The 43,430-nt window shown below is 64.4% G+C and carries 47 protein-coding genes and 1 pseudogene; 17 read left to right on the plus strand and 31 right to left on the minus strand.

Features of this window, described 5'->3' with window-relative positions:
* The 3 genes from A3736_RS03055 to A3736_RS03065 all read left to right on the plus strand — a co-directional run.
* Positions 1-408, plus strand: a 408-nt coding sequence (locus A3736_RS03055; protein ID WP_156501940.1) for a DUF1259 domain-containing protein, incomplete at its 5' end; no start/stop codon positions are given.
* A gap of 479 nt (positions 409-887) precedes the next feature.
* Positions 888-2,408 carry an AarF/ABC1/UbiB kinase family protein gene (locus A3736_RS03060; RefSeq protein WP_011415083.1) on the plus strand — a complete coding sequence of 507 codons (1,521 nt, stop codon included), beginning with the start codon at positions 888-890 and terminating at the stop codon, positions 2,406-2,408.
* A gap of 339 nt (positions 2,409-2,747) precedes the next feature.
* Positions 2,748-4,544 carry a hypothetical protein gene (locus A3736_RS03065; RefSeq protein WP_011415084.1) on the plus strand — a complete coding sequence of 599 codons (1,797 nt, stop codon included), beginning with the start codon at positions 2,748-2,750 and terminating at the stop codon, positions 4,542-4,544.
* Here the strand turns inward: A3736_RS03065 and A3736_RS03070 are convergent.
* The 4 genes from A3736_RS03070 to A3736_RS03085 all read right to left on the minus strand — a co-directional run bounded on the left by A3736_RS03070 (position 4,541) and on the right by A3736_RS03085 (position 8,704).
* Positions 4,541-5,518, minus strand: a complete 978-nt coding sequence (locus tag A3736_RS03070; protein WP_172807104.1) for a TniQ family protein — start codon at positions 5,516-5,518, stop codon at positions 4,541-4,543. The two genes, A3736_RS03065 and A3736_RS03070, sit on opposite strands and share 4 nt — an antisense overlap.
* Positions 5,515-6,438, minus strand: coding sequence for a TniB family NTP-binding protein (locus A3736_RS03075; RefSeq protein ID WP_011415086.1), 924 nt, complete (start codon positions 6,436-6,438; stop codon positions 5,515-5,517). Before A3736_RS03075 ends, A3736_RS03070 begins: the two co-directional genes overlap by 4 nt.
* Positions 6,435-8,198: a Mu transposase C-terminal domain-containing protein gene (locus tag A3736_RS03080; protein WP_011415087.1), complete on the minus strand. Its 1,764-nt coding sequence runs from the start codon at positions 8,196-8,198 to the stop codon at positions 6,435-6,437. The genes A3736_RS03075 and A3736_RS03080 overlap by 4 nt, the downstream gene beginning before the upstream one ends.
* A gap of 212 nt (positions 8,199-8,410) precedes the next feature.
* A complete protein-coding gene (locus tag A3736_RS03085; protein WP_011415089.1) occupies positions 8,411-8,704 on the minus strand; it encodes a hypothetical protein in 294 nt (97 codons plus the stop codon).
* Here A3736_RS03085 and A3736_RS03090 point away from each other — a divergent pair.
* Positions 8,699-9,553 carry a hypothetical protein gene (locus tag A3736_RS03090; protein ID WP_156501941.1) on the plus strand — a complete coding sequence of 285 codons (855 nt, stop codon included), beginning with the start codon at positions 8,699-8,701 and terminating at the stop codon, positions 9,551-9,553. The genes A3736_RS03085 and A3736_RS03090 overlap by 6 nt on opposite strands.
* A 31-nt stretch (positions 9,554-9,584) precedes the next feature.
* Here the strand turns inward: A3736_RS03090 and A3736_RS03095 are convergent, their stop codons facing one another.
* Complete coding sequence (locus A3736_RS03095) at positions 9,585-10,142, minus strand: TnsA endonuclease N-terminal domain-containing protein (RefSeq protein ID WP_011415091.1); 558 nt, start codon at positions 10,140-10,142, stop codon at positions 9,585-9,587.
* Between the two features lie 270 nt (positions 10,143-10,412).
* Here A3736_RS03095 and A3736_RS03100 point away from each other — a divergent pair.
* A pseudogene (locus tag A3736_RS03100) lies at positions 10,413-11,081 on the plus strand (ATP-binding protein); the annotation flags it as partial.
* Between the two features lie 17 nt (positions 11,082-11,098).
* On the opposite strand, the gene A3736_RS03105 reads toward A3736_RS03100, so the two are convergent.
* Positions 11,099-11,356, minus strand: coding sequence for a hypothetical protein (locus tag A3736_RS03105; protein ID WP_369815415.1), 258 nt, complete (start codon positions 11,354-11,356; stop codon positions 11,099-11,101).
* Between the two features lie 56 nt (positions 11,357-11,412).
* On the minus strand, positions 11,413-11,958 hold the full coding sequence (locus A3736_RS03110; protein ID WP_067679080.1) for a helix-turn-helix domain-containing protein: 546 nt from the start codon (positions 11,956-11,958) through the stop codon (positions 11,413-11,415).
* A 160-nt stretch (positions 11,959-12,118) separates the two neighbouring features.
* On the opposite strand from A3736_RS03110, the gene A3736_RS03115 reads away from it, so the two are divergent.
* Entirely contained in the window at positions 12,119-12,481 is a 363-nt protein-coding gene (locus A3736_RS03115) for a hypothetical protein (protein ID WP_067679083.1), read from the plus strand.
* An 85-nt stretch (positions 12,482-12,566) separates the two neighbouring features.
* Here the strand turns inward: A3736_RS03115 and A3736_RS03120 are convergent, their stop codons facing one another.
* Complete coding sequence (locus tag A3736_RS03120) at positions 12,567-13,214, minus strand: HAD family phosphatase (protein WP_067679172.1); 648 nt, start codon at positions 13,212-13,214, stop codon at positions 12,567-12,569.
* A gap of 90 nt (positions 13,215-13,304) precedes the next feature.
* Positions 13,305-13,430: a type B 50S ribosomal protein L36 gene (gene ykgO, locus A3736_RS03125; protein WP_007165381.1), complete on the minus strand. Its 126-nt coding sequence runs from the start codon at positions 13,428-13,430 to the stop codon at positions 13,305-13,307.
* A gap of 287 nt (positions 13,431-13,717) precedes the next feature.
* On the opposite strand from ykgO, the gene A3736_RS03130 reads away from it, so the two are divergent.
* Both A3736_RS03130 and A3736_RS03135 read left to right on the plus strand, forming a co-directional pair.
* Complete coding sequence (locus A3736_RS03130) at positions 13,718-14,332, plus strand: hypothetical protein (RefSeq protein WP_233999197.1); 615 nt, start codon at positions 13,718-13,720, stop codon at positions 14,330-14,332.
* A gap of 1 nt (position 14,333) precedes the next feature.
* Positions 14,334-15,473 (plus strand): M14-type cytosolic carboxypeptidase, encoded by a 1,140-nt coding sequence (locus A3736_RS03135; RefSeq protein ID WP_067679088.1) that lies wholly within the window; start codon positions 14,334-14,336, stop codon positions 15,471-15,473.
* Between the two features lie 5 nt (positions 15,474-15,478).
* Here the strand turns inward: A3736_RS03135 and A3736_RS03140 are convergent, their stop codons facing one another.
* The 4 genes from A3736_RS03140 to A3736_RS03155 all read right to left on the minus strand — a co-directional run bounded on the left by A3736_RS03140 (position 15,479) and on the right by A3736_RS03155 (position 18,212).
* Positions 15,479-16,498, minus strand: coding sequence for an LD-carboxypeptidase (locus tag A3736_RS03140; RefSeq protein WP_067679090.1), 1,020 nt, complete (start codon positions 16,496-16,498; stop codon positions 15,479-15,481).
* The gene (locus A3736_RS03145; RefSeq protein WP_067679093.1) at positions 16,495-16,899 is read right to left on the minus strand and encodes a cytidine deaminase; all 405 of its coding nucleotides are present in this window, start codon (positions 16,897-16,899) and stop codon (positions 16,495-16,497) included. The genes A3736_RS03140 and A3736_RS03145 overlap by 4 nt, the downstream gene beginning before the upstream one ends.
* A 62-nt stretch (positions 16,900-16,961) precedes the next feature.
* The gene (locus A3736_RS03150; RefSeq protein ID WP_067679096.1) at positions 16,962-17,699 is read right to left on the minus strand and encodes a glycoside hydrolase family 25 protein; all 738 of its coding nucleotides are present in this window, start codon (positions 17,697-17,699) and stop codon (positions 16,962-16,964) included.
* Positions 17,700-17,705: 6 nt separating this feature from the next.
* A complete protein-coding gene (locus A3736_RS03155; protein WP_067679099.1) occupies positions 17,706-18,212 on the minus strand; it encodes a UPF0262 family protein in 507 nt (168 codons plus the stop codon).
* A 158-nt stretch (positions 18,213-18,370) separates the two neighbouring features.
* Between A3736_RS03155 and A3736_RS03160 the strand changes: the two genes are divergently transcribed.
* Positions 18,371-19,900: a replicative DNA helicase gene (locus A3736_RS03160; protein WP_067679102.1), complete on the plus strand. Its 1,530-nt coding sequence runs from the start codon at positions 18,371-18,373 to the stop codon at positions 19,898-19,900.
* A 12-nt stretch (positions 19,901-19,912) separates the two neighbouring features.
* Here A3736_RS03160 and A3736_RS03165 read toward each other — a convergent pair whose 3' ends face one another.
* The gene (locus A3736_RS03165) at positions 19,913-21,124 is read right to left on the minus strand and encodes a phosphatidylserine/phosphatidylglycerophosphate/cardiolipin synthase family protein (RefSeq protein ID WP_067679105.1); all 1,212 of its coding nucleotides are present in this window, start codon (positions 21,122-21,124) and stop codon (positions 19,913-19,915) included.
* Positions 21,125-21,232: 108 nt separating this feature from the next.
* Here A3736_RS03165 and rpoZ point away from each other — a divergent pair, with 108 nt between their 5' ends.
* Positions 21,233-21,577: a DNA-directed RNA polymerase subunit omega gene (rpoZ, locus tag A3736_RS03170; protein ID WP_067679108.1), complete on the plus strand. Its 345-nt coding sequence runs from the start codon at positions 21,233-21,235 to the stop codon at positions 21,575-21,577.
* Positions 21,578-21,652: 75 nt separating this feature from the next.
* Here the strand turns inward: rpoZ and A3736_RS03175 are convergent, their stop codons facing one another.
* A complete protein-coding gene (locus A3736_RS03175; protein WP_067679111.1) occupies positions 21,653-21,886 on the minus strand; it encodes a DUF3072 domain-containing protein in 234 nt (77 codons plus the stop codon).
* Positions 21,887-21,981: 95 nt separating this feature from the next.
* Between A3736_RS03175 and A3736_RS03180 the strand changes: the two genes are divergently transcribed.
* Positions 21,982-23,073 carry a DUF3667 domain-containing protein gene (locus A3736_RS03180; RefSeq protein WP_067679114.1) on the plus strand — a complete coding sequence of 364 codons (1,092 nt, stop codon included), beginning with the start codon at positions 21,982-21,984 and terminating at the stop codon, positions 23,071-23,073.
* 27 nt (positions 23,074-23,100) lie between these two features.
* Here A3736_RS03180 and A3736_RS03185 read toward each other — a convergent pair whose 3' ends face one another.
* The 5 genes from A3736_RS03185 to A3736_RS03205 form a co-directional block, all read right to left on the minus strand.
* On the minus strand, positions 23,101-23,484 hold the full coding sequence (locus tag A3736_RS03185; RefSeq protein WP_067679117.1) for a hypothetical protein: 384 nt from the start codon (positions 23,482-23,484) through the stop codon (positions 23,101-23,103).
* Positions 23,485-23,566: 82 nt separating this feature from the next.
* Positions 23,567-25,531: an ATP-dependent zinc metalloprotease FtsH gene (ftsH, locus tag A3736_RS03190; protein WP_067679120.1), complete on the minus strand. Its 1,965-nt coding sequence runs from the start codon at positions 25,529-25,531 to the stop codon at positions 23,567-23,569.
* 93 nt (positions 25,532-25,624) lie between these two features.
* Positions 25,625-26,293: an exopolysaccharide biosynthesis protein gene (locus A3736_RS03195; RefSeq protein ID WP_233999202.1), complete on the minus strand. Its 669-nt coding sequence runs from the start codon at positions 26,291-26,293 to the stop codon at positions 25,625-25,627.
* A 10-nt stretch (positions 26,294-26,303) separates the two neighbouring features.
* Positions 26,304-26,759 carry a MaoC family dehydratase gene (locus A3736_RS03200; RefSeq protein WP_067679123.1) on the minus strand — a complete coding sequence of 152 codons (456 nt, stop codon included), beginning with the start codon at positions 26,757-26,759 and terminating at the stop codon, positions 26,304-26,306.
* The gene (locus A3736_RS03205) at positions 26,759-28,177 is read right to left on the minus strand and encodes an aldehyde dehydrogenase family protein (RefSeq protein ID WP_067679126.1); all 1,419 of its coding nucleotides are present in this window, start codon (positions 28,175-28,177) and stop codon (positions 26,759-26,761) included. Before A3736_RS03205 ends, A3736_RS03200 begins: the two co-directional genes overlap by 1 nt.
* Before the next feature lie 66 nt (positions 28,178-28,243).
* Here A3736_RS03205 and A3736_RS03210 point away from each other — a divergent pair, with 66 nt between their 5' ends.
* Together A3736_RS03210 and A3736_RS03215 are read left to right on the plus strand one after the other, a co-directional pair.
* Positions 28,244-28,939, plus strand: coding sequence for a flavin reductase family protein (locus A3736_RS03210; RefSeq protein WP_197465470.1), 696 nt, complete (start codon positions 28,244-28,246; stop codon positions 28,937-28,939).
* A 66-nt stretch (positions 28,940-29,005) separates the two neighbouring features.
* Entirely contained in the window at positions 29,006-29,788 is a 783-nt protein-coding gene (locus tag A3736_RS03215; protein WP_067679130.1) for an enoyl-CoA hydratase-related protein, read from the plus strand.
* A gap of 134 nt (positions 29,789-29,922) precedes the next feature.
* Here the strand turns inward: A3736_RS03215 and A3736_RS03220 are convergent, their stop codons facing one another.
* Complete coding sequence (locus A3736_RS03220) at positions 29,923-31,347, minus strand: aldehyde dehydrogenase family protein (protein ID WP_067679133.1); 1,425 nt, start codon at positions 31,345-31,347, stop codon at positions 29,923-29,925.
* 173 nt (positions 31,348-31,520) lie between these two features.
* Here A3736_RS03220 and A3736_RS03225 point away from each other — a divergent pair, with 173 nt between their 5' ends.
* The 4 genes from A3736_RS03225 (at position 31,521) to A3736_RS03240 (ending at position 34,119) form a co-directional block, all read left to right on the plus strand.
* Positions 31,521-32,471 carry a calcium/sodium antiporter gene (locus tag A3736_RS03225; RefSeq protein ID WP_067679136.1) on the plus strand — a complete coding sequence of 317 codons (951 nt, stop codon included), beginning with the start codon at positions 31,521-31,523 and terminating at the stop codon, positions 32,469-32,471.
* On the plus strand, positions 32,468-32,911 hold the full coding sequence (locus A3736_RS03230) for a YeeE/YedE family protein (protein ID WP_067679139.1): 444 nt from the start codon (positions 32,468-32,470) through the stop codon (positions 32,909-32,911). Before A3736_RS03225 ends, A3736_RS03230 begins: the two co-directional genes overlap by 4 nt.
* Before the next feature lie 2 nt (positions 32,912-32,913).
* On the plus strand, positions 32,914-33,321 hold the full coding sequence (locus tag A3736_RS03235; protein ID WP_082851283.1) for a DUF6691 family protein: 408 nt from the start codon (positions 32,914-32,916) through the stop codon (positions 33,319-33,321).
* A gap of 72 nt (positions 33,322-33,393) precedes the next feature.
* Entirely contained in the window at positions 33,394-34,119 is a 726-nt protein-coding gene (locus tag A3736_RS03240) for an EcsC family protein (protein ID WP_067679144.1), read from the plus strand.
* Positions 34,120-34,121: 2 nt separating this feature from the next.
* On the opposite strand, the gene A3736_RS03245 is transcribed toward A3736_RS03240, so the two are convergent.
* From A3736_RS03245 to A3736_RS03290, 10 genes are all read right to left on the minus strand, one after another.
* A complete protein-coding gene (locus A3736_RS03245) occupies positions 34,122-34,955 on the minus strand; it encodes a metal ABC transporter permease (protein WP_067679147.1) in 834 nt (277 codons plus the stop codon).
* Positions 34,955-35,812 (minus strand): metal ABC transporter permease, encoded by an 858-nt coding sequence (locus A3736_RS03250; RefSeq protein ID WP_067679150.1) that lies wholly within the window; start codon positions 35,810-35,812, stop codon positions 34,955-34,957. The genes A3736_RS03245 and A3736_RS03250 overlap by 1 nt, the downstream gene beginning before the upstream one ends.
* Positions 35,809-36,687 carry a manganese/iron ABC transporter ATP-binding protein gene (locus A3736_RS03255; protein ID WP_067679153.1) on the minus strand — a complete coding sequence of 293 codons (879 nt, stop codon included), beginning with the start codon at positions 36,685-36,687 and terminating at the stop codon, positions 35,809-35,811. Before A3736_RS03255 ends, A3736_RS03250 begins: the two co-directional genes overlap by 4 nt.
* On the minus strand, positions 36,684-37,550 hold the full coding sequence (locus tag A3736_RS03260) for a metal ABC transporter substrate-binding protein (protein ID WP_067679156.1): 867 nt from the start codon (positions 37,548-37,550) through the stop codon (positions 36,684-36,686). Before A3736_RS03260 ends, A3736_RS03255 begins: the two co-directional genes overlap by 4 nt.
* A gap of 75 nt (positions 37,551-37,625) precedes the next feature.
* Complete coding sequence (locus tag A3736_RS03265) at positions 37,626-38,048, minus strand: Na+/H+ antiporter subunit G (RefSeq protein ID WP_067679158.1); 423 nt, start codon at positions 38,046-38,048, stop codon at positions 37,626-37,628.
* Entirely contained in the window at positions 38,045-38,314 is a 270-nt protein-coding gene (locus tag A3736_RS03270; RefSeq protein WP_067679161.1) for a K+/H+ antiporter subunit F, read from the minus strand. The genes A3736_RS03265 and A3736_RS03270 overlap by 4 nt, the downstream gene beginning before the upstream one ends.
* Positions 38,311-38,796: a Na+/H+ antiporter subunit E gene (locus A3736_RS03275; protein ID WP_233999199.1), complete on the minus strand. Its 486-nt coding sequence runs from the start codon at positions 38,794-38,796 to the stop codon at positions 38,311-38,313. The genes A3736_RS03270 and A3736_RS03275 overlap by 4 nt, the downstream gene beginning before the upstream one ends.
* A gap of 4 nt (positions 38,797-38,800) precedes the next feature.
* Entirely contained in the window at positions 38,801-40,333 is a 1,533-nt protein-coding gene (locus tag A3736_RS03280) for a monovalent cation/H+ antiporter subunit D (protein WP_067679164.1), read from the minus strand.
* Positions 40,330-40,692, minus strand: a complete 363-nt coding sequence (locus A3736_RS03285) for a Na+/H+ antiporter subunit C (RefSeq protein ID WP_067679166.1) — start codon at positions 40,690-40,692, stop codon at positions 40,330-40,332. The genes A3736_RS03280 and A3736_RS03285 overlap by 4 nt, the downstream gene beginning before the upstream one ends.
* The coding region (locus A3736_RS03290) for a monovalent cation/H+ antiporter subunit A (protein ID WP_067679169.1) at positions 40,689-43,430 on the minus strand (2,742 nt) is incomplete at its 5' end. The genes A3736_RS03290 and A3736_RS03285, both read right to left, overlap by 4 nt.

Genomic DNA, 43,430 nt, shown 5'->3' on the forward strand with positions numbered 1-43,430 from the left:
GGTGGCATGACGCCGGATGCAAACGGCACGATCGAAGCCCTGGCGCTGAGCGAAATCTTGGGCACCGAGCCAAGCATCGCCGATGGTGTCGTGAAATACACCTTCGCTCGCCAAGGCCGCATGCACGGCGTTGAGATCGGTGGTTCGATGGGGCTTACGACCTGGGCGGCGTTCTCGGGCACCAACGACCTTGCCGCCGTGGATGGTGACTTCATCATGACCGAGGACGAAGTCCAGCCCGTGCTCCGCGCACTGCGCGAGCGGGATATCCATATCGTAGCATTGCATAACCACATGATCGGCGGTGAACCGATGTTTTACTTCCTCCACTACTGGGGAATGGGTCCAGCAAAAGAGCTTGCAGCGGCGATTGCTGCTGCCCGTAACGCACAGGCCGAAACCGGATAGGCGCAACCATTCCGATAAAAATCAGTACGGCAGCGATCGCTTGCACCTCATTGCGACAGGCATTGTCTTCGAAATGGCAGGGAACGTGAGTTATGTCGCTAGCTGGTGGGCATGTCTTTGAATGCGATGTGGATGGGACACGGCGCCGCGATTTGAATCGCGACCGGATTGTCCGTTTTCTTAGGAAAGCTCCCGAAACCAGACTGTCTCGAAGCGGCCCATGATTTGTCATCGAGTGCAGGCGTGCTGACGGTCGAACTCGGGAAGTCAATATCGTATTGATGATGCCCGAAAATTAGCGTGGAACGCCGACGTCGCTGGACCTTAAATAGCCTTTCAGTGCAGCGGACAACATGGCCGCAACGCAACCACCACGTGGGATAAGCTACGCCAGATTTCCTCCGCTTGGACAATTGGGCGCGATCGCCCAAGCAAGTTAGCTGTGGAACAGAAGCTGCAGCGTGCCCATATGCTAAGCCATGTTGAAGACCCTTCGTATCGCACGCCGGGACCGGAAGCGCTTGGAGGAACTATTCAGCGTCACTTCCCGCTATGGACTCGGCCTTCTGCTGGCGCGGATAGGGCTGGACCGGACGGGCAGCGACGATGCCGGCGACGGGTCGTCACATAGCCTGCCTCGGCGGACCCGCCTTGCCATGGAAGAGCTTGGGCCAACCTTCGTGAAGCTCGGCCAGATCCTGGCGACACGCGCCGATCTCCTATCTCCGGAATGGATCGCCGAACTCGAGCAATTGCATAGCAAGGCGCCGACGCTTCCCTTCGAGGAGTTGCGACCGATTGTCGAGGAGGCGCTTGGTGAGGCGCCCGAATGCACCTTTGCGGAATTCGATACAGAACCGCTGGCGGCGGCCTCCATGGCGCAGGTCCATCGTGCGACGCTGCACGACGGGCGCGCGGTGGTGATCAAAATCCGCCGGCCCGGCATTCGTCCGAGGGTGGAGGCTGATATCCGGCTCCTTGCGCATATTGCGACCCTTGCGGAACGCGGCAGCACCGAAGCCAAGCGCTTCGGACCGAGCCGGATGATGCGGCAGCTTGCGGACGCGATGGTCGAGGAACTCGACTTCACGAATGAAGCGCGCAATGCTGATCGTCTGCGGACGGATTTCGCGAACGAGCCCAGTGTCGTTGTGCCCGAAATCCACTGGGAATGGACGTCCGAGACGTTGCTCGTCATGGATTACATAAACGGTGTGCCGCCGAGCAATGCGCAGGCTCTGGTCGCTGCAGGGCTCGATCCGACCAGAATAGCAGCGCTGGGCGCCGACATGGTGCTCGACATGATATTGGTGAACGGCCGGTTCCACGGCGATCCGCACCCGGGGAACCTTCTCTGCCTGCCGGGCAACCATATAGCTCTGCTGGACCTGGGCATGGTTGGTTATGTATCTCCGCGCAGGAGAGAGGAATTCGTCAGCTTCGTGCAAGCGCTCAGCACTGGCAGCCCCGCGCAGCTCGCCGACGTGCTGACGCGGTGGTCAGTGGGCGACGACGTTCCGGCCGACCGCGTGCTCTCCGCATCCGAACGGCTGATCGCGCGCCATGGCAGCGGTCGATTGGTTCTGGGCGCCATGGTAACCGATTTCCTAGGGCTGATGCGCGACGAGCGCATGACGTTACCACCCGATCTTCTCCTGATCTTCAAGGCGCTGATCACGATGGACGGCGTGTTATCGAAAATTGAACCGGATTTCGACCTGACGCATGCCATGCGACGCTCTTCGTTTCGAATCGCGCAAGCGCGGTTGTCGCCCGAGCACTGGGCTCCCGTTCTGCAGGGCGTCGCCTGGGAATTGCTCAAGATCGGAGATGATGCGCCGCGCCTGATCCGGGCAGCGATCCGCCGGTTGGAGCAAGACAGAACGCCGCCGGCTTCATCGCCTTCGGATCGCAGCCGCGCGAGTGCCGACATTCGCTGGGTTGCAGCTGCAATCGTCTCAGGCGCCGTGATCATGGCGATAGCGCCCTGGTTTTATTAAGCCGTGGTCGGCGAGCCCGTCGAATTTCGGTTGAGTCATTAGCTGAATGGCAGCCTTGTGCGCTCACGCCGCTAACATCGGACAGTCGGCTTGCGGCCCAGTTTCTGCATCGATCTGTTACCCGTAAGACGCTCAGCCTGGGGAAGTTCGCGTTAAGTCCGAACGCAGCTAGGTTCCTCGAATTTTTCGAAGAGCCAGGTGATTAAGACTGATTAAGGCTTGACTGCCAAACCTACATCCCCCCTCTGCTTACCAGTCGTCAATTTCGAATCTTGATCGTATGCATACGCGATGCGCCTACGACCTACCGATCTTGGGGCTGCGTGATATCCTAGTTGCATGAGCTTCATTCAGCTGCAGCGCGAACCGGGCATCCACTACCTCGCCGGGTATCAGAACTTCCGCACGTCGCCGGCTTTCGAACATCTTCTCGAGGCCAAATGCTTGCTCCGAAGCATTACGACCGCAGGCGCCGTCGGATCGTCGCTTCACGTACCGCTGTCGGATTTCGCGATGTTCCCGATCGGCACGTTGTTCGGCTCGGGTAAAGCGATGATGCTGCGCAATCGCGGTCGCCGACGAACCCGCAGAACGATCCTTCTGGGCGACGAAGTCGAGATTTGGGACTTCGAGCGCCCGACCCTCGTCAGTCCGCAGAAGCACGCCAAACCCTTCGACCTGTCGATCCGCCAAACCGAGAAGGTGTTCATCGACCAGATCGAGGCCCTACACCCCCTCGGTTTGGCCCACGGCGAGCAGTTCCGGTTCATCTGCTCGGGGGTCAGCTTTCTGCTCGATACGCTTTCGCTGCGCTCCATCGTCTCGCAGAAGAGCCTCGCGGGCATGTTCGTCGACGAGGCGGAGACCGGAATCGACGAGAACGGTACCTACGTCATCACGCCGTTGCGTCCGTTTCAGAACGCGACCGCGACGCTGCAGATCGCGCTCCTGCTCACCAATCCCGACCTAGCGGATTACATCCGTTTCTTCTTCCGGCGGGTCGGTGCGGCGATGCGCGGGGAACCCGCCGGGTCGGAAGGGGCGCTGACGTTCCGGGACGCCATGGACTGCACGATCGAAACCGAGCCGCTCGCGATCGGCCCGCCAGGAAACGAAAGAACGGTCGACTATTGCGACCGGATCATCGCCGACCACCGCAAGCCGAATTTCAGGGATATCGTCGTCCGCATCCGCAATACGCGGGCGGACGAGCAGATCGAGCTGATCGAGGAGCTCCGCACCGAGGCGGAGCGAGAGAAGCTCAGGGTAGCGTCGAGCACCAAGGTCAAACGCTACCCGGCGGACAAGCGCACCGTTCGCCTTGGCCGCCTGGACGGCGATTTCGGGCGGCTGTTCCCCGAGTTCGCTAAGCTTGCCATGCGCTTCGATCGGCAAACCGTCCCCGCCGCGGAAGGCGATAGCCGACCGTCAAGGTTCGATCCTCAAAAGGATCGTCCCGAATTCGTAACGCCGATCGTGTCGTCGGGGCTACCCGAACCCGGCGGCAAGGTCCCCCGGGCGGAGAGCGGGCCGGTCGAGACCGTCGTCTTTGAACGCCCGAGCCTGCCGACCCGGTTCCTCGCCACGAGCGATGCGCCGGGCCTCGAAGCGCGGATCGCGAAGCTCGACGACGTGCCGCTCTTGATGCGGGAGTTCTTCCTCGCGGGCTACTATATGACCGAGCATCGCTCGGCGACGAGCCTGCCGGAATACGATCTCGGACGCGGCGAAGAAGTGCTCTATCGGCTCCCACCGTCATGGGGTGGGTTCGCCGCGCCCGACGCGAATGGTCTCACCCGCTTTGCGGCCGCCGTCCCGCTCGCCTTCGACCACGGCATAGTGTGGGCCATCGAGATCCTCAGGAACGATGCCAGCGAGGCATTCGCCATGGGGCTCGTCGCGCAGTTCGACCGCGACGACGGGCTGAGCTTTCTTGGCCGGGCGCTGCGCAGCGTCTGCGATCGCGTCGGTCGGCGGCGCGGCGACGATCCATCGGGCACCTTCCCGCGCGCCGACTTCCTCGACACGCGGATCGACACCGTCGTCCACAAGAAGACCGTCTGGGACGCGAGGACGCTGGCGCAGGTCATCCCGGCACGGGCCGAATTGCTCCTGTCGACCGAGCGGAACTTCTAGCGCGCGTTCGAGGAACCAGGGCGAAGATAGGTGTCGAGAACGTGGCGCAGCGCGAAGGGTGTCTGGACGCCCGGCTCCTCCGGCACGATCCAGCTTGCCCAGGCGCGCGCCTCGCCGCACGGACCGACGAGGCCGAACGGCCATCCCCGCAGCAGCCGGCTGACCCCGCGCATCACGCCGTGCGCAGCGCTGACGGTCATGGACCGGATACTGGGGTTCGCAGTCCTGTAGTCGAGGTCGATCTCCCCGATCGAAGGATGCAGCGCTTCGCGGACGCGCTTGCCCCAGCGTTTGGCAGCGATCGCTCGGAAGAGCGCCAGCTGGATAGCGAAGAAGGCGATCGGATGGATCCCGTGCAGATGGGGCCAAGCCACCGCGCGTCCGTCTAACACCGCTTCGTTATGCGCCTGCAGGACGAGCACGCTCGGAGCGGCGATGGACGCGGAAAGGGCGGAAAGGTCGAGGCCGCACCCGTCGCAATGGCGGAAGCCCGAGCGGTGTGGCTGGTATGGGGCATCGCAGTCCGGGCAGGCGTCCATCAGCACGGCGGCGTGCTTCGTGCATGCCGGAAAGAGCCGCAGCCGCCAGGTCAGCGGCAAATAGGGGGTGTCGTCGGCGAGGCAATGTGGACAGAAGGCCTGCCCGTGCGCCTTGCGGATCCGGTGGCGCACGCCGAGTGGCACCACCATGAACGACTGGTTGGCGCCGGAGATGGATTCGGCGAGAACGCCTTCGTAGGCGCCGAGCGTCGTGCGCCGGCAACGCTCGAGCGGTGTTCCCGTCTTCACCGCCAGAGCTCGGACGAGCTCCGGCGATGCGACGAGATCGCCATCCCTGGTCCAGAACTCGAGGCCGGGCGCGAGTTCCTTCATCAGCGAGTGGTGCTTGGTACCCTTTGCCGCGGCAATGCGGATCAGCCAGGAGCTGACCGATTCCCGTGGCAATGGGCTTGGACGGATATGCCAGCGGCTCACGCCGGTTCGCATTCCCTGGACGTCTTCACTTCGAGCCGATCGATGACGTCGCAGGCGCGCTCGGAAAGCGGTACCCACGCCATGTCCTCGAGGGTCTTCGCGTCGATCACCTCGCGGCCGCTTTGGATGGCCGTACGCGCCGCGAGAAGCATCACCCGCCGGATATGGCCGATGACGTGATCTCCCTTCTCGAGGATGGTCTCGACGAGCTTGGGATCAGCCACCACATGCGACGTCTTGCGCAGCGGCAGACGCACCTCGAGGTTGTGGATCAGCACATTCGCCTCGTCGCCGCGTTTCCATGGCGGCAGGACAACCTGCTCGAAGCGGCGCTGCAGCTGCGGATCGTCGTTCAGGATATCGACGCCCGGCGGCGTTCCGAAGAGAGCAACGCCGCAGCCGCAATCCTCGCCGATCGACTTCACCATGTTCTTGAGCGCCTCGCGGTTGCGATGGGTGCCGTTGGCAAGATCCTGGAACTCATCGATGAGAAGCAGCCTAGTCTGCATTGTCCTCAGGACCGCGTAGACCATCGAGGTGAGATGCGAGGTCGACCATCGGAGGTTGAAGGGCTCACTTACGTAGCGCAGGATCCGGATCGCGAACTCGCGAACCGACGCTTCGCCCGGCATCGACACCCGCACCACGTCGGCACGGTCCGCATCGCCCATCATGCCGGTTTGCACCGGATAGAGCGACGCAAAATGCTTCGAGATGGTGCTCTTGCCGTTGTAGCTGCGCCCGAACACCGCGATGCTGTGCTCGTGCGGCTCGGGAGCCTCGAGGATCGCCCTGAGGCGATCCTCGATCTCCATCATGCGCGGATGGTAGATGGTGTCGGGCTCGGCGAGATAGGCGAGCCGAGTGGCATCGTCCGCGAGGCGAAGGTCGTCGATGGATGTGATGGTGTTGCAGGTCATTGGACGGCTCCACTGGAGGGAAGGATGGTGATGCTGGCGGGGTCGATCCTGACGACCGGGACCGGCGGTAGCGGCGACTGCTCGGGCGCCGGCAACCAGTTCCGACCACGCTCGCGCTTGACAGCGTTCTGGGCGATCTTGCGCTGCTTCGCCCGGTCGAGCTTGGACTTCGGGTTCACGACCCTGGCGTGGCGGGCAGCATCGGCGCGCTCCTTCTCGATGATGCCCAGAATACCCGTTGCCGTCACCCGGCCGCGTTTTCCGAGCTTGGCCTTGAGGTCGGCCCGCGCCCGTTCCCACTCGGCGACGGTGATCGCCGCGCCCTCGGTGAGCGCGTCGCGAAGCTCGATGTAGCGACCGTTGCGAGGGTCCTCGACGAACGCGCGGCTGACGTCGGCGGGTTCGCGCTTGACGTTGAGCATGGTCCCCTTGGCGGCGTTCAGCAAAGGCTGGAGCTCGCGCGCGGTGTAGCTGAGGTAGCTGACGCGAAACCCGTACTTCTCGAGCTTGCGCTTCTCGGTCTTCAGGAAGTCGAGATAGAAGGCCTGCGGATCGTCGACGCGCCGGGGATCGCCATATTGGGCGACCCCCAGGTTCCACTTCTCCGCCGGCGTCATCCCCAGCGCCGGATGGATGCGGTACGGATATTCGCCAACGAAGTAGCGGACCATGTTCTCGAGGTATTCGTTGAGGGTCAGACTCGCGGTTTGGATAGGATCGATGCGATCCTTCTCCCGCCTCGTCGAGCTGAAGATGGTGTTGCCCGGCAGCTTGCGAGTTTCCGTCATCGCGGTCCCGATCATCCGCTCGACGATCCCGCCATGATGCGGCTGCGAGCGGTGCGAGAGGTCGATGCGCCACTTCCCGCATCCGCGATGGAAGGATTTCGACGTGAAGTCGACGCCGCGGTCGACGAAGATCGCCGAGGGTACGCCGAACCACGGCCAGTCAATCCCATCGATGCCCTTCGCCGCGAGCCAGCCATCCTTGGGTAGGCAGGCGATCGCCATCGCCTCGGCCAGTTCCTCGACGCTCGGATATCCGAACGTCACGTGGATACCGAGCGGCAGGCGCGAGAACTCGTCGACCACCATGGTGAAGGTCGGGCGACCGAGGGAGATCCACAGCTCTTCGGAGATGAGATGCACATCGCTGTAAGTGTGGTCGATCTGCACCCGCTCGAGCGGATAGGTGCAGAGCGGGGTCGAGCCCTTGTCGCGGTCGTATTTGTCCGCGGCCGCCTGTGCGCCGTGCTTGTGCGCGTAACGGACACGTACGTCGAGAGCCTCCCAGCGGCGGCGGATGGTCCGATCGGACGGCGGCTTGAGGCCCGCCTTCGCGCAGGCCTTCCGCACGTTGTCGATGTAAACAGTGACATGCTGGCCCTTGTAACAGCGCAGCCTCAGGAACCTTTTGAGCTCGGCCTCGGAGATGGCCTCGACCGCCGGATCGAGCTTCGAATGCCAGGGGCGCTTGATCGGCACCTTGGAGAGCCCCAGAGCGTGCCCGGCTTCTTCGTAAGCCTTCAACTTGCGGTAGAACTTAGATTTCGACCATCCGAGCATCCGTGCGGCTTTCTCCGCGTTCTCACTCGTGCGCTTGCCGCAACGGAAGGCGTCGATGACGCCCGCTTCTAAGCTGAGGCGGTTCCAGTCGTCGTCACTGATCGTGTCGATCGTGATCTTGCGATCGTTGCCGGCACACGTGAGTTTCGCGGCGCCCTTGGGCAGGGCGGGGATGATTTTCTTGAGATCGGTCATTTCAACGTACTCCTTCTTTCGAAAATGGAGCACGAGCCGGAAAAAGGGTGCGCGCGACCGGCGCCAAGCGCGCGATGGCGCTTGACTCGGGGCGGCTTTTCGGCGATGACAAGGGTGCTTAGGGGTCCTCGTATCCCGAAAAGGCCTGGCTCTTCGGAGTCAGGCTTTTTCCATTTCGTGCTGGTGAAGTTTAGTTCTCAGGCACTGGCTGTTTACATAATTTTCTCCTTGTCGATCGCGCGCAGCCACTCAGCCACGTCCTGGGTGAAGGCGAAGGTTCCGCTCCGGTCCGGAAGCTTGAACACGCGAACGCCGAGGCGTCCGCGCTCCTTGGCTTTGCGAAAGGCTGCCGCACTGGGAAACCCGAGGGATTTCCATAGCGCCTCGCCGGTCAGAAACGGTCCCGATCCATCAACCAGGTGTTCCGCCAGCTTGGTACCCGACGCCTTCGAAGCCATGTTGTCGCTCTTCCTTTCCGAACCGGAGAATCGCCAGTTGTCGTGCATGTCACGGCCGTCACGCTTGTCCAAACGACGTTATTGGGGCCAAAATCGTCGCTTGACCCGCCTGCGAATCGAAGAGCGATGGCATATCGGAAAAGAGCGTCGACCGAATGGATCCTGACCCGGTGGGTCATGGCCTGTGTCGACTTTCGTGCGACGCCCGACGACGCGGAATGGATCAAAACCGGGCTCAATTGCGGGAAGGATACCTTACGGCATTATCGCTTGGGCGAGCGTCGTATTCGCAGCGATGTGCCAAACTCCGTTCTCGATCGGTTGGACGGACGCTTTCCCGGAACAGCGGCGATGCTTCGCGGACCGATGGCGCAGATCCTGATGCGCCGCGAATTGGCACCGGGCGGTTTGAGGGTAGCGATCAGGCAGCTGTCCGATCCGTATCGCACATGCCTGCTCGCGCTCGGCTACGGTGCAGATCGGAGCGAGATCGATCCCGCCGTCCGGTTAGAAACGGCGCTTGATTACCTGCTGCGATACAGCGCTTTCGAGACGCTCGAGGCAATCGTCTTCATGCTCGCATGGTGCGACGAGATCGGCGATGAGATTGCGTGGACGACGATCTGCGGGCGATATCGGAAAGCGCTCCCAAACATGCTGTTCGAGGGCATTCCGGAACATCATCACCCCCTGCTCGACGCGATCGACGACTACGCTCGCACCATCGAGTTCCGCTATGCGCGGCGGGTCCGATCGAAGCAAAGCTGGCGCACGGCCGTCCCGAAGGCCAGGAAGATCCGCAAGCAGGGTGCAATCGAGGCCCAGCACGACTGGGAAGCTCTGCCACGAGATTTCACTCTACGCATCAATCCGCAGGCGAAGGACGTCGACCGTTAGATCTCGAGGCAAGGACCACGCTCAATAAAGGTCATCGCAGAAAGACCCGCCGACGCGACCCCCGCCTCAGGATTGCCTCCTCATCCCACGTGCGCGTGATATCGAACCATAGTTCATCGATGGCACATGCGTGCAGCGCCGCCGAAATGATCTCGCCCCTCTCATATGCGTAACGCTCGGCGTTCGCGATTACCGACCCGAGCGTCGCCGGAAACTCGCCAAGCCTGCCCGACAGTATGAGGTCGAGCAACGATCGCTCCGGTCTGTGGCTCGCGCGGTCCAGAATTGCTTTCGCATTCGGCAAACCCTTCTCGATCAGCTTCTCGTCGGTAACCAAGAGGAACGAGCAGTCTGTCTGTTCCCGGCACCAGCGCATCATCGCGATATGCGCTCGTCCTGCGGCCGACGCGCTTCCCGCCGCCGCAATATGATCGGCTTCACGGCGCTCCTTTACCTCGACGATGTAGCGGTAGCGCTGGCCCTCGCGATCATTGATCTCGACGAGATAGTCAGGTGTATAGACACGTGTCCGGTTGTCGACGAGATCGCGGAATTCGATGGAAAAGGGCTCCCATGAAATGTGCCGCACCTCGTTCGCAAAGTCGCAGAGTTGGACGAATCCACGCTCGATCGAGGATTGGAAGGCGACCCTATTTGCGCCATTTCGAAAGCTGTAGAAGCCGGTTTCGGCGCTGGTGCGCGCGGGCTTTTTGCTTCGCGCAGAGGGAGTTATCCGGACGTGGTCAACTAGTCTCACCGACTATGACCACGCCGATTTCGAGCCGGCGAAATGGACGCGCCGTCTCACAAAAGGGCTCGAATTGGGGCAAAACGCACCCGCCTGAGTCGCATCATTAGTGGAAGTTATCAGAAGCCGGGCGAAGTCAGCCTGGCGCATCTCGGGGTGCTCTTTCTCGACGAATTGCCCGAATTCCAGCGCCCGGTGCTCGATTCGCTGCGCCAGCCGCTTGAAACCGGCAAGGTCGATGTGGCGCGGGCCAATGCGCATGTGAGCTTCCCGGCGCGCGTCCAGCTGGTCGCGGCGATGAATCCGTGCCGTTGCGGGCATCTTGGCGATCCGGCGCTGGCGTGTTCGCGCGCGCCGCGCTGCGCGGCGGACTACCAGTCGCGGGTATCCGGGCCGATGCTCGACCGGATCGATCTGCATGTGGAAGTCGATCCGGTCAGCGCCGCAGACCTCGCCCTTCCCCCGCCCGCCGAAGGCAGCGCCGAGGTCGCGGCACGGGTCCGCGCAGCGCGCGAGCGGCAGATGGCGCGATTCGAAGACAGCGGCGCGCGCAGCAATGCGGAACTGGATGGCGACGCGCTCGACCGATTCGCCGAACCCGACGAGGCGGGGCGCAAATTGTTGATGCAGGCCGCCGACGCCATGCGCCTGTCCGCGCGCGGCTATGTCCGGATGCTGCGCGTCGCGCGTACGATCGCCGATCTGGCAGGCGCGGAGACGGTAGGCCGCATCCATATCGCCGAAGCGCTCAGCTATCGTCGCCAAGCGCCCCGCGCGTAAGGATACCCGGCGCTTGATCAGTCCGCATAGGGCGTGTTCTTGAGCAGTTTGCGCGTGTAATCCGGCGCGCCATCGTCCCACCATACGGGACCGCGTTCGCCGAGGGCGGTCTTTGCCTCGTGCACCTTTGCCCGCGCGGCTTTTTCAGCCTCCGCGTCGCCGTTCCGTTTGGCGGCAGCGACCGCACGGCGCGCATCCATCAGGGCATCGACCCGACGTTGGCGTTCTTCCTCGCCGAGCGAGGGATCGCTGGCTCGCCACAGCCTGCCGCGCACGACGATATAGCGCCCGTCGGTCGTACGCTCGGGTCCATCAGACGAACTCTCGTCGCTCAGGCGGCGCCTCTCAAGCCGTCGGCGATCGCCGTGTCGCCACGCGATACCGGAGCGACCGGCTCCGCCTGCGAGCCATCGGCGCGCTTGCCGACATTCGCCCTCTCGACCAGCGCAAGGTCTTCAGGGCCGAGAATGCGTCCCTCCTGCGACAGGATCGAGACCGGGCCGATCGGCAACCGGTCCCGCTCGTCGACAAGAACCGGGTTCTCGACCACTTCGGCACCGTATTTCTGCCCCCATTGGCGCAGCGCGATCATCGCGGGCAAAAGGTCCATCCCCTTGTCGGTCAGCCGGTATTCGATCTTGCGGCGATCTTCCGCCATCGGCTGGCGCCCCAGAATCCCGTGTTCGACCAGCCTGCCGAGGCGGTTCGACAGGATATTGCGGGCAATTCCCAGCTCGCTCAGAAATTCCTCGAAATGATGTAGGCCGTTGAAGCTGGCGCGCAGGATCATGAAGCTCCACCGCTCGCCCATCACCTCGAGCGCCATCGGCAGACCGCATTCGGTCAGTTCGCGCAGCGGTTCCCGAATTTCGCCCATCTCGTCCTCAATTCGCATCACGCCAAACCGGCAACCTAAACGGATTTTGCGCCTTGGCAAAATTATCGCGCATTTAAGGTTGCAAATCGAGACCTATCTAAGTAAGTAGCGATTCGCAACTGGTTGCATAATGCAACTGGCTTTTGAAAGGACCACTCTCATGGCTTTCTTCGCGTCTCGTCCGCATCGTGCCGGTTTCGCCCCGGTCGCCCACCTCTCCGCAGCCACGCTCGCCCTCGGCTATACTTTCGCCGCTTTCGGTGCGGTGCTTGCGCCCTCCCCCGCTGCGGCGCAGTCCGGCGCGTATTACGTCGCCGAGCTCGCCCAACCGGTCGAAGATACGCGCGCCGTGGCGGGCGGCGTCGCGTGGCGCTGTGCCGAGACGACCTGCGTCGCGCCCAAGGCGTCGAGCCGTCCGTTGCGGGTGTGCCGCGAATTGCAGCGCAAGGTCGGCCAATTGGCCAGCTTCACCGCCAAGGGCGATGCTCTGGACGCCGAGGCGCTCGCTCGCTGCAACGGCTGATCACCGCCACGATCGCGTAACCGCTCCCTCTCCCAGAGAAGCGAGACCCTGTCCCGGCGTTCGCATCGCGAACGACCGGGACCTTTTATTGCGGGCCGAGCAATCCGCGCGATTCGAGATCGGCGCGCAGGGTCGGCGCATCGCGAAAATGGTGGACCTGCCAGCCGAGCGCGCGCGCCGCGGCGATATTGTCCGCATTGTCGTCGATGAAGAGCGTGGCCTCGGGATCGTGGCCGAATCGCTCCGCCGCCAGCGCGAAGATAGCGGCATCGGGCTTCGCGATCTTCTCCTTGCCGGACACCACGATCACGCGGAACAGGTCGAAGATCGGCGCAGTCGGGCGAAACCCGTCCCAGAACTCCGCGCCGAAATTGGTGATCGCGAACAGCGGCAAGCCCGCCGCGTCGAGGTCGCGGACGATTTCGAGGCTGCCGGGGACCGGGCCGGGAATCGTCTCATTGAAGCGTGTGGCATAGGCCCCGATCGCGTCGGCATAGTCGGGATATTCCGCCTGACGCTCGGGCACCATTTCGCTCAGCGGACGCCCGGCGTCGTGCTGGAAATGCCATTGCTCCGTGACGACTTCGGACAGCAGGAAGTCCAGCCGCTCCTCGTCATCGATCATTTTTTCGAACAGATTGCGCAGGTTCCAGCGGTAGAGCACGCGCCCCACATCGAATACGATTGCCTCGACGTCCCGATCGCGCCCGGTTTGCTGCTTTGTTTGCAACATCATGTCTCCAAATGCGAAAGGCCCGCACTCCGTGAAGGAGGCGGGCCGTTCCTGTCGCTCGCAGACCCATACGGGGTCCGCGCGAATCGCTTAGCCCTGGCGGGCCTTGAAGCGGCGATTGGTCTTGTTGATGACGTAGGTGCGACCGCGACGACGGATCACGCGGCAATCGCGGTGGCGGTTCTTCAGCGATTTGAGGCTGTTGCGGATCTTCATCGGTTCTCTCGAGTCTGTGCAGCGCGCGGGCCGCTCTCAAAAACAAGCGCGCGCCGGAGATAGGCTCCGACGCGCGGATTTCAAGCCGGGCGGTTAGCCGCGCCGGGCCGCCACGTCAATCGTTTAGCGGCGCGGTCCGCTCTATCCCCCGCACAATCCGATGCCCCGCCCACGCTCAACGCGGGGCCCCGGGCGTCGCATGATCGCCGCCGGGACATTGTAACGCCTTCGGGCGTTCGGTCCCTATAACTCTTTTCGCTCCGCACGCCCGACCGAAGGATTGCATGATGAACCGATCTGTCCCCACTCGCCTTCTCGCCGCAGCCCTGCTGGGTTCGGCGCTGGCCCTTTCCGCCTGCGCATCGACCCGCGCAGGCCCCGTCGAAGTCACGCGTTTCCTCGATCCGGCAGCGCGCGCGCAATTGGGCCAAGGTTCGATCTTCGTGACCGGCTTTGGCGCAGAGGACACACTCGAACTCGCGCCCTACAAGGCGGCGGTGGCGCGCGAACTGGCGCAGGCCGGCTATAACGAAACCGCGCGCACCAGCGCGGGCCAGATCGCGGAAGTGCGGGTCACGCGGTACGAGCTGGGCCGCAACGGCCAGCGCAGCCCGGTAAACGTGGGCGTCGGCGGATCGACGGGCACCTACGGGTCGGGCCTCGGACTCGGCATCGGAATCAATCTGGGCGGCGGAGGCGGCGCGCAAGTCGGCACCGAAATGGCCGTCGTCATTCGCGAAGCGAGCGGCGGGCGCGTGTTGTGGGAAGGCCGTGCCGACTTCACCGCATCGGAAAACTCGCCCCTTGCGGAACGCGCTGCCAGCGCCCAGACGGTCGCCGCCGCGCTGTTCAGCGATTTTCCCGGCAATAATGGCGAAACGATAGAGGTCGAGGTCCCGTAACGTGAGCGATATTCGCATCGATTCCGCATTCGACAGTGGCAATATCGAGGTTCTCTCGATCGACGGGGCGAGTGCGAAACTCGCCATCCCGCTGGATGATCATTCCGAGTTCAAGCAGTGGTTTCACTTCCGCGTGTCGGGCGCGGAAGGGCGCGAGCTGGAGCTCAAGATCACCGGACTCAACGACAGCGCCTATCCCGGCGGCTGGCCGGACTATGACGCCGTGGTGTCGGAAGATCGCGACTATTGGGGCCGCGCGCGCTCCAGTTTCGACAAGGATGCCGATAACGGCACGCTGACGATCCGCTATACGCCCGCCAGCGACCTGGCCTGGTTCGCCTATTTCGCGCCCTATTCGATGGAACGGCACCACGATCTCGTATCCGAAGCGGCGGCGAGCGAGGGCGTTTCCCACCGTACGCTCGGCTCCTCGCTCGATGGACAGCCGATCGACTGCCTCAGCCTCGGAGATGGGGATATGCAGGTCTGGCTCTATGCCCGCCAGCATCCCGGCGAAACGATGGCCGAATGGTGGATGGAAGGCGCGCTCGAAGTGCTCACCGATCCGAGCGACAGCGTGGGCCGCAATCTACGGCAGAAATGCTGCTTCCATATCGTACCGAACTGCAATCCAGACGGATCGCGCAACGGCAATCTGCGGGTCAACGGCGTGGGCGCGAATTTGAACCGCGAATGGGCGGAGCCGAGCGCCGAACGCTCGCCCGAAATTCTCGCGATCCGCAATGCGATGGACGAGACCGGCGTCGATTTCGCCATGGACGTCCACGGCGACGAGGCGATCCCGGTGGCCTTCCTCGCCGGGTTCGAAGGCATTCCGAGCTGGACGGACGAGCAGGGCGAGAAATATTATCGCTTTGAAAAAATCCTCGACCGGCGCAGCCCGGATTTCCAGACCGAACAGGGCTATGTGAAATCGAAACCCGGCACGGCCAATCTTAAGATCAGCACCAATCAGGTGGCGGAACGCTTCGGCGCGTGTGCGATGACGCTGGAAATGCCCTATAAGGACAATCCGGCCAATCCCGAGCCCGATCAGGGCTGGAGCCCGGAACGCTGCAAGATGCTGGCGCGCGACTGCCTCGCCAGCCTGCTCGAATATCTGGAAACCGACGCGAAATAGGGCGCTCAGGCCACCATCGGCTCCAGAAGCCGGATGGTGCGCGCCTGCGCGTCAATTTCGACCTCGCCCCCGTGCGGCAGGCTGAGCTGATTGCTCAGATGGCCGATATTCGCGCCGACGAAGGCGGGAATGCCAAGGGGCGCGAGGTGCGTGTCCAGCACCTCGTCGAGCGAAATGCCCTCGTAATCGGGATCGGTCGTTGCACAGGCACTGCAACGGCCGAACACCACGCCTGCAAGCCGCCCCAGTACGCCTGCGAGCGATAAGTGCTGGAGCATTCGGTCGATCCGGTACTCCGCTTCTGCGATGTCTTCGAGGAAGAGCACCGCACCGTCGAAACCGGGCAGCCAGGGCGTGCCCATCAGTGCGGTCAGGACGGTGAGATTGCCGCCCAGCAGGCGACCGCGTGCGCGGCCCGGCGTGATCGTGCGGCCGAGCGGCAGCGGACGACCGGGCTCGTCCTGTATGCCGCCCAGCACCGGTGTCTCGCCGGTGAAAGCCAGCCGCCACAGGCTGTTCCAGCTCTTCTCCGGCCATGAACTCGCCGCATTGGGCGCGTGCAGCGACATGAACCCCGCCCGCTTCGCGATCGCCAAGTGCAGCGCGGTGAGGTCGCTGAAACCGATCAGGAGCTTGGGATTGCGGCGGATCGTTTTCCAGTCGAGCAAAGGCAGGATCCGCGCCGAGCCCCAGCCGCCCCTTACTGCGAAGATCGCGCTTACCTCCGGATCGGCGAACATCGTGTTGAGATCGCTCGCCCGCGCGGCATCGTCCCCTGCAAGATAGCCGGAGGTGTCGGTGACATGCTCGCCGAGCCGGGGCACCAGGCCCATCCCGCGGATCGTGAACAGCGCATTCGCGATCTGTCGCTCTGACACCGCGCTTGCCGGGGCGACGAGGCCGACCGTATCGCCCAGGCGCAGGCGTGGCGGCTTGCGCAGACCGCGCGCCAGCGAGGGCGCGGGCAGCAGCGGGCTCGCCGCGAGTGCTGCCAATCCGCCCAGCGCCGCGCGGCGTGTGGTCACGTCAGGCTCGCTGGTCCGAAAGCGTGGGGAAGCAGATCGGACAGTTTCACGCGCTGCACCGTGTCCGGCCCTACGCAGAGCACCTCGGGATCGGTGCCGCCCAATTGCGCCAGCTCGTTCAGCACCTGGCGGCAGCGCCCGCAGGGGGTGATCGGCATCTCGCCCGGCCCCGTTACCGCGACAGTTTCCAGCCCGCCGCGCACGCCGCCATCCATGGCCTTGGCCACCGCCACCGTCTCCGCGCAAAGCGCCAGGCCGTAGCTTGCGTTCTCGATATTGGTGCCCGTCACCACGCTGCCATCGGCAAAGCGCAAGGCCGCGCCTACGGCAAAGCGGGAATAGGGCGAATAGGATTGCGTCGCGGCCTCGCGGGCGGCGGCGATGAGATCGTCGTCTGTCATGCTTTCGCTCGTATAGGGTCCGGCCCGGCTTGTCGAAGCCCAGCTATACCCTGGGGCCGCGTTCAGGGGCGAACCACCACCCAGTGCAGCGGCTCCTCCGCCGCTTCGGTCTGCAACTCGCCATTGGCGGTCCAGAGCAGCCACGGCCGCCCGCCGTAATCGGGCTCGAACCAGTCCCGCTCCAGCCACAGATTGCGCTCGATCCGCGCGGCAATCCCGTAATGCTCCTCGAAGCCGGGCGAGACCTTCAGAATCACCGGCTGGCCCGCATGGGCCTCGATCTGGTTGACCAAAGTCATCAATTCGCTCTGGATCGCGGCGCGGCTGACGCGCTCCGGGCAATCCTTGGCCGTACGCTCCAGAGCGATCGCTGGCGGCAGCATGTCGGCATCGCGCGGGACCATGGTGACGAAATTGGCGGACTGCCCATCGGCGGGCACGCAGGGATCGAACACGAGGACCGCGCCGACCTGAAGACCGGCAGCCCGCGCGGCCTCCACATTGTCCGGAAAGCTGCGATCCTTGGTCCGCGCGCCCTCGCTCGCCTTCAAATAGGCGAAATTCGCGCCCAGCCCTTTCAGCGTCGCGAAGGCGACGGGGCCGTCCTGTGCCGTGACCATCGCGCCCTGATCGGGCCAGGCCGCCTCGTCAGGCCGCCAGCCGCGCGCCTCCCACCAGGCCCAGGCCCCGCCGACAAGAGCCAGCAGCACCAGCACGCCGAGAATGCGCGCGAAGCGGCTGGTGCCCTTGGCGCGGGCACGCCGGGCGCGGCTGGGCCGTCGGCGGGATGGGCGCGCCACGTCCGCTCAACCCTTGATGTGGAGGACGCAGATCAGCGTGAAAAGGCGGCGCGCGGTCGCGAAATCGGTTTCCACCTTGCCTTCGAGCCGTTCCATCAACAGCTCGGCCGCCCGGTTGTGGACGCCGCGCCGCGCCATGTCGATCGTCTCGATCTCCGCAGCCGTGGCCTTGCGAATCGCCTGATAATAGCTGTCGCAGATGGCGAAATAGTCGCGGATCGGACGGCGGAATCGTGCGAGACCCAACACCAGCTGTTCCACCGTGTCGCCGCCTTCCTGCGCGATGGTGAGCGCCAGCCGCCCGTCCTGCACGGCGAGGGTCAGATCGTACGGGCCCATCGCCCCGCGTTCCACCGCGCGCAGCGGCTTGAAGCTGTTTTCCTCGATCAGATCGAAAATGGCGACGCGCCGCTCCTGCTCGATATCGGCATTGCGCCAGATGATCGTATCTTCGTCCAGTTCGATCCGGGCGATGCGGAAGTCCGCTGGGGTGGAGGGCGTTGAGTCGTCCATGATGCTCGTGCCGCCATCGCAGACGGAGCGGGTCGGGGACAAGGGGTTGATGCAGGCCGATGCCGTTTTGCGACCTTTCCACACCAACCCACAGCCGATTTCGCGCGAGGCCCCGGCCCACCCTTTCGCCCCGCCGCCACATCCCGCATGATGAAGGGATGCCCGAAACTGATCTCCTGCTGCGCCCTTCCGATTCGAAGCCCGACGCGCCCGACAACCCCGACCGCGCGCGCACCCTGCCCTCCAATCTGGAGGCGGAGGCCGCGTTTCTGGGCGCGGTGCTGATCGACAACAAGGTGATCGAGGAATTGCAGACCGCGATCCAGCCGGGCCATTTCCACGAACCGGTGCATCAGCGGATCTACGAGCGCGTGCTGAAGCTGATCGAGCGCAATTCGATCGCCACGCCGGTAACGCTCAAGCCCTATTTCGAGCAGGACGAGGCGCTGAAGGCGCTCGGCGGCATCACCTATCTCGCTAAGCTGACCGCCGACGGGCAGGGCCTGCTCGCCCCGCGCGAACTGGCGGGCCAGATCTACGATCTCGCTCTGCTGCGCGAACTGGTCAGCGTGGGCCGCACTCTGGTCGAAAATGCGCTCGACACGTCGGACGAAGTCGCCCCGATGGACCAGATCGCCAAGGCGGAAGCCAGCCTGTTCCAGGTGGCCGAAGGCGCGACGAGCGGCACGCAGGCGGAAGATTTCCGCAGCGCCTCGATCGCGGCGCTCAAGATGGCCGAAGCGGCGATGAATTCGGGCGGAGGCCTGTCGGGCAAGACCACCGGTCTCGAAGTCATCGACGACAAGACCGCAGGGCTCCACGGGTCCGATCTCATCATCCTTGCCGGGCGTCCCGGCATGGGCAAGACCTCGCTCGCCACCAATATCGCCTTCAATTGCGCCGAAGCGCATATGGAGTGGCAGCGCGATGGCGGCACGTTCAATTACGGCGCGCCGACCGCCTTCTTCAGCCTGGAAATGAGCGCCGATCAGCTCGCGACGCGTATTCTGGCCGAACAGGCCGAGATTACCAGCGAGGCGCTGCGATCGGGTAAGATCACGCGCGACGAATTCCAGAAACTGAGCTTTGCCAGCCAGCGCCTCGCCGAATTGCCGCTCTATATCGACGATACGCCCGCGCTTACCATCGCGGCCCTGCGCACGCGCGCGCGGCGCTTGAAGCGGCGGCACGATATCGGGCTGATCGTGGTCGACTATCTCCAGCTTCTGCAGGGGTCGGGCCGCGCGAACGACAACCGGGTCAACGAGATTTCGGAGATCAGCCGCGGTCTCAAGACGCTCGCCAAGGAACTCAACGTTCCGGTCATCGCGCTCTCGCAGCTCAGCCGCGCGGTCGAACAGCGCGAGGACAAGCGGCCCATGCTGTCGGATTTGCGCGAATCGGGCTCGATCGAGCAGGACGCCGACATGGTGTGGTTCATCTATCGCGGCGATTACTATCACGAGGCGCTGCGCCCCGACATGCCGGGCCCCGAAAGCTCGCCCGACGTGATGGAGAAATACCGGATCTGGGAAGAACGCTATCTGGAGCTGCGCAACAAGGCGACGCTGATCGTCGCCAAACAGCGCCACGGTTCGACCGGCAACGTCCCGCTGCACTTCCACAGCGAGATCACCAAGTTCACCTCGCCCGCCAAGCGCGACTATTCGGATTGGGGCGAAGGGTAAGGCCCCTTCGGCTCACAGCCCCAGATTGAGCCCGCGCGAGACGTTGTAATCCATCACCGTCACCAGGAACCAGCTGACGTTCCAGCGGATGCGGTTCCACAAGGTGGCCTCGCGCTTGTGTTCGGCGGGGGTGATGCGGTTCGATCCGTCCTCATGCGCGTCGATGAATTCGCGCATCCGGTCCGCCAGCCCCTTGTCCTCGATCCGCAGCATCAGTTCCAGATTGATATAGAGGCTGCGCATGTCGAAATTCGCGCTGCCGACATAGACCGCATCGTCCAGCACCACGATCTTCATATGCAGCTTGCAGGGTGCAAATTCGAAGATCCGCGTCCGTTTCTTCAGCAGGAAGTCGTAAAGCGAGCGCGTAGCGCCGATCGTGGCGCCATTGTCGCTTTTCGCCGCCATGATCAGCCGCGACTCGCCCTTCTGCGCGATCCGTCCGATCCGGCGCAGGAGCTTCATCGGCGGGGAGAAATAGGCCATCACCATGTCGAGGCGGCTTCCGCGTTCCAGATCGCGCTGGACGCATCGGGCCCAGCTGGAAAGGTGCCGGCTCGGCCCGCCAATCAACAGCCTGACCGCGCCCTCGCTCCCGTCCCACCGCTTTACGGTGCGCACGATCGAGCGGAACTGGGCGCTCGAATCGGCGATCCAGGTGTCGAGTTCGTCCAGCCAGGCATCGAGCAGGTCCACCGCCGAGCCGTCGACGATCAGGCCGAGATCGTGCCAGCCATCCTGATCGGGCGGCGCGAAATAGCCTTTTTCGACATTGAAGCCCCCGATCATCGCTCGCTTCCTGTCGGCGATGGCCAGCTTCTGGTGGTTGCGGATCAGATAACGGCGGCTCCATTTCGCCTGGAACCGTTCGAACCGGCCGCCCGCTTCGATCAGCGGCGCGAAGAAATCGTCTTCGACCTTGTCCGACCCGAATCCGTCGATGGCGAGCGACACGTCGACGCCGCGCTGCGCCGCACGGACAAGGGCATCGCGCACTCTCTCACCGCACGCATCGTTCCCGTACATGTAGTAAAAGGCGCGAAAGCTGGTCTGCGCGCCGTCGATCAGTTCGACCAGCGCGTTGAGTCGGTCCTTGCCGGCGGGATAGAAGCTGAGCGACTGGCCCTGCGCCTCGACCGAGAAAGGTTCGGGATCGCGCCATTCGGTCGGCGCTGCCTCCCGATCATGTTCGTCGCGATCCGATCTGGAAAGTGGTTGCGCCATCGGGTAGCCTTAGGGCAAGCCTGTGCCCGGGCGCAATTCCTTGACTCCGGGGCGGTAAGGCCTTAACCCGCCAGCTTCCCTGGAATTCCTGACTTTCTGGAGTGCTGCATGGCGCGCGTCACCGTCGAAGATTGCGTAGACAAGGTTCCCAACCGGTTCGATCTGGTGCTGCTCGCTGCCCAGCGCGCGCGCGAGATTTCGGGCGGTGCCGAAATGACGATCGAGCGTGATCGCGACAAGAACCCGGTCGTGGCGCTTCGCGAAATCGCGGAACAGACCGTCAAGCCCAAGGATCTGATGGAAGCCTCCATCGTCAACCTGCAGAAGATCCTGCCGGACGACGAGGACGATGCGGATGAAGTCGGCTCGCTGAGCCAGTCGGCGGAAGCGCTGCGGATCACTGCATCGGCTCCCACCCGTTCGACCTCGATCGGCGCCGATTACGAAGGCTGATCGCTTCCGAACCGGACAGGAAAAAGGCCGCCCCTCACCGGGCGGCCTTTTTCGTTCGGGCGCTGTCTGTTCAGCCTATTGGCCGCGACCGGTCTGGCCTTGCAATTCGTCGATCATCTTCGACGCATCGGCCTTGGTCAGCTCGGTATCGTAGCGCTCGGGACAGCCAGCCTCCTCGCACAGCGTCTTGAGGTAGCTCGCCTGGGCGCCGGTCATGCGCTCGTCGCCCGTGGTCCAGTTGTCCGGATCCTTTTCCGCATTGGAGACCGGGTCGGACTTGGGGTGCTCGTTGGGTTGGGTGGCGGTCATGCTTGTGCTCCTTTCCCGATCAACGCCGATGTTCCATCAATGTTCCACCTCGACGCGCGGGGTCCTGCCACGGTAGGGAGACGGCGGAGGGTATCATGAGCGATTTCGGCGAAAGCATCGGCACGGCCGTGGAAGGCGGACTGTTCGCGCGGGCGGTGAGGGCGGGAAGCAGAGCGAATGCCGCGAGCGGCCAGCCGCTCGATCGCGGACATTTCGCGGAAAGCGCCTGTCTCAATTGCCAAACGCCGCTGCAAGGTCCCCACTGCCACCAATGCGGCCAGCAGGCGCATCTGCACCGCACGCTGGGCGCTTTCCTGCACGATCTTCTCCACGGGGCTCTGCATTTCGAGGGCAAGACCTGGGCCACGCTGCCCATGCTGGCGGTAAAGCCCGGCGAGTTGACGCGCCGCTATATCGAGGGCGAGCGCAAGCGCTTCGTCTCGCCGATGGCGCTGTTCCTGTTCACGATTTTTCTGATGTTCGCGATATTTCAGGCGATCGGGCTCACCACGCCGACCGATATCGATACCGGCGCGCCGATGCGCGCAACCTTCGAATCCGCCGAGCAGTCGCTCGAAACCGAGAGCGCGGAAGCCCGCGCCGAGCTGGCCGCCCTTGCTCCGGAAGCGCCCGAGCGCGCCGCTGCCGAGGCCCGCGTGGCCGAACTGCGCACCCGCCTCGATGAATTGCGGCGCGGCGAGGCCGCGCTGGTCAAGAATGCGGGCGACAGCGCAAGCTTCACGAGCCCCGAGACGGGCATCGGCTTCATCGACAAGGGTGTGGAGAAATGGCGCGAGAACCCGGGCCTGATGCTCTATAAATTGCAGGCCAACGGCTACAAATTCAGCTGGCTGCTGATCCCGATCTCGGTTCCCTTCGTGTGGCTGCTGTTCGCGTGGAAACGCCACTTCCGGGCCTATGATCACGCCATCTTCGTGACCTATTCGATCGCGTTCATGTCGCTGTTTTTCATCGCCCTATCGCTGGCGATCAAGGCGGGTGCGCCCGAATGGCTGTACGGCACGTTGCTGTTTCTCGTGCCGCCGATCCATATCTACCGCCAATTGCGCGGCGCTTACTCGCTCTCGCGGTTTTCAGCCTTCTGGCGGCTTCTGGTGCTGCTGTTCTTCGTCAATGTGATCGCAGTCCTGTTCTTCAACCTGCTGCTGGTGATCGGCGCGTTCTGATCGCGCTCTCATCACCCGCAGGACCATTCAGTTGCAGGGGAAATCACGCACCAGCGCCGCCCGCCAGGCCTGCGCCAGAGTCGAGCGCTTGCGCCGAGCCTCCGGAACGCGCCCGAGCATGTCGACGACAAGTTTGGGCGTCATGCCCTTATTGCGCTGGGCTTCGCTGACGCAATAGATCGGCGCGCCGCGCTTGGTCGCCGCTTCGTTCTCCGCACGGACGCGTTCGCCTGCATCCTTCATGGCGGCCATCGCCGGGCGAGCGCGCTTGTCGAACATCGCCTTCATGCCCTTCGCTTCCAGATCCCTCGCATCGAGATAGAAGCTTTGCGCGTTGATGTCGGCGGGTGCGGCCCAAGCCGCCGTGGAAGCGAGCGCAAGCGCGCCCACCGACAAGAGAAATGCGTGCATGAAAAGCCCCGTTCGATCGATCCGAACGGGGCTCTTTCTCGATTTTCGATGAACGCCGCTTGAAGCGCTCTTTTACGGAAGGTCAGGCGCCTGCGGGCGAACCCTCGCCCGAACCGCCGAACTTGCGGCCCGCCTTGGGCACGGTCGATCCGCCCACCGGCTTGACCGCGATCGGCCCCTTGGGCTGGTCCGGCCGGTCGAGCTTGCCGTCCTTCAGAAGCTGGTCGATCTCGGTGCCGGTCAGCGTTTCGTATTCGAGCATGGCCTGAGCGAGCAGATGGAGCTTGTCCTCCTGATCAGTCAGAATGTCGGTCGCCCGCTTGAGGCCTTCTTCGACCAACCGCTTGATCTCTTCATCGATCAGCTTGTTGGTCTCGGACCCCGACATGGTGCGCGCTGTCTGGCCCATGCCGAGATAGCCTTCCTGGCTCTGCTCGTACTGGAGCGGGCCCAGTTTGTCGGACATGCCCCATTTGGTGACCATGTTGCGGGCAAGGTCGGTGGCGTACTGGATATCGCCCGATGCACCGCTCGACACCTTGTCGTGGCCGAAGATGATTTCTTCCGCCACGCGCCCGCCCATGGCGACTGCGAGGTTCGCATGCATCTTGTCGCGGTGATACGAGTAATTGTCCCGCTCCGGCAGGCGCATCACCATGCCCAGCGCACGACCGCGCGGAATGATCGTCGCCTTGTGGATGGGATCGGATGCCGGTTCGTTCAGGGAAACGAGCGCGTGGCCGGCCTCGTGATAGGCGGTCATCTTCTTCTCGTCCTCGGTCATGACCATGCTGCGGCGTTCCGCACCCATCATGACCTTGTCCTTGGCGTCCTCGAATTCCTGCATGGCGACGAGGCGCTTGTTGCGGCGCGCGGCCAGCAGGGCGGCTTCGTTGCAAAGATTGGCGAGGTCCGCGCCCGAGAAGCCCGGCGTACCGCGCGCGATGGTGCGCGGGTTGACGTCGGGCGCCAGCGGCAGCTTCTTCATGTGCACGGCGAGGATCTTCTCACGGCCTTCGATGTCGGGCACCGGCACCACGACCTGACGGTCGAAGCGGCCCGGACGCAGCAGCGCGGGGTCGAGCACGTCGGGGCGGTTCGTCGCCGCGATGATGATGATGCCTTCGTTCGCTTCGAACCCGTCCATCTCGACGAGAAGCTGGTTCAGCGTCTGCTCGCGCTCGTCGTTCGAATTGCCGAGGCCGTGGCCGCGCGAACGGCCGACCGCGTCGATTTCGTCGATGAAGAGGATGCAGGGCGCGTTCTTCTTGGCCTGTTCGAACATGTCGCGCACGCGGCTCGCGCCGACACCCACGAACATTTCGACGAAGTCCGAGCCCGAAATGGTAAAGAAGGGCACGCCCGCTTCGCCTGCAATGGCGCGCGCGAGCAGCGTCTTACCCGTACCGGGCGATCCGACCAGCAGAGCGCCCTTGGGAATCTGGCCGCCGAGCTTGGAGAAGCGCGAGGGATCCTTCAGGAATTCGACGATTTCTTCCAGTTCCTCGCGCGCTTCGTCGATGCCCGCGACATCGTCGAACGTCACCTTGCCCTGACGCTCGGTCAGAAGCTTGGCCTTCGATTTGCCGAACCCCATCGCGCCGCCCGCGCCGCCGCCCTTCTGGACCTGGCGCAGCGCGAAGAAGGCGATGCCGAGAATGAGGATGAAGGGCAGCGAGTTGATGAGGATGTAGGTGAGAACACCCATCTCTTCCTTCGCCGTGCCCGAATAGGATACGCCGTTTTCGTCGAGCAGCGTCGTCAGCGAGGTATCGTTCGCGACGGGGATCGTGCTGAAGGCATCGCCGTTCGTCAGCGTGCCGGAAATCCGGTCTTCCGCGATCTGAACGTCGCGCACACTGCCTTCGGCCACGCGGTCGCGGAAATCGGAATAGCCGATCGCCTCGCCCGCAGGCTGGCCGCTATTGCCGAACACCGACACCACCACCAGCAAGGCCAGGAAAACGCCGCCCCACACCATCAGGCTTTTCACCCAGGGGTTGGGGCCGTTGCCTTGGGGATCTTCGGGCTGATTCTGATCGCTCATTTCAGGACAGTTCCTTTCACCTGTCCTATGTAGGCGCGAAGGGATGAATGGCAAGTTGCCGCGCGCGAAGGCGACAGGCGTGCGGCGCAACCTTCAAAAGGGGAGGAAGCTGCCGGTCTGATCCGATCCGAGATAGAGATAGACGCCGATCGCCGCCGCGAGCCCAGCGAAGATCAGCGCGCTCAGCAGCAGGGCCCCATCGCGCACCGTCAAGCCGAGCCCGATCATGATGATGGCGAGCATGGGCAGCGTGCTGGCGAAGGGCAGGAGTTCCAGCGGGGGAACGGTGCAGCACAGCGCGATCACGACGGCTCCCGCAAAGCGCAGCCAGATGCCCACGGTCAGCTTTTCCAACCGGTCCTGGCTGTGTCCGTCGAGCCAATGGCCGAGGCCGCGCAGCTTCTCGACCGCCTTGTGCAGCTTGCCGCTTTCGACCGATCGCCGCTGAACGAATTCCGGCATCCAGATATGGTCGCGCCCGATCACCAATTGCGCCGCGATCACAGCGATGAACAGCGCCAGCGCGGTGGGAACGCCGGGTATTCCGCCGAGCGGGCTGATCTCGATCAAAGCGGGAATCATCATGAACGGGCCGAAGCTGCGCCGCCCGAAATCGTCGAGGACGTCGCGCACGCAGACCTGATCGCCCTTGTCGGCGAGCTGGTCGAGCTCGTCGAGAACGTCCCCTACGCTGGCGGGTTCATGGTCCAGCCTGCTTCTCCTCCTGCGCCCACCAACGAGCGAGGAGGAGAAGGGGTCCACGGACAAAAGTTTATGCCTGGTCGGCCTTTTTCAAAAGGGCCGAACGTTCGCAGCGACAAACAACTTCGTCGCGCTGGTTGATCGCCTCGTGCAGGAAGGTGACGATCCCGGTTTCGGGCCGCGATTTGCTTGGCCGCAAACCGATCACCTCGCTCGTGGCATGGAGCGTGTCGCCGATGAAGACGGGCTTGGGCATGACCAGCTTGTCGTAGCCCAGATTGGCCACCAGCGTCCCCAGCGTGGTGTCGCCGACGCTCAGGCCCACCATCAGCGCGAAGGTGTAGGTGCCGTTGACGAGGATCTGTCCGAACTCGCTCTCCTTGGCCGCTTCCGCATCGAGGTGGAGCGGCTGGGGATTGTGCGTCATGGTGGTGAAAAACAGATTGTCCGTTTCCGTCACCGTGCGGCGGATCTCGTGCTCGATCCGGTCGCCGACTTCCCATTCGTCGAAATGACGGCCCGCCATCAGCTGTGCCCCATCACGGCTTTGACTTCGAGGAAGTCATGGAAGCCGAATTCGCCCCATTCGCGGCCATTGCCGGACTTCTTGTAACCGCCGAACGCCGCGTTCATGTCGTAACCGCCATTGATCGCGACGCGCCCGGCGCGGATGCGCTTGGCGAGGCTGCGGGCGGTTTCGATATCCTCGCCCGTGATCGCGCTGGCGAGGCCGTATTCGGTGTCGTTGGCGATGCGAATCGCGTCGTCGTAATCCTCGTAGCCCAGGATGGTCAGCACGGGTCCGAAGATTTCCTCGCGCGCAATCGTCATGTCGTTGGTGACGTCGGCAAAGACGGTGGGCTTGACGTAATGGCCGGTTTCGAGGCCCTCGGGCTTGCCCGGCCCGCCCGCGACCAGCGTCGCGCCTTCCTCGATACCCTTTTCAATCAGGCCCTGAATCTTGTCCCATTGCTGGCGGCTGACCACCGGGCCGATCGCGGCATTGCCCTTGGGGTCGCCGGGGATCACACCCTCGGCGGCTTCCTTGGCGGCGGCTTTCGCCTCTTCCATCCGGGCGTGCGGCACCAGCATGCGGCTGGGCGCGGTGCAGGTCTGGCCCGAATTGCCCATCATGGCGGTGGTCCCGCGCATCACGGACTTGGTGAAGGCGCTGTCGTCGAGGACGATATTGGGGCTCTTGCCGCCCAATTCCTGCGCCACGCGCTTGACCGTGTCGGCGGCGTTCTTGGCGATGAGGACACCGGCGCGGGTCGATCCGGTGAAGCTGACCATATCGATATCGGGATGGCCGCTGATCGCCTCGCCCACGCCCGGCCCGTCACCATTGACGAGGTTGAAGACGCCCGCCGGAATGCCGGCCGCATCCATGATCTCGGCGAAGATATAAGCGTTGAAGGGCGCGATCTCGCTGGGCTTCAAGATCATCGTGTTGCCCGTCGCCAGCGCGGGGAAGACCTTGCAGGCGATCTGGTTCAGCGGCCAGTTCCAGGGCGTGATCATGCCCACGACGCCGATCGGCTCCCAGACATGGAGAGTCGGCCCGTCCTGGCGTTCGAATTCGAAGCGTTCGAGGATCTCGATCGCAGTCGCACAGTGCCCGGCGAGCAGGCCGACATGCGGCCCGTTGGCGAGGGACATCGGCGCGCCCATCTCGTCGCTGACGGCGGTCGCGAGTTCTTCCTTGCGGTTCTCGATCTCGGCCTGGATGGCGCGCAGCAGCGTCAGGCGTTCCTCGCGGCTGGTCTGGCTGAAGCTTTCGAAAGCGCGGCGCGCGGCTTTCACCGCCTTGTCGACATCGGCCTTGGTGCCGAAGCTGACATGGCCGATCGTCTCTTCGGTGGCCGGGTTCTCGACCGGGCGGGTATCCTCGCTCACAGGGTCGACCCACTGGCCGTCGATGTAGAATTTGGTGCAGTCGCGCATGGTCTATCTCCTCTTGCGAGGGACAGGTAGCGATGCGGGACCGGCGCTGCAATGAGGGCGCCCCTCATGCGCAAGCGGGCTTGCCAATCGGCCCGCAAATCCCCACCGGGTGGCGCGATGCAGCCCGCCGAGCCATCCGATCCCGCAACCCTGCGCCGCGCCTTTCGCGATGCGCTGGGCTCGTTCGCGACCGGCGTGACTATCGCGACCACGCTGGCTGAGGACGACGCGCCGGTGGGCGTTACGGCGAGCAGCTTCAATTCGGTCAGCCTCGACCCGCCGCTGGTGCTGTGGTCGCTGGCCAAATCCGCCCAATCGCGCGAGGCGTTCACGAAGAGCGGTCACTTCGCAATCCACGTCCTCGCCGCCAGCCAGCAGGACCTGTCGGATCGCTTCGCCCGCTCCGGCGCGGACAAGTTCGCGGGGCTCGATTGGGCAGCGGGCGAGCTGGGATCGCCGCTCTTCGCCGATTTCGCCGCCCGCTTCGAATGCCGGACCCGGCACGAATACGAAGGCGGCGATCATGTCATTCTGGTGGGCGAAGTCGTCGCTTTCGAAGCGCATGACGTCCCGCCGCTGCTGTTTCATGCCGGGGCCTATGCGCGCCGCCGCTTCCAGGCGCGCGATGCGGCGCAGGATATTTTGAACGAGGTGATCGCGGTCGAACACGCGCTGGAAAAGGTCGCGCGTGGCGATCTGCCGTCCGGGCGCATGGAGGAAATGCGCGCACTGATGCGGCGGATCGTCGATCTTTCGAACTGATCCCTTGCGTGGCCGGACCGCGACGATAGGTTGCGGCCTGAAACGGTTCGAGCGGGAGAGAACAGGATGAGCTTCGAATTGATTACGACAGCGCGCGAAGGCGACGTGCTGACGATCACCTTGAACCGGCCCGATCGGCTCAACGCCTGCCCGCCCGACATGGCGGACGAGATCTTCGCCGCCATCCGCGATTTGGACGGCGCGCGCGCGGTGTTGATCACCGGGGCAGGCCGAGCCTTCTGTTCGGGCGCGGATCTAGCCGCGCGGGGCGAGCGATCGTTGGGCGGCGGCGAAGGCGCTTTCACCGCGCTCGGCCACCATTACAATCCGATGGTCATGGCGCTCGCCAGCCTGCCCGTGCCCGTGATCGCAGCCGTCAACGGCCCGGCGGCGGGCATCGGCTGTTCGATCGCTCTGGCGGCCGATTTCGTGGTCGCCGGATCGAGCGCCTATTTCCTCCAGGCCTTCGTCAATATCGGCCTCGTGCCCGATGGCGGGGCGAGCTGGATGCTGCCGCGCCTTGTCGGCAAGGCGCAGGCCACGCGGATGATGATGCTGGGCGAAAAGATTCCTGCCGAAGAGGCCGAGCGGATCGGCCTCATCTACAAGAGCGTCGCCGACGATGCCCTGATGGACGAGGCGAAGGCGCTGGCAGCGAAGCTCGCGGGCGGGCCGACGGTCGCGCTCGGTGAAATGAAACAGACGATCCGCCGCGGGCTCGAAGGCGATTTCGCCACCACGCTCCAATACGAAGCCGAAGCGCAGCGCGTGGCGGGCAATTCCAAGGATGCGATGGAAGGCGGCATGGCCTTCCTCCAGAAGCGCAAGCCAGAGTTCAAGGGGGCGTAACGGCGTCCGCTCAGCCCCCTACCCCCCAAATCGTTATGCCAGCGAAAGCTGGCATCTCTCGCGGCCCGGCGCTCCGTCGGAACGAGACCCCAGCTTTCGCTGGGATGACGCTCTTCAGTCCCGCGCAGCTTCGATCACACCACCGCGTCGCGCTTGACCGTGATGACCTGCGGATAGGTGAATTCCTTCAACCCATCGATCCCGTATTCCGCGCCGAAGCCCGACTGCTTGTGCCCGCCGAAGGGCGCAAAGGGCGACAGGTGCATGAATTCGTTGATCCACACCGTGCCGGTTTCGAGCTGTTCGGCGATTTCGACCGCCGCATCGGTGTCCTTCGACCAGATCGCGCCCGCCAGACCGTATTCGGACGCATTGGCGCGCGCGATCGCTTCATCCACGGTCGAAAACTTCATCAGCGGCATGACCGGGCCGAACTGTTCCTCGGCGACGATCCGCGCGTCTTCCGGCGGATTGTCGAGGATGGTGATCGGCACGTAATAGCCGGTGCCCGAAGGATCGGTGTCTCCGCCCGTCAGGAAGTTGTAGCCATTATCCTTGGCATCCTGAATCAATTCGCAGACCCGCTCGAACTGTTTCCTGTTCTGGATCGGCCCGACTCCGGTGCCCTGCTGCGATCCGTCACCCACAGTCACGCCCTTGGCATAGTCCGCAATGGCCTTCGACAGATCGTCGTAGATGTCTTCGTGGATGTAGATCCGCTTGGCCGCGATGCAGACCTGGCCGGCATTGGAAAAGCTCGACCAGAACAGCTGCTCGGCCACCTTCTCGACATCGGCATCGGGGAGGACGATCGAGGCGTCGTTGCCGCCCAGTTCCAGCGTGATGCGCTTCAGATCGCGCGCCGCGCCTTCCATGATCTTCTTCCCCGTCGCGGTCGATCCGGTGAAGGTGATCTTGTCGATGCCGGGATGCTCGGTGATGAGCGGGCCGAGGCTGTCTTCGCCGGTGATGATGTTGACCGCGCCCTTGGGCACCACATCCTTGATCAGTTCGGCGATGCGCAAAGTCGTCAGCGGCGTGAAGGGCGAAGGTTTGAGCACGATGGTGCAGCCCGCCACCAGAGCGGGCACGATCTTCTGAATCGCCATCATGATCGGGAAATTCCACGGCACGATCCCGCCGACCACGCCCACCGGCACGCGGCGGGTGCGCGACAGACGCGTATCGTCGTCCTGATTGACGACATCGTCCAGCGTCAGGCCCGACTGCGCCTTGGCAAGTCCCGCCGCGCCGTAAATCTCCTGCTGCGCCTGCGCATGCGGCTTGCCCTGCTCGCTGGTGAGCAGGCGGAACAGTTCGTCCGCATTGTCCTTGATCGCCGCCGCGATGCTCAGAACGACTTTCTGGCGCTCTTCCGGCGTCGTCTTGCGCCAGCTCTTGAAAGCGGCGCGCGCCGCATCGACCGCGCGGTCGAGCTCATCCTTTCCGCAGGCGGGAACCTTGGCGATGACCTCTTCCGTCGCCGGGTTGAGCACGTCGATCGTCGCTTCGCTCGTCACCATCTCGCCGTCGATCAGATTGGCGTAGGTCTTGGTCATATCTCTCTCCTGTCGGGTCGTTCTTTTCGCAAGATTAGGGCATTCGAGGCTTGGATGCCAGCGCGTGTCCGCAGTCTGGCGCAGCGCGCATCGAGAGGCTAGGAGCGACGAACGCGGCCGGAACAGCGGTTCGGACGCGGCACCCGGTTCAATCGTTCTCATAGGCTTGCACCATGGCATTCGCCCTCTTCCTCGTTGTGATCGGCCTTGCCGCTCTGGTGTTCGGCGGCGAGCTGCTGGTGCGCGGTTCGGTCCTGCTGGCGGTCAAGGCGCGGCTGTCCTCGCTCGCGATCGGCGTGGTCGTGGTCGGCTTCGGTACGTCGATGCCCGAACTGGCGACCAGCGTGGAAGCGGTGCTGGCGGATTCGCCGCAACTCGCCTGGGGCAATATCGTGGGCTCCAACATCGCCAACACGCTGATGATCCTCGGCGGCGCGGCGCTGGTCTCGCCATTCGTATTGGACGGCAAGGGCGCGCTGCGCGATCCGCTGGTGGGCGCGGTGGCGGCCCTGCTGCTTCTGGGCGCGACCCTGTTCGCCTGGGCCGGGACACTGCTCGGCGCAGGCATGCTGGTGGCGCTGGCGATCTATCTCGTCGTCGCGCTGAAATCGGAACGCACCGCACCCGTCGATCCCGAATTCGATCCCGAAAGCGCCGACCTGACCCCGACGGGCTGGACCAAGCCGTCCCTGCTGACGATCGCCGGGCTCGCCATCCTGATCGCCGGGGGCCAGGCGCTGGTCAGCGGTTCGATCGACCTGGCGCGCCTTTTCGGCCTCAGCGAAACGGTGATCGGATTGACCGTGGTCGCCATTGGCACGTCGCTGCCCGAACTGGTCGCTTCCGTCCTCGCCGCGCGCAAGGGAGAGAGCGAGCTGGCTTTCGGCAATGTCGCGGGCTCCAACCTCTATAACATCCTGTTCATCGGCGGCGCGACCATGGTGCTCGCGCCGGAACCGATCACGCGCGAAATGCTGCCGCTCGATCTGGGCGTGATGACCGGAGCCGCGCTGCTCCTGCTCGTGCTCGCCTGGGCGGCTAAGCGGGTGACCCGGTGGATGGGCGCGTTGATGGTGCTATCCTATGCGGCCTATCTCGCAACGCTGGTGGTGCTTGCCTCATGACCTTCCCCGGATTTCCTGATGCCGCCCCGCTCGACGGGTTTCTCGGCGGCCTGATGATCGGCCTCGCCGCAGCGATCATGCTGCTCGGCCTTGGGCGCATCGCGGGCGTGTCGGGCCTTGCGAGCCGGGCGATGCTGATCGAACGCGGCGGCGCGCCCTGGCCTGTCGCGATCCTGTTCGTGGCTGGGCTGGTGCTCGGCGCGATCCTGTTCGGCGCGGCGGAACCGATCGAGGCGGTGTTCCCGCCGCATTGGGGCTGGCTCGTCGCGGGTGGATTGTTCGTGGGGTACGGCACGCGGCTGGGATCGGGCTGCACCAGCGGGCATGGCGTGTGCGGGATGAGCCGATTGAGCCCGCGATCGCTGGTCGCGACGGGAGTGTTCATGGCGAGCGGGATCGCGACCGTCGCGCTGGTGAATGCACTGGGATATGGCTGGTGATGATGCGGGCGTTTCTGGCGCTCGTTTCGGGAGCGATCTTCGGCGCAGGGTTGGCATTGTCAGGCATGATGAATCCGGCGCGGGTGCGCGGCTTTCTCGACCTGTTCGGGGATTGGGACCCGACGCTTGCCTTCGTCATGGGCGGCGCGATGCTGGTCATGGCCGTCGCCTGGATAGTCCAGCGGCGGATGGCCGCACCAGCGGCTGGATCCGACTTTCACTTGCCCGGCACGGCCCTCGTCGATGCCCGCCTGATCGGAGGCGCGGTGCTGTTCGGGATCGGCTGGGGTCTGGCGGGCCTGTGCCCCGGCCCTGCGATCGCTTCGCTCGGCACCGCCCTCGCCCCCGCTGCGATCTTCGTGGCCGCGATGCTGGCGGGGATGGGGCTGTTCAAGCTGACCGATCGCTGAGTCGCTCGGGCGCAAGTCCCTGACCTCGAACAGTTTCGGGGAACGCGATGGGCCGCCATCCATTCGATTGCCATGGATATAGAACGCGAACAACGCCGCTTCCGCACCGCCAAGCCTTCACGCCTCGGGCGCGGGATCGAGCGGCTGACCCACCCCTTCGGCAAGGCGATCGCCAGCGTCATTCCCAAACGCGCGGTCGAGGCCGTGCTGCAAGGGTTGGACCGCGCGGTCGGTATGCCGCAGCTCGTCCGCTTCAATCACGACCCGAGCGATCTCACCGCCGCCCATGAAGCCGCCAAGAGCGTCGCGCGCACTGCCCGCACCATCAGCGCCAGCACCGGCGCGGCGGCGGGCCTCGGCGGCGCGCTGTCGATGAGCGCGGATATCCCCGCCACCATCGGCATCGCCTTGCGCACGATCCGCGATACCGGCCGCGCTTACGGATATGACGGCGAAGGTCCGGCGGAAAAGCTGTTCCGCCTCCAGATCCTCGAACTCGCGGCATTGGACGATCCCGAAGAGCGGACCACCAGCATCGCCGATCTCGAAGCGGCGATCGGGCCGGACGGCAACCTCGTCGATGCCGAACACGAACAGATCGTGCCGATGGTCGACCAGGCGGTGGAACGCATCTCGCGCGCCATCGCCTTCGCCAGCTTCCGCAGCCGGGCGGGCATGATTGTGCCCGTGGTCGGATCGGTCGTGGGCGGGATCGTCAATTCCTCGTTCCAGAACGATGTCGGCAAGGCCGCGCGCTTCGCGTTCCAGGCCCGTCGCCTGAAAACGGAAACGGTCTGACCCTAGGGCGAAGCCGCTGACGCCGTGCGCGACGCTCGCATGGTTTGAGCGACGAATGCGGCAATAAAGATCGCGGTCAGCAGCAGGACGATGGTGGGCGCAGGCGCGCTGTCGAGGAAAAAGCTGAGCCACACGCCCAGGATCGTCGCCCCGACTGCCACGACCACCGCGATCGGCAGCATACGGGCGAATCTGTCGGTCACCAGAAAGGCGATCGCCCCCGGTGCGATCAGCATGGCGATGGTCAGAATGATGCCGGTGGCCCGCAAGGCACCGACGATGGTCAGCGCGAGGATGCACAACAGGCCGTAATGCAGCCAGCGGGTTCGCAAGCCGATGGCGCGCGCCTGCTGCGGATCGAAGGCGTGGAGAAGCAGGTCGCGCCATTTCGCGAGCAGCGCGCCGCACACGACGAACGCGATGGCCCCCGTCTCGATCATCTCGCTATCGCTCACGCCCAGCATATTGCCGAACAGGATATGATCAAGATGCACGTCGGTCTCGATCTTGGTCATCAGCACGATGCCGAGCCCGAACATGCCGGAAAAGACCACGCCGAGCAGCGTATCTTCCTTGATCCGGCTGTTTTCCTTCAGATAGCCGACGCCCAGCGCGCAGCTCATCCCCGCCGCGAACGCCCCGATCGCGAGTGGCAGCCCCGCGACATAGGCCAGCACGATGCCGGGCAGGACCGCGTGGCTGACCGCATCGCCCATCAGAGACCAGCCCTTCAGCACCAGAAAACAGGATAGCAGCGCCGACGGTACCGCGACGCAGACGCCGATAACGAAAGCCTGCTGCATGAATCCGAAGGCGAAGGGGGCGAGCGGGTCCATCACGCTGGAGCGCTCGCGGACAGACGCCGCCGCCGCGCGGCGAGCAGGCCATGCTTGGGCGCGAAGACGAACGCCAGCAGGAACAGGCTCGTCTGCAACACCACGATCACGCCCCCGGTCGCTCCATCGAGGAAATAGCTCAGATACGCGCCCAAAAAGCTCGACACCGCGCCGATCGCCACGCTGATCGCGATGAGGCGGGGAAACCGATCGGTCAGGAGATAGGCCGTCGCGCCGGGCGTCACGACCAGAGCGATGACGAGAAAGGCCCCCACCGTCTGCAGCGCCGCGACCGTGCAGGCTGCGAGCAGAGTGAAGAACAGGAGTTTCAGCCGCGAGGGATCGAGGCCGACCGCGCGCGCGTGGTTCTCGTCGAAGAAGGCCAGCATCAGATCCTTCCATTTCGCGGTCAGGATCACGAGCGAGACGCCCGCGATGATGGCGAGCTGCACCGTATCGCTCGCCGTCACCGCCAGGATATTGCCGAGGACGATGGTCTGCACATCGACCGAGGTCGGAGAGATCGAGACCATGAACAGGCCGAGCCCGAAGAAGGAGGTGAAGATCAGGCCGATGATCGCATCTTCCTTCAGCTTCGTCCGGCGGTTGAGGAACAGCATGGAGCCCGCGGCCAGCCCGCCGGACAGGAAAGCGCCGAGCGAAAACGGCAGGCCGAGCATATAGGCGCCCGCCACGCCCGGAACGATCGAATGCGACAGCGCATCGCCGATCAGCGACCAGCCCTTGAGCATCAGGAAGGCCGACAGAAAGGCGCAGACGCCGCCCACCAGCGCGCTCACCCACATCGCATTGACCATGTAATCGTAAGCGAAGGGTTCGATAGCCGCGCCGCTCATCGGGTGGGGCTCTCGTTCTCGCTGTCATCGTCGTAGAGGACCAGCGGATGCTCGTCGTCATACAGCAGCGTCGATGCGGCGGGCCCCTGCGCGCGGTCGGCCTCGCTTTCGTCCGGCCGCAAGGAGAACCGCCGCAACGTGCCGCCGAAGGTGCGGCGCAGGTTGTCTTCGGTAAAGACCTCCCCCGTTGGCCCGGCGGCGAGCACGGTGCGATCGATCAGTACCGCCCGGTCGCAGAACCGGGGCACAGAGCCGAGATTGTGCGTCGCCACCAGCATAACGCGCCCTTCCGCGCGCAATTCCTTCAACAGCGCGACGATCGAATCTTCGGTGGTGACATCAACACCGGTAAAGGGCTCGTCGAGCAGAATCACCTGCCCGTCTTGCGCCAGTGCGCGGGCGAGGAAGACGCGCTTCTTCTGTCCGCCCGAAAGCTCGCCGATCTGGCGGCGCGCGAAATCGGTCATGCCCACCCGGTCGAGCGCTTCGGCAACCTTGGCGCGATCGGCTGCACGCGCGATCCTGAACGGCCCCATGCGGCCATAGCGACCCATCATCACGACATCTTCGACGAGGACCGGGAAGTTCCAGTCGACATCCTCGCTCTGCGGGACGTAGGCGACCAGCCCTTCCTTGAGCGCCCGGCGCACGGGGCGGCCCAGCACGGCGACCGATCCCTGCGATACCGGCAAGAAGCCCATGATCGCCTTGAACAGAGTCGATTTGCCTGCCCCGTTCACGCCGACCAGCGCCGTGATCGATCCCGTCGGGATGGCAAAACTCGCATCGACAAGGGCCGTGTGGCCGTTGCGATAGGTCACGCTCGCATTGGCGACCCGGATTCCCGAGCCCGGTTCGGTTTCCTCGGCGCTCAACCGGTCAGCCCGTCCGCGATCCGCTGCGAGGTGACGCGCAACAGATCGATAAAGGTCGGCACCGGGCCGTCCGCTTCGCTGAGCGAATCCACAAAGAGCACGCCGCCGTACCGCGCGCCCGTCTCGCGTGCGACCTGTTTGGCGGGATCGGGCGAGATCGTGCTTTCGCTGAAGATGGTGGGGATCGCGTTTTCGCGCATCCGGTCGATCACGCGCTTTACCTGCTGCGGCGTGCCCTGCTGATCGGCGTTGATCGGCCAGAGATACAGTTCCCGAAGGCCGAAATCCAGCGCGAGATAGCTGAAGGCGCCTTCGCTGGTGACGAGCCAGCGGCGTTCGGCGGGAATCTCGCGGAAACGGGCGCGGATCGGGTCGATGGCCTCGCGAATGCGCTGCTTGTAGGCGTCCGCATTGGCGGCATAGGTGGCGGCATTCTCAGGATCGTGCCGCGCGAAGGCAGCGGCGATATTGTCGACATAGACCAGCGCCGCGTCGGGGGACATCCAGGCATGCGGGTTGGGCTTGCCGCTATAGGGGCCTGTGCCGATCCCGATCGGTTCGACGCCATCGGACACCACCGCATCGGGAATATCGCCGAGATTGTCGAGAAACTGGCCGAACCACATTTCCAGATTGAGGCCGTTCCACAGGATCAGATCCGCATCCTGCGCCGCGACGAGATCGCGCGGCGTGGGCTGGTAATTGTGGATTTCAGCGCCGGGCTTGGTGATGGATTCGACCACCGCCGCATCGCCCGCCACGTTGCGCGCCATATCCGCAATGACGGTGAAGCTGGTGACCACTTTGAAGCGGCCATCGCCGCTCTCTCGGCTGCATGCGGGAAGCGCGGCGGTAAAGGCCATGCCCAGTCCCAGGCCCAGGACCTTGCGCCGCGTCGCAACGGCTTTTCGATCTGAGCCGGATCGTGTTTGCAATGCCTATTCCCGCGACGTCGCGACCGGCGTGTCCGGCTGGGGCGCTTCGTACGTCGCCCAGCCCGCTTCGCCGCCGGGCTCGGGCGGGGCGCCGGCCGGCCCGGGCGAGATCGCCGCGTCGCGCAGCCGCAGACGGTGCAGGTGCACTTTAGCCATCATGTTGGCGGCGATCGGCGCGGTGATGAAAAGGAAGAGCGTGATCAGCAATTCATGGCCGCTCCACGCCCCCTGCTCAAGCCGGGAGACCAGGATCGAGCCGACCAATATCCCTCCGACACCCAAAGTCGTCGCCTTGGTCGGACCGTGCAACCGCTCCATCAGCGTGGGCAGGCGCACCAGCCCCCAGCTTCCGATCAGCGCGAAGGCCGCGCCCAGCACGATCACGAACGCAGCCACGAATTCGGCGACGGTTGCCAGCCAGCTCATTCGACGATGTCCCCGCGCAGGATGAACTTGCAATAGGCCACCGTGCCGACGAAACCGACCATCGCCAGCAGGAGAGCCGCCTCGAAATAGGTGTCGTCCGCCAGAGCGATCCCGATCAGCACGATGAAGGCGATCGCATTGATCACCATCGTGTCGAGCGATATGATGCGGTCGCCTACCGATGGCCCGCGCAGCAGGCGCCACAGATTGAGCGCAAGCGAGAGCGAAAGGCAGACAAAGCCGAAGACGATGGCGAACTGGATCATCGGAACACCTTTTTCAGGCGCGCTTCGTAGCGGGTCTTGATCCGCTGGATATCGGCGGCAGGATCCGCGCTGTCGAGCGCGTGGACCAGCAGGAAATCGCCGCAGGCGGAAACGTCGGACGTCACCGTGCCCGGCGTCAGGCTGATCGTTCCGGCAAGCACGGTGATCGCTTCGGGCGTATCCAGCTCGATCGGAATGACCAGCCAGGCCGACTTGAGATCGCGATTGCGCTTGAACAGTATTATCCAGGCGACTTCGAAATTCGCCACGACGATATCCCACAGCACCAGCGCCAGATAGGCGAAGCCGTGGAGGAAGCCGATACGGGGGCGCCCGGGCCAGAACGGCGCGGTGAAGATCGGAACGAGAATGCCGATCACGATGCCGACCACCAGCGCCCCGAAGCTGAGCGTATTCTGCAGCAGCATCCATACGATCAGCAGCAGGACCGACAGGCCGGGATGGGGAATAATGCGCCGCACGATCCTATCCGTTGTCCAATACGGCGCGCGCGGTCGCAGCGGAATCGAGCAATTGCGCAGCCGCCGCGTCCGCATAGGCGGTTGCCGGACCGGCCGCCGCCGACAGGGCGGCCAGCAGCACGAGGAGGGCGGCGGGCGCGATCATGTCCGCGCACGAGGGCACTGCCATTGCGCCGTCTCCTTCATCCAGTGGCGTGTCCTTCCAGAACACCGTGCTGCCCGCACGCGCGAATCCGATGACTCCGATCAGCGTGGTCAGCAGGATCACCGTCCACGCCCAACCCCATAGCGGCAGGTCGGCCACGGCGTCGAGGATCAGCAGCTTGCCGATAAAGCCGGATAGCGGCGGCAGGCCGGTCACGCCGATCGCGGCGACCATGAAGAGGATCGCCACGCTCTGCCGATGCGCGAAGACCGGACCGGGCGTGGCATGATCGACGAAGCCCGCTCGGCGGCGTGCGACGACGTCGGCGATGAGGAACAGCGCGGCGCCGGCCAGCGTCGAATGCACGAGGTAGTACAGCGCCGCCCCCACAGTATCGGCCTGCCATCCGGCGACGGCGATCATCAACGTGCCGGTGGAGCCGATGATCGCATAGGCCGCCTGTTCGGAAAGGCTGCGGGCCGTGAACACGCCGCCAAAGCCCAGCAGCGCCGTCACCATCGCAGCGGGCAGCAGATAGGGCGCGGGCGCCCAGGCGGCCGCTCCGGCATCGTCGCCGAAGATCAGCGGCGTGACCCTGATGATGGAATAGACGCCGATCTTGGTCATGATGGCGAACAGGGCGGCGACGGCGGGCGTTGCGACGGCATAGGTGCGCGGGAGCCACAGATGCAGCGGCACGATCGCCGCCTTGATCGCGAAGACGACGAACAGCAGCAGCGCGGCAATGCGCAGCAGCCATTGATCGTCGGCCTCGATAGCCGGAATGCGAACGCCCATATCCGCCATGTTCAGCGTACCCGTCAGCGCATAGAGCAGGCCCAATGCGAGCAGGAAGATCGACGATCCGACGAGATTGACGACGACGTACTGGACCCCTGCCTTCAACCGCGCAGGCCCCTGCCCGTGCAGCATCAGGCCGTAGGACGCGATCAGCAGCACTTCGAAGAACACGAACAGATTGAACAGGTCGCCGGTCAGGAACGCGCCGTTCAATCCCATCAGCTGGAACTGGAACAGCGGATGGAAATGCCAGCCGTCCCGATCGACCCGAGTGACGGTGGCGTGCACCAGCGCGATCAGCGCCAGCGCCGCCGTCAGCGTCAGCATGATGGCGGACAGGCGATCCAGAACGAGCACGATGCCGAACGGCGCGGGCCAGTCGCCCACCTCGTAAGTCCTGACCGTACCGTCTGCCGACAGGACGAGCAGCGCGATCGCCACGCCAAGCACGGCAACGCAGGACGCGAAGCTTACCGCCACTCCGGCAGCACGGCGGCGCAGCATCAGCAGCACGGCCAGCGGCGCAGCAAGGGCAGGCAGCGCGATCGGCGCAAGCACCAATTGGGATGCCAAAGAGGACGCGAAACTCATTCGCCGCCTCCCGCCTGATCGTCGGTCGGCACGTCATGCCCGTCGACATGGTCGCTGCCGGTTTCGAGGAAGCTGCGCAGGGCGAGGATCACGACGAAAGCGGTCATCCCGAATGTGATGACGATTGCGGTCAGCACCAGCGCCTGAGGCAGCGGATCGGTATAGGTATCCACGTCATACGACCAGATCGGCGGCGCATCGACCACCAGACGGCCCGACGCGAACAGGAACAGGTTCACCGCGTAGGAGAACAGAGTCAGCCCCAGAACCACCGCGAAGAGCCGCGCGCGCAGGATCAGGTAGATCCCGCCGGCGACGAGGACGCCGATGGCGCTCGCAATGAGGAATTCGAGCGTCATTGCGCCTGCTCCCCACGATCGCCCGACCGTTTGGATGAATCGCTTCGCTTGGCATGGGCCCGCGCGGCCCGCTTGGCGATGTGGCTCAACTGGGCGAGCGCCAGCATGATCGCGCCCAGGACCACGGAGAATACGCCGATATCGAACAGCAGGGCCGTCGCAAGCTCGAACTTACCGACCAGCGGAAGCGTGAAATAGTCGAAGGCGCTCGCAAGGAAGTTCGCGCCGAACAGCAGCGAGCCCAATCCCGTCGCCATCGCGATCAGGACGCCGAAGGCGATCAGCGTGTGTTCGGAAATGCGGCGTCGCCGGGTCGTCCAGTCGTATCCGGAAGCGAGATACTGCAGCATGAATGCGATCGCCACCACCAGCGCCGCGATGAAGCCGCCGCCGGGCTGGTTGTGGCCGCGCAGGAAGATGTAGATCCCCGCCGTCAGCGTGAGCGGAAGCAGGATGCGAGTGGCCATCACGAACATCACTGGATGGCTTTCGGGCGAATGCGGCATATCCTCCTGCCAGGTACGCAGGCGATGCCCGGCATGGCCGCGCGACGTGGTGGACAGCAGCGCGAAGATCGCGAGGCCCGCAATACCCAGCACGATGATCTCGCCCAGCGTGTCGAAGGCACGGAAATCGACCAGCGTGACATTGACCACATTGGTGCCGCCCCCGCCCGAATAGCTGTTGGCGAGATGATATTGCGAAATCGGATCGTTGGGATTGCGCGTCAGCATCGCCCAGGCGATCGCGCCCATGGCCGTCCCACCCATCACGGCCAGCGCGCCATCGCGCACCCGGCGCGTCACGCTCGACAATGCGGGCGGCGTCTTGGGAAGAAGATTGAGCGCTAGCAGCAGGAGGAGGATCGTCACCACCTCGACCGAGATCTGCGTGAGCGCAAGGTCGGGCGCGGACAGATGCACGAAGGCGAGCGATATGACGAGGCCGATGACGCTGATATAGATGAGCACGCGAAATCGCTGGTGCTGTGCGTGCAGCACCGCGCCCGTCGCCGCGATCAGCAATGCCCAAGCGAGAATCGCCGCGGGCGATGCCTCGACCCCCTCGCGCGGCCCGGTGAAGACGCCCCCCGCGCCGATAGCCTCGATCGCGAACAGCACCATCACGGCGGCCACCAGCATCAGCATGCGCTGTAACGAAGGCGCATGGATCGCCACGGTCAGCCTGCGTACCGCGCGATTGATCCGCCCCAAAGCGCTTTCGAACATGGTCTTGGCGTCGAGATGCCGCACCGCTTCATAACGGCGCAGGATCGGCGCATAGCGCCACAGCACGATGAGCCCGATCGCCACGGCCAGCACGCTCATGCCCAGTGCGGGATTGATGCCGTGCCACAGATACAGCCCCACATAGGGCGCCGCGCCGCCGACCACCGCCGCGCTGACCGACGCGACCAGCGATCCGGCGAGCAGGCCGGGTATGAGGCCCAGCAGCACGGCGATCAGCACCAGCAGAGCGGCGGGCAGCCACATTCCCCCACCCGGATCGTGCGCGCGGGCATGGGGTTCGGGATCGCGCGCCTGCCCGAAGAACAGGAACAGGGCGAAACGCAGCGAATAGGCGACCGAAAGCGTAGCGGCGATCGTCGCCACCACCGGCACCAGCCAGGGCAGGCCGAACAGGCCCACTTCCAGCGTTTCGCCCAGCATCAATTCCTTCGAGATGAAGCCGCCCAGCGGCGGCAGGCCCGCCATCGCGGCGGCGGCGAGCGTCGCCAGCGTCGCCGTGACCGGCATCACCTTGGCAAGCCCGCCCAGCCTGCGGATGTCGCGCGTGCCGGTTTCGTGGTCGACGATGCCCGCCGACATGAACAGGGCGGCCTTGAACGCCGCGTGGTTGAGAATGTGCAGCACCGCGACGGCTGCCGCCGCTTCGAGCGAGAAGCCCAGCAGCATGACAAGCAGGCCGAGCTGGCTGATGGTCGAATAGGCGAGGATGCCCTTCAGATCGTGCTTGAAGAGCGCCACCCACGCGCCGAACGTCATGGTGACGAGGCCCACGCCGGTCACGATAATCGTGTAGAGATCGGTACCCGACAGCACCGGCCAGAAACGCGCGATCAGGAACACGCCCGCCTTCACCATGGTGGCGGAATGGAGATAGGCGCTGACGGGCGTGGGCGCGGCCATCGCGTGCGGCAGCCAGAAATGGAACGGGAATTGGGCCGACTTGGTGAAACAGCCGAGCAGGATCAGTATAAGGATCGCGGGGTAGAGCGGCGAGCGCTGCACCGCATCTCCGCTCGCCAAAATCGTCGCCAGATCGAACGACCCGACCGTCAGGCCCAGCATGACCACGCCCGCGATCAGCAACAGGCCGCCCCCGCCCGTAATGGCCAGCGCCATGCGCGCACCCTGCCGCGCCTCCGCCTTGTGGCGCCAGAACCCGATGAGGAGGAAGGAGGACAGGCTCGTCAGCTCCCAGAAGATCAGGAGCAGCAAAACGTTGCCGGAAATCACGATCCCCAGCATCGCGCCCTGGAACAGCATCAGGCTGGCGAAGAACCGCCCCGTCGCTTCGCCCGCGGCGAGGTAGAAATGGCCGAAGATTACCACCAGCAATCCGATGCCCAGGATCATTCCGGCGAACATCAACCCCAGCGGATCGATCATCAGCGACAGATCGAGGCCGAGAGCGGGCACCCAGGGGACCGAAGCCGTCGCGGTTCGTCCGCTCAGGATCGACGGCGCGAGAGAGACGATAACCGCAAGGCCGAT

It is taken from the genome of Erythrobacter sp. HI0063 (assembly GCF_001635685.1).
Lineage (GTDB): Bacteria > Pseudomonadota > Alphaproteobacteria > Sphingomonadales > Sphingomonadaceae > Qipengyuania.

What these genes read in the sequence shown, in the direction of transcription:
- A3736_RS03060 (WP_011415083.1), top strand. Translation starts at nt 888, where the DNA reads ATGTTGAAGACCCTTCGTATCGCACGCCGGGACCGGAAGCGCTTGGAG.
- A3736_RS03065 (WP_011415084.1), top strand. Translation starts at nt 2,748, where the DNA reads ATGAGCTTCATTCAGCTGCAGCGCGAACCGGGCATCCACTACCTCGCC.
- A3736_RS03075 (WP_011415086.1), bottom strand. Translation starts at nt 6,438, where the DNA reads ATGACCTGCAACACCATCACATCCATCGACGACCTTCGCCTCGCGGAC.
- A3736_RS03080 (WP_011415087.1), bottom strand. Translation starts at nt 8,198, where the DNA reads ATGACCGATCTCAAGAAAATCATCCCCGCCCTGCCCAAGGGCGCCGCG.
- A3736_RS03085 (WP_011415089.1), bottom strand. Translation starts at nt 8,704, where the DNA reads ATGCACGACAACTGGCGATTCTCCGGTTCGGAAAGGAAGAGCGACAAC.
- A3736_RS03110 (WP_067679080.1), bottom strand. Translation starts at nt 11,958, where the DNA reads ATGGGCGAAATTCGGGAACCGCTGCGCGAACTGACCGAATGCGGTCTG.
- A3736_RS03115 (WP_067679083.1), top strand. Translation starts at nt 12,119, where the DNA reads ATGGCTTTCTTCGCGTCTCGTCCGCATCGTGCCGGTTTCGCCCCGGTC.
- A3736_RS03120 (WP_067679172.1), bottom strand. Translation starts at nt 13,214, where the DNA reads ATGTTGCAAACAAAGCAGCAAACCGGGCGCGATCGGGACGTCGAGGCA.
- ykgO (WP_007165381.1), bottom strand. Translation starts at nt 13,430, where the DNA reads ATGAAGATCCGCAACAGCCTCAAATCGCTGAAGAACCGCCACCGCGAT.
- A3736_RS03130 (WP_233999197.1), top strand. Translation starts at nt 13,718, where the DNA reads ATGAACCGATCTGTCCCCACTCGCCTTCTCGCCGCAGCCCTGCTGGGT.
- A3736_RS03145 (WP_067679093.1), bottom strand. Translation starts at nt 16,899, where the DNA reads ATGACAGACGACGATCTCATCGCCGCCGCCCGCGAGGCCGCGACGCAA.
- A3736_RS03155 (WP_067679099.1), bottom strand. Translation starts at nt 18,212, where the DNA reads ATGGACGACTCAACGCCCTCCACCCCAGCGGACTTCCGCATCGCCCGG.
- A3736_RS03160 (WP_067679102.1), top strand. Translation starts at nt 18,371, where the DNA reads ATGCCCGAAACTGATCTCCTGCTGCGCCCTTCCGATTCGAAGCCCGAC.
- A3736_RS03165 (WP_067679105.1), bottom strand. Translation starts at nt 21,124, where the DNA reads ATGGCGCAACCACTTTCCAGATCGGATCGCGACGAACATGATCGGGAG.
- rpoZ (WP_067679108.1), top strand. Translation starts at nt 21,233, where the DNA reads ATGGCGCGCGTCACCGTCGAAGATTGCGTAGACAAGGTTCCCAACCGG.
- A3736_RS03175 (WP_067679111.1), bottom strand. Translation starts at nt 21,886, where the DNA reads ATGACCGCCACCCAACCCAACGAGCACCCCAAGTCCGACCCGGTCTCC.
- A3736_RS03180 (WP_067679114.1), top strand. Translation starts at nt 21,982, where the DNA reads ATGAGCGATTTCGGCGAAAGCATCGGCACGGCCGTGGAAGGCGGACTG.
- A3736_RS03185 (WP_067679117.1), bottom strand. Translation starts at nt 23,484, where the DNA reads ATGCACGCATTTCTCTTGTCGGTGGGCGCGCTTGCGCTCGCTTCCACG.
- ftsH (WP_067679120.1), bottom strand. Translation starts at nt 25,531, where the DNA reads ATGAGCGATCAGAATCAGCCCGAAGATCCCCAAGGCAACGGCCCCAAC.
- A3736_RS03200 (WP_067679123.1), bottom strand. Translation starts at nt 26,759, where the DNA reads ATGGCGGGCCGTCATTTCGACGAATGGGAAGTCGGCGACCGGATCGAG.
- A3736_RS03205 (WP_067679126.1), bottom strand. Translation starts at nt 28,177, where the DNA reads ATGCGCGACTGCACCAAATTCTACATCGACGGCCAGTGGGTCGACCCT.
- A3736_RS03210 (WP_197465470.1), top strand. Translation starts at nt 28,244, where the DNA reads ATGCGCAAGCGGGCTTGCCAATCGGCCCGCAAATCCCCACCGGGTGGC.
- A3736_RS03215 (WP_067679130.1), top strand. Translation starts at nt 29,006, where the DNA reads ATGAGCTTCGAATTGATTACGACAGCGCGCGAAGGCGACGTGCTGACG.
- A3736_RS03220 (WP_067679133.1), bottom strand. Translation starts at nt 31,347, where the DNA reads ATGACCAAGACCTACGCCAATCTGATCGACGGCGAGATGGTGACGAGC.
- A3736_RS03225 (WP_067679136.1), top strand. Translation starts at nt 31,521, where the DNA reads ATGGCATTCGCCCTCTTCCTCGTTGTGATCGGCCTTGCCGCTCTGGTG.
- A3736_RS03230 (WP_067679139.1), top strand. Translation starts at nt 32,468, where the DNA reads ATGACCTTCCCCGGATTTCCTGATGCCGCCCCGCTCGACGGGTTTCTC.
- A3736_RS03235 (WP_082851283.1), top strand. Translation starts at nt 32,914, where the DNA reads ATGCGGGCGTTTCTGGCGCTCGTTTCGGGAGCGATCTTCGGCGCAGGG.
- A3736_RS03240 (WP_067679144.1), top strand. Translation starts at nt 33,394, where the DNA reads ATGGATATAGAACGCGAACAACGCCGCTTCCGCACCGCCAAGCCTTCA.
- A3736_RS03245 (WP_067679147.1), bottom strand. Translation starts at nt 34,955, where the DNA reads ATGGACCCGCTCGCCCCCTTCGCCTTCGGATTCATGCAGCAGGCTTTC.
- A3736_RS03250 (WP_067679150.1), bottom strand. Translation starts at nt 35,812, where the DNA reads ATGAGCGGCGCGGCTATCGAACCCTTCGCTTACGATTACATGGTCAAT.
- A3736_RS03260 (WP_067679156.1), bottom strand. Translation starts at nt 37,550, where the DNA reads ATGGCCTTTACCGCCGCGCTTCCCGCATGCAGCCGAGAGAGCGGCGAT.
- A3736_RS03265 (WP_067679158.1), bottom strand. Translation starts at nt 38,048, where the DNA reads ATGAGCTGGCTGGCAACCGTCGCCGAATTCGTGGCTGCGTTCGTGATC.
- A3736_RS03270 (WP_067679161.1), bottom strand. Translation starts at nt 38,314, where the DNA reads ATGATCCAGTTCGCCATCGTCTTCGGCTTTGTCTGCCTTTCGCTCTCG.
- A3736_RS03280 (WP_067679164.1), bottom strand. Translation starts at nt 40,333, where the DNA reads ATGAGTTTCGCGTCCTCTTTGGCATCCCAATTGGTGCTTGCGCCGATC.
- A3736_RS03285 (WP_067679166.1), bottom strand. Translation starts at nt 40,692, where the DNA reads ATGACGCTCGAATTCCTCATTGCGAGCGCCATCGGCGTCCTCGTCGCC.